Below are 57671 nucleotides of genomic sequence, written 5' to 3'. Positions count from 1 at the left end.
GATGATCCAATACAACTTTATTTTGGAAAAAATGTAATTTTTAAAAGATATCTAGCTTTGCCATTCTACTGACGAAACATCAATATATAGGATTAAGCAAATAAGCTAACATCTGCCCGTGTATATTATGAAGTTTAAGTCAGCAGTGAGACGTTCCATCATCAATTTTATCTTAAAGCGTTTAGGAGTTTTGGATCTTGAACAAGCCAAAAGCAATATTGCAGTTGCCCAAGATCAAGCTATGCATATCAGCCAGCAAGGCGTGTTGCTGATCATTCAATTTGAGGGCTTAAAACTCAACGCCTATTTATGTCCTGCCCAAGTGTGGAGCATTGGTATAGGAACCACCGTTTATCCAAATGGGAAAAGCGTACAAAAAGGCGATACATGTAGTTATGAGCAAGCTTTGCGGTATAAACAACATGATTTAAAACGCTTTGTTCAGGTAGTGAATGAAACTGTATATGTCAAACTTAATCAAAATCAATTTGATGCGTTGGTCTGTTTAGCCTATAACATTGGAGCACAGGCATTTCGCCAATCTAGCTTGGTTAAAAATTTAAATACAGGTGACTATGAGTCAGCGGCGGAGCAATTTTTAGTCTGGAATAAAAGTCGTGGGCAAGTGTTAAACGGCTTGGTGCGACGTCGAGCGCAGGAACGTCAGCTTTTTTTAAGCTGAATAGCTTCAATCTACAGTGATCATTATTTTCAATGATGATTTAAATTCTATATTGTATTGAGTTAGACATGCATCATTGGATGATATATTGCATTTTAGTCAAATACGGCCAACAAAAATGATACTGACGCACATACAGATGTGATGGCAGATTAGCTAGAGTCTAACCATGAAGGAAGATGCGTTGTGAATGATTCAGATCAAGCCGTTAAACCCCATAAAGAATCAAATGATGATAAAGGGAGTCAAGATTCTTATAAAAATACCACCCCTGAAAAGCAACCCAATCAGCAGCCTGAACAACCTATGAAAGAACAAAAGTAATTCATTTTAAAAAAGATCCCGAATATGCGGGATCTTTTTTTGTGTATAAAATATGCAGTGTTAAGTTTTTTACAGGTTTTAGGTCTTGATTGATTCAATTAATATTATATTTTTCAATAAAATTATAGTGTTTTAATACTAAAGTTTTAAATTTTGCTCCATAAAAAACCAATTTAAATACAATTAGATAGAAAAATAATATTCAGACTAATTTGCTAGTCTTTAGTCTTATTGTGCATTAAATATGAGATACGTATATTCGCAGCATGGAATAGAACTTAATAGTTTTTATTAAGTATGGACAAGTACTCATGGGAGATGAGAACGATGAAGACGGACAAAATAGATATTAATCCTATTGTCGATCACGCCAAATTTACGCCTTTTCACTTCAATGTAGTTGCTTGGTGTTTATTAATTATTTTATTTGATGGTTACGATCTTGCGATCAACGGTGTGGTATTGCCCCTGTTGATGGAAGATTGGGGCCTAAGCGCAGTACAAGCTGGTATGCTGGCCAGTACTGCACTTGCTGGTATGATGTTTGGCGCGATGATCTTTGGCTCTTTGGCAGATAAGATCGGTCGTAAAAAAGTCATCATGATTTGTATTGTATTGTTTAGTGGTTTGACCTTTGCTGGTGGTTTTGCCTCAAACCCAACTGAGTTTGGTATTTTACGTTTCCTAGCAGGTTTAGGGATTGGTGGTGTTATGCCAAACCTTGTGGCACTGACCTCTGAATACGCGCCGAAAAAAATGCGCAGTACCTTGGTGACAGGTATGTTCAGTGGTTATGCTGTAGGTGGTGTCATGGCAGCATTATTAGGTTCATGGTTAACCCCAAGTTTTGGTTGGGAAGTCATGTTCTTTATTGCAGGCATTCCATTGTTCTTATTGCCAGTCATTTGGAAATTCTTACCTGAATCTTTAGGTTTTATTGTTAAGCAAAATGACCAAGAACAAGCACGTAAGATTGTAAAACGTATCGCACCAAATGTAACTGTAAATGACAATACTGTCTTTACTTTACCGCAGGAAAATGTCCCTGAAGCTGCTAACGTGGTGAGTTTATTCCGCCGTGGCCGTGCAGTGAACACTTTATTATTTTGGACAGCGTTCTTTACCTGCTTACTGACCATGTATGCTTTAAGCAGCTGGTTACCAAAATTAATGATGGCGGCGGGTTACTCCATGGACAATAGCCTCATGTTTATGATGGTGATGAACGTAGGTGCCGTTGTCGGGATTGTGGGTGGTGGTATCTTAGCGGATCGCTTCCATCTTAAACCTGTATTGATGTTCTTAGGCATCATGGGTGCAATTGTGATGAGTTTGATGGGCTTTCAAAGCAACGAATTCTTACTCTATATCTTGGTATTCTTAGCAGGTGCTGCATCGATTGGTTCACAAATGTTGCTTTATAGCTATGTGGCACAGTACTACCCACTTGCAGTACGTTCAACTGGTATTGGGTGGTCATCAGCGATTGGTCGTATGGGTGCAATTGTAGGTCCAATTTTAATTGGTGGTTTATTAGGCATGAACCTTCCTGCACACTTTAACTTTATTGCAGTAGGTTTACCGGTATTAATTACCGCCATTGCAGTTGCCTTTATTATGAATGAAAAAGACAAAGATAAAATTGAGATTACGGATGCAATCAGCGCCAAAGCTTAAAATAACTTGATGAAAAAGCCTCCGCTAAGGAGGCTTTTTTTTATGGCTGATTACGTGTAATTATGTGCTCAAGGCTCACAAATAACATGCAACTACATGCATGATCTTTCAAGAAAATGTCACCAAAGTGCAGTCTTGTTGTCATCAAGTCAGGTTTAAATAGCCAAAGCTTTAATCACTTGACTTAATTATGAAAAAACTCACCTTATCTTTGCTTACCTTAAGCATGCTGGCGCTAAGCGGTTGTAATGATGATAACGATACTGTATCAGCATCAGCAAAACCGAGTGTCACTGAGCCGACCTTAATTTCATTTGCAAAATTAAAAGTAGATACTTATGCACAAGGCCCCAACTCAGGTGCGTATGTCAAAGGTGCAAATGGCATCTATCCACCATTTATCGGTCAACCTGTACAAGGTTTTTCAGCAGCGTTAAAAAATGCTGATGGGACCTATATGGCCATGTCAGATAATGGCTTTGGCTCACAAGATAATTCAGCCGACTACCTATTACGTATTTACCACATTACCCCTGATTTCCGTAGCAAAGATCAAGGTACTGGTGAAGTTAAAGTGCATAGTTTTATTCAGCTCAAAGACCCAAATGGCTTAATTCCATTTGATATTATCAATGAAAATACACCTGAGCGTTTACTGACAGGTGCGGATTTTGATCCTGAATCAATGCAGCGTGAAGCAGATGGCAGCTTTTGGATTGGTGATGAATTTGGTCCATACCTTTTACACTTCTCCAAAGACGGTGTCTTATTAGATGCACCCATTCCACTACCGCATCCAACTCAAGCAGGGGTTGAGCTTCGTTCACCACAAAACCAACTCAATAAAGCCAATATCAATTACGTTGAGCCTTTAGTGCAACGTAGCGGTGGTTTTGAGGGAATGGCGATTTCACCAGATGGTCAGTATTTGTATCCATTACTTGAAAAGCCTTTAAGCAATGACAGTACCGGTCAACTGATCTTGTCGCAATTTGATCTGAAAAAGAAAGCCTATACTGGTCAATACTATTTATTTGCATTAGATAGCAAAGCTACAGCCATTGGTGATTTCCAATTGTTTAGTGAAACAGAAGGGGTCATTATTGAACGTGATGATACCGAAAATAACCTAGGTGGATACAAAAAGCTCATTAAAGTGAAGCTTAAAGAAGCAGGGCAGCCACTTGAACGTGAGGAAATTGTGAATCTCATGGACATTTCCAATCCAAATTTACTCTATGGCACACCTCGTGATGGAGATATTGCCGTAGGTGAGCATTTTGGTTTCCCATTCCAAACCATTGAAGATTTGATCATTGAAGATGCTAATACATTGACTATTTTTAATGATAATAACTTCCCAGGTTCTTCAGGTCGAAATGCCAAACTTGCCGATGACAATGAAATGATTCAAATTACATTGCCGAAAAAACTCTATTAATAGAGAAAGAAAAAAAGCCAATCTTTTGATTGGCTTTTTTAGTTTAAAAAATAGCCTAAGTATTATATATAGTCATTTTATAAAGATCTATAATCTAAATTTAAACTCGATAGTTAACATCATGACACCTGCTTGCAAAATTCTTAAAGCCAAAAAAATTGATTATTCAATCCACGAGTATCAACATGATCCTCAAGCAAAAAGTTTTGGCTTAGAAGCAGCAGAAAAACTAGGTTTATCTGTACAAGAAGTCTTTAAAACGCTGTTGGTAAGTGATGACAAAAACTATTTTGTTGCGGTACTACCCGTTGAATACCAACTCAATCTTAAAAAAGTCGCCAGTGCTGTAGGCACTAAAAAACTACATATGGCTGACCCTAAAGATGCAGAGCGCTTAACTGGTTATTTGGTTGGCGGCATTAGTCCACTTGGGCAAAAGAAACGCCTAAAAACCGTTATTGATGCCAGTGCTGAGAAACTGGGCAAAATTTATGTCAGTGGCGGCAAACGTGGTTTAGATATTGGTTTAAATCCACAAGACTTAGCGGATGTTTTAGCTGCAAGCTTTGCCGATATCATTGATTGATTTAAAAGCATGCTCTCATAAAAGAGCATGCTTTTTGATTTTAAAGCCCTAATTCTTTACGATATTTAGGCACCAACATATGACTGGCTTTGGCCATACGCGTGATCAATGGAATATTGATCATACCCACGATCGGTAAATACACCACACCTTTTTGACGACCCAAGGTAATGGCCATCATTGGATTGTTCGTTTTGGCCTTATACGTCTTAAGCGCATGTAGTTTGTCTTCGAGTAGACAACGAATATTATGTGCTGCCACAGGAATTTGACCATTAATATGCCAAGCCATCTTATTTTCAGCCAAGTCCGTAATATCGCCTAAAGCAAAAAGTCGAGGATGATGTTTGACTTGTAAGGTATTTTCAACCTGCACTTGTGCACTGGGATTGAGTAGATCAGCAAAGTGTGCCTGTAAATATGTAGTATTGGCACGTCCACCGATACACCACATGAGTAAATCATACGCTATTTGTTGTCCATCTGTTGTCATAGCAACACCTGCTTCGGTGCATACAGTATCTTTAGGATGACTGGCTTGCACAAGCTGGGTATTGGTGAATACTCTAATGCCACGGCGTTTAAAGTCTTGTTGGATGTAAGCACTGACTTTGGCTGTGGTTCCACTGACTAAACGTGTTTTCGATTCAATGATGGTGATGATTTTTTGTGGATAAAGATCATTGATCTCACCGGCAATTTCTACCCCAATAGGGCCGCCACCGACTAAAACAATGTTCTGTGCTTTTTCAATCGCTTTAGAAAAATCTTGATAGAAATTTTGGCGCTGTAATTTAGTTTGACTTTGCCCGCGTACCAAGGAATTAGAAAAATGACTGCCTGTGGCAATGACACTGACATCTGCATGTAATTGAATCTCTTGCCCAGTTTTTAAGCGCACAACACCACTGTAATCAGGATTGAGTTGCATTAAGTGCCCTTGAATATGCTGTACTTTAGGTAAAGCGTGCTTAAAAGGAATAATGGCTTGTTCAGCGAAGTTAGCATCCACCATACTGCGTGGAGTGGCCATAGGAATTTCAAAATATTCATTTGAATCGACTAAGGTGACTGCAAAGCTTTGGCATAGTTTCTTGGCCAAAAAAGTCCCGGCCATACCGCCACCATAGATCACAATACTTTTCAACGTCTTTATCCTTTGCGCTATATCAGCCATCCATCATACGCAATTTTGTTGAGGAGATGGAGAAGAGAATGAACCTACATCAGTTTTGTATAAAGCTGTACAGCCAGCGCTGTTAAACGCTGTCGATTCCGCCCAATTGTTGTGTTGATATGTTGTGCATTGATGCGTTGATAAAACTCACACGCCTGTTGTAATACTGCATAAATTTGACAGTACTGCTGATAACGCTGTAGGTCTTTTTTTGTGATAGATTTTAAGCGGGTAAGATTCATATTGTCATATATATCTGTACGTTTGACTTCACAAGCTAAAGGATTGACTAAAGTACGTTTTAAGACATCAAAACGATTTTCATGCGCGAGTTTGGTGAGGGCATTTAAGGCATCTATGTGCTTTATACCCAGTCCGAGAGCTTTTAAATGTTGGTGCGTCACCCACGTATCTTCTAGGGTATCGTGCAAAATGGCTATGATTTTGGCTTCTATAGTTTTCATCTGATGCATGACACGTAAGGGATGCTGGATATAAGCAAGGCCTGCTTTATCGACTTGGCCATCGTGAGCTTGTTGTGCTAACTGGATCGCTTGAATCAATAGATCATTTGGTAACATTACAGCATACTCAATAGTTAATTTTAATTGACTCATCTTCACAATTTATAGCTTGTATGCAAATACATGGCATTGCTCAAAATCAGCAAATTTTAGTGCAGATAGATTGAAACTTGCACAATTAAAATGCAAGAAATATTCATATTAGGAATATGCAATAAATTTATTCTCTATAACAGTTGTATTTACAAGATTGGCATGTGAATTGCTTTCATTCTAATGAACATGGTTTAAGGAGAATGCAATGAGCTATCCAGAACATTTTGTCATTAAAAAAATGCAATTAATTAATTCAACGATGTGTGAAGTGTATATGCTCAACACCAATAAAAAATCTATGAAAGGTTGGTTAATTCAATGTAGTGCACATCTGTCACATAAATTTTATGAACAGATGAACCAACTGCTGCAATCTGAGCAGCCTTTTCAAGCCCTCATGCAGCTGAAAACTTTACATAAAATTGAGGTCATTCGCTAACAACTTTCTTACCAGCAGGCACATGATGTCCTGCTGGTGCTTTGGCATATCTATATAAAAATCAACAATTTAATAATTATTCTTAAAAGTAAAAAAAATTTCTTAAAACTATAGACGACAGCCTAAAAGTCCGATATAAATTCCTGTAGAGAAATAAATTTTCCTAAAAAGAAATAATTTCTAATTAAATAGATGATCAATGATAAAAATTTATAGGAAGCTGTCGGATGCCACACCATGCTCTTGCCCAATATGTACTGAAAATTCGTTGTCCTGCTGCATCGGGAATTGTGGCTGCAATTAGTGGCTGTCTTGCACAGAACAATTGCTATATCAGTGAAATGGCACAATACGATGATGAAGTGACAGGCTATTTTTTCACCCGAATTGTTTTTCGTTTTAATGATGGCAGTGGGGAAATTGAACAACTCAAACAAAATTTTGACCTCATTAAACAGCAATTTAAAATGCAAGCCGATTTTTATGACTGTGCTTCACCGATGAAATTAATGATTATGGTCAGTAAGTTTGATCATTGTTTTTTAAATTTGTTGTATCGCCATCATAAGGGTGAACTTGATTTTCACATTACCGCAGTGGTGTCGAATCATCTCGACTTGCGTCCAATTGCTGAACGTGAGGGTTTACGTTTCATTTATTTGCCCGTTAATAAAGACACGAAAGCTCAACAAGAGGCTGAATTGTTAAAAATTATTGATGAAACCCAAACTGAATTGGTCATTTTGGCACGTTATATGCAAATTTTGTCCAATGATCTATGTCAACAGTTAGCAGGTCGTGCCATCAATATTCATCATTCTTTCTTACCCGGATTTAAAGGTGCCAAACCGTATCATCAAGCCTTTGAGCGTGGCGTTAAACTCATTGGTGCAACCGCGCATTTTGTTACCGCAGATTTAGACGAGGGTCCAATTATTGAACAAGAGGTACAACGAGTCGATCATGCTTATTTAGCGGATGATCTCGTTTCGGTTGGTCGTGACACCGAAACAGTGGCTTTATCTAAAGCGGTCAAATATTTTGTCGAGCATCGTGTGTTTTTAAATGATCAACGTACGGTGGTGTTCAAATGAATCAAATGCTGAACACTATGCAAAACAAATATATCGATGGTAAAGCGATTGCTGAATCCGTACTGAAAGAAGTCAAAGCTGACGTTGATGATATGAAGACTCAAGGGATTGAACCGTGTCTTGCGGTGATTTTAGTGGGTGAAGATGCCGCCAGTCAGGTCTATGTGCAGCATAAAGTCGCTAAGGCTAAACAGGTTGGAATCCGCTCTTTAGAATTTCGCTTTAATCAAGATAGCACCACCACCGAGCTGCTCAGCAAGATTGATCAGTTAAATCAAGATCCATCGGTACATGGCATTTTAGTGCAGCTGCCGTTACCCCCACAGATTGATGACACCCAAATCCTGCACAAGATCGATCCTTTAAAAGATGTAGACGGTTTTCATCGTGAGAATGTAGGTGGCTTAAGTCAAGGTCAGTGTGTCTTAGCGCCGTGTACACCAATGGGGTGTTTGCGTTTGCTACACGAGACACTAGGTTCTGATTTATCCGGTTTACATGCAGTGATTATTGGACGCTCAAATATTGTAGGTAAACCGATGGCGGCTTTGTTGCTTCAACAACATTGTAGCGTCACAGTCGTACATTCACGCTCTAAGCACTTAGCCGAAACTTGCCAAATGGCAGACATTTTGGTGGCCACTGTCGGACAGCCCAAATTGGTCAAGGCTGATTGGATCAAACCGAATGCAGTGGTGATTGATGTAGGCATTAATCGCATGACAGTAGACAACCAAAGCCGTCTAGTGGGAGATGTTGATTTTGAGGATGTGTTGCCGATCGCGCAAGCGATCACCCCAGTACCCGGCGGTGTTGGACCTATGACAATTGCTTATCTAATGAAAAATACACTCGCTGCTGCACGTATGCAGTCGCTATGACTTTAAAAAATAAAATAATGGCACATGATAATAATGCCGTGGAGGACAATCATGCCACTTGGTTTGCTCAAATATGGATTTAGTAATGACTATCCGATTGAAGTTGATTTACCTGCACCGAAAGCGCTGAAAAAACGCTATGACGTGGTGATTATTGGTGGCGGTGGGCATGGCCTCGCAATTGCCTATTACCTTGCAAAATATCAAGGCATTACCAATGTTGCTGTACTGGAAAAATCCTATTTAGGTGGCGGCAATACGGCACGTAATACTGCGGTGATTCGTTCCAATTATTTAACCTCTGAGGGGGTAAAGTTTTATTCTGAATCGGTGGATTTATTTAAAAATCTATCTAATGAATTTGACTTTAACATCATGTATTCAGAGCGTGGTCAGTTAACCCTTGCTCATACCGATGCAACCGTGCGGGCATTTCGACAACGTGCTGAAGTGAATAAACATTTCGGTGGTCGTACTGAAATGATTGATCGCAAGCAAATTAAGGAATTAGTGCCGTGTTTAAATTTAGATCCTGCACATTTACCCGTCTTAGCAGGCCTATGGCATATGGACGGCGCAACAGCACGCCATGATGCTGTGGCATGGGGCTATGCCAAAGAGGCAGCCAAGCGTGGCGTCGAAATTCATCAATTGACCGAAGTCCAAGATTTTGTGGTCAACCGCAATCAAGTGACAGCGGTGAAGACCAATCGCGGCAGCATTGAATGCGGTTGTGTGGTGCAAGCGGTGGCAGGTACTTCAAGTTTATTAATGAATAAACTCAAGATTCGCTCACCCATTCAGACCTTTCCATTACAAGCCATGGTTTCACAGCCCTTTAAACCCTTTCTTAACCCTTTGGTGAGTTCATCAGCCCTGCATTGCTATGTTCAACAAACCAGTCGAGGGGAAATTGTGTTTGGAGGTGGTTCAGATCCGTATCCTTTGTACAACACACGCTCGACTTTAGATTTAAAAGAAAGTTTGTTGGCACATGCCATTGAGATGTTTCCGTTTATGGCCAATGTGAAACTCATGCGTCAATGGGCAGGCATGACCGATATGACCCCAGATTACAGTCCAATTATGGGGCAGTCGCCCTATGACAATTATTACTTGGATGCAGGTTGGGGCACATGGGGCTTTAAAGCCACGCCAATTTGCGGCAAGACCATGGCAGAACTTGTAGCCACAGGTCGTACCCCAGATTTAATTAAGCCCTTTGAACTGTCACGTTTTAGTCGTTTTCAACAAGTCAATGAAATGGGCGCTACAGCGGCCAGCCACTAAGGAGTCAAGAACATGAAGATGATGCGTTGCCCTTTAAATGGCTTAAGAAATATCAGTGAATTTAGTTATGGGGGTGAACTCAAACACATGCCAGATCAAAATACCTGCACAGATGAAGCTTGGGCAGATTATGTATTCAATAAAAATAATACGGCAGGCATTGTTTTAGAGTGGTGGATGCATACCCCAAGCAGTTATTGGTTTATTGCTGAGCGTCATACCGTAACGGATGAAATGATCCGTACCTTTGATCCTCAAGAAATTTTTAATCAACGTGTGGAATTTACACAAGCCACAGTTGCTGAAAAAACACCTGTATCAGAAAAACAAGGAGCGTTGGCATGACATCTTACACAACACGGCTACCGTTGCCTTATGGTAGTCAAATTGACCGCAGTCAACCGATTCAATTTTCTTTTGATGGGCAACAATTTGAGGGCTATGCCGGAGACACTTTAGCGAGTGCTTTAATTGCCAACCAACGTTGGATCATGTCGCGCTCATTTAAGTATCATCGTCCACGTGGACCTTTAACCATGGCCGGTCAAGATGCCAACACCTTGATACAACTGCCACAAGAACCCAATGTTTTAGCCGATCAACTTGCTTTAGTGCCTGGTATGTCGGCAACAGGACAAAATTACAGCGGATCATTAACCAAAGATTCTGATGCGTTTTTGGGTAAATTTTCCAAATTTATGCCGGTTGGATTTTACTATCGTTCCTTTTATAAACCGAAAGGAGCATGGAAACTGTGGGAAGCCGTCATTCGCAAAAAAGCTGGACTTGGGGTGGTTGATTTAAACTTTGAGCCTGAATATTACGATAAGGCCTACTTATTTACCGATGTTGCTATTATTGGCGCAGGTCCTGCTGGTCTACAAGCTGCCCTTACAGCAGCTGAAGCAGGACTTAAAGTTTTGCTCATTGAGCAAGATCCTATGTTGGGTGGGAGTTTATTGTATGCACGTTTTGATCTTAGCGGTCAAAAAGCACAAGCAATAGCCCAATCATTGATTGCCCAAGTAGAACAACATCCCAATATTACCGTTTTAACCCAGTCTGTATGTAATGCTTGGTTCACTGATCATTATTTACCAGTGATTCAAGGCAAACGCATGTATAAAGTGCGTGCGCAGCAATGTATTGTGGCCAGTGGTAGTTTTGATCAGCCGGTGATTTTTAGAAATAATGATTTACCTGGCGTGATGCTGACCAGTGCCGTACAGCGCTTAATTAAACTCTACGGGGTACAGCCGGGTAAAAAAACCGTGATTTTAACCGGACATGATGACGGGTATCGAGCCGCATTAGAACTCCTGGATGCTGGCCTTGAGATTACAGCTTTGGTTGATTTGCGTCCAAAGGCTATTGATCAAACCTTACAACAGACCCTACAAAAACGCGGAGTAGCACTTTATCTAGAAAGCACCGTGTTTGAAGCACTGCATGATAAAGGCATGCAACACGTTACAGGGGTTGATATTCGTCCGATTATTGCACAGGGACAAGTCTCTGCACACAGCACAAAAATTACCTGTGATGTCGTGGCTATGTCATCAGGCTATATGCCAGTTTACCAATTACTCTGTCAAGCGGGTGCGAAACTCAGCTATAACGATACAACGGCACAGTTTCAGATTAGTGGTTTGCCTCAAGGCTTACATGTTACAGGCTCTGTGGCTGGGATTCATCACATCGACCAGGTCTTAGAACATGCAACGCATATTGCTCACATGGTCAATGCTGAAATCTTAGGCCAGCCCAATTCAAAGGTAACTTTAGACTTTAATGAAGCCAGCTTGAATTTTCCATGGCCGATATTCGAGCACCCTAAAGGCAAAGAATTTGTGGATTATGATGAGGATCTACAGATTCGTGACATTATTAATGCCACCAAATCTGGTTATCGTGATGTGCAATTGGTGAAACGCTTTTCCACCGTAGGAATGGGACCATCGCAAGGGCGTCATTCAGCATTGCCTACAGCACGTCTGGTGGCTAAATATACTGAGCGTAGTGTTAGTGAAACCGGCGTAACTACTGCTCGTCCGCCATTTACTGCCGAGAAACTTGCCCATATTGCCGGGCGTGGCTTTGACCCTTATCGTCAGACACCGATGCACCAACGTCATGTGGCTTTAGGTGCACATATGATTCCTGCGGGGAATTGGCAACGTCCTGCTTATTATGGTGATTCTGCTCAGCGTTTAGCGCATATTCAAGCAGAAGCAAAAAACGTTCGCCAAAATGTGGGCATCATTGATGTATCTACCTTAGGCGGTTTAGATATTCGTGGTGCAGACAGTGCCGAGTTTTTAAATCGATTATATACCTTTGCTTTTGCAAAATTACCTGTAGGTAAAACCCGTTATGCAGTCATGGCTGCAGAAGATGGTGTGGTGATTGATGATGGTGTAGCGGCACGCTTAAGTGAACAGCATTTTTATGTCACGGCGACAACGAGTGGTGTTGATCGTATTTATCAACAAATGCTGAAGTGGAATGCACAGTGGCGTTTAAATGTGGACATCACCAATGTCACTACCGCATTTGCTGCCGTCAATATTGCAGGCCCGCAAGCAAGACAAGTCATGCAGGCGGTATGTCATGATGTGGATTTGAGCAATGCGGCTTTTCCTTATTTAGGGGTACGACTTGCGACCATTGCCAATATTCCAGTGCGTTTGATGCGTGTCGGCTTTGTCGGTGAGCTAGGCTACGAAATTCATTATCCCGCACGTTATGGGGAGTATCTTTGGGATCTGCTCATGCAAGCTGGTCAAGCGTTTAACATGCAACCGTTTGGTGTAGAAACGCAGCGTTTATTACGTTTGGAAAAGGGCCATATTATCATCAGCCAAGATACCGATGGCATGACGCACCCCGAAGAATGTGATTTAAGTTGGGCTGTAGCGAAATCTAAGCCTTGGTTTGTGGGTAAGCGCTCCATTGAAATTTTGGCTTCGCAACCGCTAAAACGTAAATTGGTGACTTTTGTGTTAGATAAAAATCAACCTCAGCCTTTAGAAGGACATATTGTGCTTGAAGGCGACGACATCTCGGGCAATATCACCTCTTGTGAATATTCACCCACCCTAGATCAAACTATTGGGATGGCTTACGTTGGCATTGAACAGAGCCATGAAGGACAGACCTTTCCGATTCGTGTAGAGGGGGGCAAAGTGGTACATGCCACCGTGGTGAAAGCGCCATTTTATGATCCGAACAACCAACGTCAGGAGATTTAAGCGATGCAAGAATTATATCAAGCTGAACGTAGTCTAATTCAGGCACATGTCGGGAATTATCAAGCCTATGGTTCGGGTAAACATTTCCTGACCACAGCACACGACCAACAGGCTATCGAGCATTGTGCACTCATCGATTTAACTCATTTATCCCGTGTTGGGTTTCGCGGGCAAGACAGCGCTAATTATTTAAAAGAGCTAGGCTTTCAGTTGCCTGAAAAAGCGAACTTTTCTATACAACAAGAAAATGGTACGTTGGTTGCACGTTTATCAGCAACTGAATATCTCATCTTAGGTGGTTTGAGTGATTTTGGTGAGTCTGTTGCTCAACTTGAAGCGCATTGGTCAATGACAGAGAAGCAAATTTTTTTATTACCGCGTCAAGATAGTCATGCATGGTTGCAATTGACAGGGATTCATATTGCACAAGTGATGGCAAAACTCTGTGCCGTAGACTTAAATGCAGCATCATTTTTACCGGGACACGTGGTACAAACGTCAATTGCACGGATTAATGCGATTATTGTGAACGTCAGTGATGAATATACCCCGAAATTTAACATCTTATATGACCGTGCTGCCGCAGTGTACTTATGGGATGTTCTGGTTGATGCAATCCGTGAGTTTGATGGTCAGGTCGTCGGAGTGAATGCGTTAATCAGCTAAAATTTTCATCTAATATTATGAAGGGATAATGTTGCACATTGTCCCTTTTTATGATGTTCATAAGACCTACCTTTTTAGCCCAATGGATCCCTTATTTTTGGGGACTGCAATGTTACGTATACAAATTCGAATGACTCAATTTGTTGTCTGTACGAAATTTTTAGGATTTAAAATAAAAATCTATCATAAGTGCGAGAATGCATTTAGCGTTGTAGTGCGACTCATATTTGAAAACGTCAATCAAGCTTATACCACATAAACATCTTCGTACTGTGCTGAGACACTGCAAATTATTCGAAATGTGGCGCAGCTTTGAGAATAAAAATAAGGAAATGTAAAAGCTGTTTAAATCCTCATAATCGCGATTTAAACAGCTCTAAAGACATATCAGCGTTTGGGCTTAAACATATAAGGGTAGGAATGAGTCTCTTTTAAGGGCGTAAGAAATCAATGATTATAAGCATTTTCATTATGGTCAACTTTATCAAGACCGATTTGTTCTTGTTCAAGATCCGCACGTAATGGAATAATTTTATCTACGATTTTAAACAAAAGCCAAGACAATATACCCACATACAAGAAAGTAAATACAATACTGGCAATTTGTGCCAACACTTGAGTGATGATATGAATGCCCTCAATATTGCCACCGAGTGCAGGAATACAAAAAATACCTGCTAAAATACAGCCGACAATCCCACCCACGCCATGGACTGAAAACACATCCAAAGCATCATCAATCCCTAACTTAGGTTTCAGTAGTGTAATCGCATAGAAGACAGCAATACTGGCAATAAAACCGATCGCAATTGCACCAAAAGGTCCGACATAAGCAGCAGCGGGGGTAATCCCAACTAAGCCTCCAATTGCACCTGATGCTAACCCTAATGCAGTGACATGACCTGAAGAGAATTTTTCCAGCATCATCCAACCTAAGATTCCACCGAGTGTCGCTAACATCGTGGTCATAAAGATTAAAGCAGCGGACGCATCCACGGCCAGTGCGGAACCCACATTAAAGCCAAACCATCCCACCCAAAGTAAGGCTGCACCAATGAGGACAAAAACCACATTATGCGGCGGATTAGGGGCATGTTGTCGTCGACCAAGCACCATCGCCCCCACTAATGCAGTGACACCGGCGCCAATATGCACAGCTGTACCACCGGCAAAGTCGAGTACGCCCCAATTGTGAAATAGGGCACCATCACCACCCCAAACCATATGTGCCATAGGGCCATAAACGATCACGGTCCACAGACCCGAAAATAACACCATTGCGCCAAATCGCATACGTTCAGCCATACCTCCCATGGCAATCGCTGGTGTGATCATGGCAAAGGTCATTAAAAATACAATAATAATGTATTCAGGAATCCCACCTGCCATACTTTGCGGGGTAATTCCTGTTAAAAATGCGCTCTTGAATCCACCAACAAAACTACTCAAATTATAGACATGCGCTTGCATACCTGTGGTATCGGTTGCAAGGCTATAGACAATCACTACCCATAAGATGCCAACAACACTCGCAATTGCAAAAAATTGACTAAATACCGACAGGATATTCTTAGCACGGACCATACCGCCATAGAATAATGCTAAACCAGGAATAAACATCAATAACACGATCACAATAGAGACCATCACCCACACTGTCGCAGGGCCATCGATGCTTTGGGCTGCAAATAATGTGGTGGGGGATAAGAGTACAATCAGCATGAATAATTGTTTTAAATAGCTGCTCAACATGAATAGCTCCTTCATGATATGAATTTATATTACTAATAGGAAAAATAATTTCATAAAAGGAAAAGCAATTTATATACCATGAATTTTATTTTTCTATTCATATTCATATATTTAATTTTGATTGAGCCGGATGAAAATCTCTAAAATAACTTGAGCTTAAAAAGAAAGCTATACCTCAAAAGCAATAGGAAGGAGATATTGGTCGCTCGAGTTGTGCAGCGACCAAGTCCATGAATATGGTTAAGATGTCGTGCTATCACCATAGTTGACCATAGAAATCAGACGGATAGGAACTTGAATCAATTCAGCAGGTCCATGTGGAATTTCACCTTCTAAGGTCAGGCAGTCACCCGCTTGTAGATGAAAGATTTCATCACCATGGCGGTATTTAATTTCACCCTCTAAAACATATAAAAGTTCTGTCCCAGGATGCGCGAAGGTTGGAAACTCTTCACTGGCATCATCCATGGTCACCAAATACGCTTCAAAGTTTTTACGTGGCCCACGTGAATGTGTGAGGAGATGATAAGTATGACCTTTTTCAGTCCCACGGCGTACCACTTCCATTCCTTCACCTGCTTTGACCAACATCGCTTGGCTTTCTTGATTGTCATACTGACTAAATAAAGTCGATAATGGGATGCCCAGAACTTCACATAACCGACTTAATGTTTCTAAACTAGTAGACACTTGTGCATTTTCAATTTTACTGAGCATGCCTTGACTAATATCGGCAATTTGCGCGACTTCGGCGAGTTTTAAGCCTTGCTCCTGACGGTAACGTTTAATTTGAATGCCAATATACTGTTCTAACTTTAAATTATTTTTACCTTGTCTCATTTTAGGTCAACTCGCACTATTTTGAATCTTCATGCTGCTCAAATTTTATAAAAATTAAATGGCAGGCCCATCGTAATTGAATCAATTTATAAGAAAAATTTATTCCTAACAAGAATATTAAGTGTTTTAGCAGAAAATCACAATTTATTTTGGCTTTGCTGAAAGTTGGCAAGGGAATTGCTTTCTTAATAAGAAAGAAAGTTTCTTAATTTGAATAATGTGGCTTTTATAGTCTTTGCATGATTCAAGCCAAATCTCATTTTTTGTCATATGAGGAGTATGTCAAATATGTTGCAGCAGGCCATACAAGAGTTCTTTGATGAAGAACCAGACATGATAACAAAGGCCAAGTACCGTCCAGAAGTACAAAAGGTCATTGATGAGCATCAATTAAAATATGTGTTAGCACAGTTTGTAGATATTCATGGTGCAGCAAAAACCAAGTCAGTGCCTATTTCGGGTTTAAAAGCCATTGAAGGCGCAGGGGTTGGGTTTGCAGGTTTTGCCATCTGCGGCATGGGGATGCAACCGCATGGCCCAGATTTTATGGTCAAAGGAAATCTTTCCCAACTCACCCCTGTGCCATGGCAGCCCGGTTATGGACGAGTGGTGTGTGAGGGCTATGTCAATGGTCAGCCACATGCTTATGATTCACGTTATGTGTTACGCAAGCAAGTCGAGCGTTTAGCTGAAAAAGGTTGGACCTTAAATACCGGCTTAGAACCTGAATTTAGTCTGTTTCGCCGTGATGAAAGCGGCAAGCTGACCCTAGTCGACCATTCAGATAACTTAGATAAACCGTGTTATGACTATAAAGGCTTATCACGTTCACGTGAATTTTTAGAGCGCTTAACAGAAGCCTTGATTCCTGTCGGTTTCGATATTTATCAGATTGATCACGAAGATGCCAATGGTCAGTTTGAAATTAACTATACTTATAGTGATGCTTTAAATTCTGCCGATATGTTTACCTTCTTCCGCATGGCTGCAGGTGAAATTGCCAATGATTTAGGTATGGTGTGTTCATTTATGCCAAAGCCCGATCCAAAACGTGCTGGCAATGGTATGCACTTTCATCTGTCGATCGCTAGTGCTGAGTCAAGTAACTTATTTCATGATGACACCGACCCACAAGGGATGGGCTTATCGAAAATGGCCTATCACTTTATTGCAGGTTTACTTGCACATGGACCAGCCTTATGTGCCTTTTGTGCACCGACGGTAAATTCCTATAAACGCTTAGTGGTGGGTCGATCACTTTCAGGTGCAACATGGGCCCCCGCATTTATTGCCTATGGCTCAAACAATCGCTCAGCGATGGTACGTATTCCTTATGGACGTATTGAGTTACGTCTGCCAGATGCAGGCTGTAATCCATATTTGGTCTCTGCAGCGATCATCGCAGCCGGCCTAGATGGAATTGAACGTCAACTGACCCCACCGCCTGCCTGTAATGAAAATTTATATACTTTGTCGTTAGAGGAGATTGCCGCACGAGGTATTGGCACTTTGCCACAATCGCTCAAAGAAGCCATTGATGCCCTCAAACAAAACCCACTGTTTAAACAACAGTTAGGTGCTGAAATTGTCGATGAGTTTATTCATCAAAAGAGTATGGAATGGGTCGAATACAGCCGTCATGTATCCGATTGGGAAGTACAACGTTATACCGAATTTTTCTAAACAACTGACCGATAACAATTTAAAAAAAGATTAAACGGAGAATGATTATGTGTGGAATCGTAGGCCTTTATTTAAAAAATCCAGCCTTAGAATCAAAATTAGGTCAATTGTTTGAGCCTATGCTCCAAGCGATGACAGGTCGTGGACCTGATAGTGCAGGCTTCGCAATTTATGGTGATGAAGTACAAGACGGTTGGGTGAAACTGACCCTACAAGCAGTAACAGAAGATTTCGACTGGAGCAGCTTTAGCCAAGCGTTAAAACAACAACTCAATACCGAGTTAGATTGGTTTCAAAATGCAACCGCAGCTGTGCTTAAAGTAAAAGCTGATGAAACGATTGTGCGTGAAGCGATTGCCAAGCTTGGCCCTAGCCTCAAAATTATGAGCGTTGGGCAAAGTATCGAAATTTTAAAAGGTATGGGCTTACCTGTAGAAATTTCTGAGCGTTTTGGTCTGGCGCACATGAAAGGCAGCCACATTATTGGGCATACTCGTATGGCCACCGAAAGTGCGGTCACTATGGAAGGCAGTCATCCATTTTCAACAGGTGCAGATCTGTGTTTAGTGCACAATGGTTCTTTATCTAATCATGCCCGTTTACGCCAAGAACTCAAACGTGAAGGCATTCATTTTGAAACCGATAATGATACTGAAGTGGCAGCAGGCTACCTGACTTGGCGTTTGCAACAAGGCGACAACTTAGAACAAGCATTAAATCATGCGCTTGATGACTTGGATGGCTTCTTTACTTTTGCGATTGGTACCAAAGATGGCTTTGCTGTGATTCGTGATCCAATTGCTTGTAAACCTGCGGTATTGGCCGAAACTGATGATTACGTTGCCATGGCATCAGAATATCAAGCCTTAGCGTCATTACCCAATATTGATCAAGCCAGAGTGTGGGAGCCAGAACCTGCAACCCTGTATGTGTGGGAACGCAATTCAGTTAAAGCGGCATAACATCAATAAAAAATCACTAAAAATAGGGGAAACCATATGAGCATTGCATTTACAGAACAAGTGACAGCAACGTTATTCAAAGATCACTATGACTTAAATGTTGATACGATTCGTGAACTCAATCAAGCGCTGCATAATCCTGACTTAACCAGCAGTATTGAACAGTGGACAGTGAGTCATCCAGCGGGTCAACACAATATTGCTGTGGGCATTAATGCACCTGTGCAGGTCACGATTGATGGACATGCAGGCTATTACTGTGCAGGGATGAATCAACAGGCACATGTCGTGGTCAATGGTAATGTCGGTGTTGGCGTGGCTGAAAATATGATGTCGGGCTCAGTGTATGTTAAAGGCAATGCCTCGCAAGCGGCAGGTGCGACTGCCCATGGTGGACTCTTGGTGATTGAGGGAGACGCTGGTGCACGTTGCGGAATTTCTATGAAAGGCGTCGATATTGTGGTCGGTGGCAACATTGGGCATATGAGCTGCTTTATGGGCCAAGCTGGGCGTTTGGTGGTGTGTGGCGATGCAGGTGATGCTTTAGGCGATTCACTGTATGAAACTCGTATTTATGTCAAAGGCACAGTGAAATCTTTAGGTTCAGATTGTATTGAAAAACTAATGCGTCAAGAACATCTGGATGAGTTAAAAGAGTTATTAGAACAAGCAGGTTTTGATGCAGATCCAAGTCAATTTAAACGCTATGGTTCAGCACGCCAACTATATAACTTTAAAGTCGATAACGCGGCAGCTTACTAACAAGAACAATAAAATAATTTGGAGAACATCATCATGACAACAACTATTCAAGACTTTGAACCTGTATTACGTGAATCAGCCACTTTTGATCGTTTAACCATTCAAGAAATTCAACGTGCAGCAGCCACAGGCATTTATGATATTCGTGGTGGTAGTACCAAACGCAAAGTGCCGCATTTTGATGATTTACTTTTGTTGGGCGCGAGTATGTCACGTTATCCATTAGAGGGATATCGTGAAAAATGTGGCACAGATGTCGTACTTGGTACACGCTTTGCCAAAAAGCCAATTCATTTAAAAATCCCAGTCACCATTGCAGGCATGAGTTTTGGTGCATTGTCTGCACAAGCCAAAGAATCCTTGGGACGCGGTGCCTCAATGGTTGGCACCTCAACCACCACAGGTGACGGGGGGATGACCCCTGAAGAACGTGGTCATTCAGAAACGCTAGTGTATCAATATCTGCCATCACGCTACGGCATGAACCCAGATGACTTACGTAAAGCCGATGCGATTGAAATTGTGTTGGGCCAAGGGGCAAAACCGGGTGGCGGTGGGATGCTGTTGGGCATGAAAGTCACAGAACGCGTAGCGGGTATGCGTACTTTACCTGTCGGTGTCGATCAACGTAGTGCTTGCCGTCATCCAGATTGGACCGGTCCTGATGATTTAGCCATTAAAATCGCTGAAATTCGTGAAATTACAGATTGGGAAAAACCGATTTATGTGAAAATTGGTGCCAGTCGTCCGTATTATGATGTCAAACTGGCAGTCAAAGCAGGTGCGGATGTCATTGTACTTGATGGCATGCAAGGCGGTACTGCAGCCACACAAGAAGTGTTTATTGAGCATGTGGGTATTCCGATTTTGCCTGCGGTTCCCCAAGCCGTGCAGGCCCTACAAGAAATGGGCATGCACCGAAAAGTACAGTTAATTGTGTCAGGGGGGATTCGTAGCGGTGCTGATGTGGCCAAGGCGATGGCATTGGGGGCTGATGCTGTAGCGATTGGTACCGCCGCTTTAATTGCACTTGGCGATAACCATCCACGCTTAGACGATGAGTTAAAAGCCATTGGTTCGGCAGCGGGTTACTATGATGATTGGCAAAATGGTCGTGATCCGGCGGGGATTACCACACAAGATCCTGAGCTATCAAAACGTTTAGACCCCATTGAGGGTGGCCGCCATTTGGCCAATTACCTCCGTGTACTTACACTTGAAGCGCAAACCATGGCACGTGCGTGTGGTAAATCGCATTTACACAACCTCGATCCTGAAGATTTAGTGGCCTTAAATGTTGAAGCTGCCGCGATGGCGCGTGTACCCTTAGCAGGCACCAATTGGATTCCAGGTCAGGTGCAATACTAAACTTTGATGCTATCTTTCCACCTCATGACTGAGGTGGAAAAATATTCACGTTTATCGCCTGATTCATCAAAAAATTCAGCAAACTCTCTCATCAGCATGAATCTTTTACAGCTTTGTGCTGATTTTTTTTCATTATCACGTGAGTCTCATTCAATTTTGGGACTTTTTAAATGGATTGTTCACATTGATATAAAGTTTTAAAAATTCTGTAATTTTTATATAAATAATTGATTTTAAGTTAAATAAATTAATAAATTTTCTTGTGCTTGGTTTGATTTTTCTTTCAATCAACGCAATGTTGCACCTTAATATAGTCATTTTGCTTATTGTTTGCTCAAATTGAATTTTATTCATCTTTTATTGAAATTGTATCGTTTTACTCATGTAAGGATCTGCGTTTTAATCTCTCCATACAGAAATTTAGCTTTTACAAAAAATTTAAGGCGCATCTCCATGAGTACAGCATTTCAATGTTCAATCAAACGTATCCGTTTTGACGAAAACTACGAACCGGCCAACAACACCCGTTTAACCACCAATTTTGCTAACCTTGCCCGTGGTGAAAGTCGCCAAGAAAATCTTCGCCGTACACTTGCGATGATCAATAATCGTTTTAACAGCTTGGCAAGCGTAGATAATCCAAAGGGTGATCGCTACTCACTGGAAATTGATATCATTTCGGCAGAAATTGATATTGAAGGCAATGGTCAAACTTTCCCGTTCATTGAAACCTTAAAAAGTACCATTATTGATCATCATACCAATCAACGTATTGAAGGCATGATTGGCAATAGCTTTTCATCTTATGTACGTGATTATGACTTTAGTGTGGTATTGCCAGCATTAGGTTGTCAAACAGGCGAAAAACCTGAAGATTTTGGTGATTTACACGGTAAGTTATATAAACACCTTGTGAACTCAGACGTATTTAAAGCTGAATTTAGCAAACAACCTGTGATTTGTTTAAGTGTTTCAACCAGCAAGACATATTTCCGTACCACCAATGTACACCCAGTACTTGGCGTGGAATATACTAACGATGATTATTCACGTACCGATGAATATTTTGCCAAAATGGGTTTAAGCGTACGTTATTTTAAACCAGAAAATGGTAATGCGCCTTTAGCCTTTTATTTCGCTGGCGACTTATTACGTGACTACACAGATTTTGAGTTAATCAGTGCAATTAGCACCATGGAAAGCTTCCAAAAGATCTACCGCCCTGAAATTTATAATGCAAATTCACCAGCAGGTGTTGTGTATCAGCCAAGCTTAAACTACGCAGATTATTCATTGACACGTATTGTGTATGACCGTGTTGAACGTGGTCAATTGGCAGTTAAACAGGGTAAATGGACAGAAGAGAACTTCATTCAGCCTTACAAAGCCATTTTAGATGAATGGGCAGCCAATTTTAAAGAGAGCGCAAACAGCAACGCTGCTTGATCCACTCTAATATTTATTCAAACATTTCAGATAAAGAAGATTCATTATGGCAATTTTACTCCCAACTTCAACCGCAGGTAGCTTACCAAAACCAAGTTGGCTTGCAGAGCCTGAGACATTATGGTCGGCATGGAAACTAGAAGGTGAAGAACTGCTAGAAGCAAAACGTGATGCTCTGAAACTGTCTTTGCATGAACAAGTGCATGCAGGTATTGATATCGTCAGTGACGGTGAACAAACGCGTCAGCACTTTGTGACGACTTTCATTGAACATCTTGAAGGTGTCGACTTTGAAAAACGCGAAACCATGCGTATCCGTAATCGTTACGATGCAAGCGTACCTTCAGTTGTGGGTGAAGTATCGCGTAAAAAAGCGGTGTTTGTAGAGGATGCAAAATTTCTACGTAGCCAAACTACGCAACCTATCAAATGGGCATTACCTGGTCCAATGACCATGATTGATACATTATACGATGGTCACTACAAAAGCCGTGAGAAATTAGCGTGGGAATTTGCTAAAATCCTCAACCAAGAGGCACTTGAGTTAGAAGCAGCGGGTGTAGATATTATTCAATTTGATGAGCCTGCGTTTAACGTATTCTTTGATGAAGTGAATGATTGGGGCGTTGCCACTTTAGAGCGTGCGCTTGAAGGCTTAAAATGTGAAACAGCTGTGCACATTTGTTATGGTTACGGTATTAAAGCCAATACCGACTGGAAAAAGACTTTAGGCAATGAATGGCGTCAATACGAGCAAGCATTTCCAAAACTACAACAGTCGAAGTTAGACATCATTTCACTAGAGTGTCAGAACTCACGTGTACCGATGGATTTAATTGAACTGATTCGTGGTAAAAAAGTCATGGTCGGTGCAATTGATGTTGCCACCAATCAAGTGGAAACGGCTGAAGAAGTCGCCAATACTTTACGTAAAGCACTGCAATTTGTAGATGCCGATAAGCTTTATCCATCAACCAACTGTGGTATGACTCCTTTGTCTCGTCAAGTGGCTCGCGGTAAACTTGAAGCCCTCAGCGCGGGTGCTGCAATTGTGCGTCAAGAACTCGGCGCTTAACACGACGTGTGATGATCAGCATGAGGGCAAAGCAATTGCCCTTATGTCAATCATAGACACATCATATATACATTTGAGATCAAAGAGATGATTGAAGCAACTGACTTTAGAAATGCAATGTCTTCATTAACGACTGCTGTGAACGTAATCACCACACAAGGACAAGCAGGGATGCATGGTTTTACAGCATCGGCTGTATGTAGTGTGACGGATACACCACCGACATTGTTGGTTTGTATGAATCAATCTTCTCGCTCACATGCACATTTTATTGAAAATAAAGTGTTGTCAGTGAACGTATTAAGCACACAGCATGAACAGATCTCCAACGCTTTTGCTTCAAGTAAATTCACCTCAGAAGAGCGTTTTAATTTGGGTGCTTGGAGCACATTAAACACAGGCTCACCCATCTTAGACGATGCTTTGGTCAGTTTTGACTGTGAAATTGAGCAGATTCAAGAAGTAGGTACCCATAGCATTTTTATGTGTCGTGTGGTTGCCATCAAGCAAAGTCAGCAGGATACCAGTTTGGTGTATTTCAATCGTGGTTACCATCATGTTGGATCAAACCCAAGTGTTTAATGGGATGTTGTGATCCACCTTTAACTCCTATTGTGAAGTAAATATTTCGTGGAACTTATTATTTTCCTCGCCATCGGTGCACTCGCAGGATTTGCTGCAGGACTGTTTGGTGTTGGCGGTGGTACTATTATTGTACCGCTACTTTTTATTGTGTTTACCCAAATGGATTATCACCCAGATGTCATTATGCATTTGGCATTGGGGACTTCACTTGCCACCATTATTGTCACCTCTATCAGCTCATTCATGGCACATCATAAAAATGGTGCGGTGCTATGGCCAGTGTTTAAAAACCTTGCCGTGCCGATGGCATTGGGTTGCTTTTTTGGTGCAGGAATTGCAGGTTGGCTTTCTGCCTTACATTTGCAAATGATCGTGGGGGTTTTCCTTATTTGGGTCGCTTACACAATGTTTACAGGGGCAAAAAAAGCCATTGACCCGACCAAAACTTTACCGTCAACACCGCAACAGCTGATGGCAGGTTCAATCATTGGTGTGGCTTCGGCCATCTTTGGGATTGGTGGAGGCAGTTTAACGGTACCTTATCTGACGCGCTATGGTGTGGTGATGCAAAAAGCCGTGGGTACTTCTGCTGCTTGTGGTTTACCCATTGCAATTGCTGGGGCACTCGGCTTTATGATCTTTGGGATGAATAAAGACATTGAAGTACCCAATACCGTAGGCTTTGTGCATATTTATGCATTTTTAGGTATTAGTATCATGAGCTTTTTTACCGCTAAGCTAGGTGCAAAAACAGCGCATGCCTTATCACCTGCAGTGCTTAAAAAATGTTTTGCAGTGTTATTGGTGATTGTAGGTATTTTCTTCTTGGTTAAAGGCCTCAGTTAAGTATTTAGGTCAATTTAGCTGAGAAAAGAGCCTATTTTGATAGGCTCTTTTCATTCTTAGGTATTGAATAACAACAGGTTTATTTTTCTTTTACGCTTAGAAACACAAGCTTTGTGTTTTGATTTATTTTTTTAAATTTTTTGATTTGAGCCTCTCCTTGACATGATTGAACTACGACATTTAAAAACACTGATTGCTTTACGTGACCATGGCACATTGGTCGCGGCTGCCGCCGAACTGTGTTTAACACCATCGGCCGTGTCCCACCAACTCAAAGAATTAGATCAATTGTTTGATACAGAAGTAGTATTACGTCGTACACGTCCTGTGAGTTTTTCTAATGTAGGACAGCGTTTATTGGATTTGGCCGATGAGATTTTGCCGCAAATTCAAACCGCTCAAACCGACATTATGCGCATTTTACATGGTCAAACAGGTCGCATTATCTTCTCATCAGAATGCCATAGCTGTTTTGATTGGCTGATGCCTTTACTCAATCAGTACCGCCATCAATATCCCGATGTAGATTTAGATTTTGCCGCAGGCTTTGAATCAAATCCACATGAACTGTTGCAACTTGGTGAATTTGATCTGTTGATTACCGCCGATCCAATAGCGCTCAAAGGCATTGAATATTGTCCAGTTTTTGACTATGAATCACGTTTGGTGCTATCGACCACACATCCTTTGTTAAAAGCTGAAAATATCAGCATTGAAGATTTGGCAGAAGCAACTTTAATTACTTATCCGGTGGATAAACACCGTTTAGACATCATGGCAAAATTATTTATTCCTGCCAATATTATGCCAAAACATATTCGTACCACCGATCTTACCCAAATGTTAATTCAATTGGTCGCCAGTGGACGGGGCATTGCTGCATTACCTGATTGGGTGGTGAATGAGTATGAGCAAAAAAATTGGGTGGTGTCACGGCGTTTAAGCTGTGTAGCTGAGCAGGGTTTACGAAGAACCCTATATGCAGGTTATCGTAGTGAAGATAAGGACAAAGATTATTTTGAAGGATTCTTAAAACAACTGAATAAATTTTCAAAGTTAAGAACCTCATATTATGCTTAGTCAATGATAAAGATTTGAAATACTATCTTCTCACGTTCAACTTAACATGAGCGTGAGAAGAAATTTATGCTGAATGATGATGAGCATATCTTTTAAATTCAAACCAATGACATTTTCTAAAAAAATTATAGCCATATGATATTTCTTGATTATTTTTATGCCATAAATCCTGCTATGCTATTTAAGAATTAACTTCACATAGATGATGAAACATGACATATCAAGACGAAACACTCGCCATTCATGCCGGCTATTCGCCAGAAAGCACCACCAAAGCAGTGGCGGTACCCATTTACCAAACCACGTCTTATGCTTTTGATAATACCCAACACGGCGCCGATTTATTTGATCTTAAAGTGCAAGGCAATATTTATACCCGTATTATGAATCCGACCACTGCTGTGCTTGAACAGCGTGTTGCAGCACTTGAAGGTGGTATTGGTGCATTGGCTTTGGCCTCGGGTATGGCAGCCATCACCTATGCTATTCAAACCATTACCGAAGCCGGTGATAATATTGCGTCTGTATCTACGCTGTATGGTGGAACCTATAACTTATTTGCACATACCTTACCTAAACAAGGGATTGAGGTACGTTTCTTTGACTATCAACAGCCTGAAAGCTTGCGTGATTTAATTGACGAAAAGACCAAATTGGTGTTTGTTGAATCTATTGGTAATCCACTTGGCAACATTATAGATTTAGAAGCCATTGCTACGATTGCGCATGAATATGGTGTGCCAGTGGTTGTAGATAACACAGTGGCCACCCCAGTTTTACAAAAATCATTTGATTTTGGTGCCGATATTATCGTGCATTCACTGACCAAGTATATTGGTGGGCATGGTAATTCCATTGGTGGCATGATTGTCGATAGTGGTAAATTTCCATGGGGGAAATACCCAGAGCGCTTTAAAGTATTAAACACGCCAGATCCTAGCTACCATGGAGTCAATTATGTAGAAGCTTTAGGTGCTGCGGCGTATATCGCACGTGCACGAGTGGTCCCTTTACGTAATACAGGTGCTGCAATCAGCCCACAAAATGTTTTTTTAATTTTACAAGGCTTAGAAACCTTGAGTTTACGTATGGAGCGCCATACCGAAAATGCGTTAAAAGTGGCTCAATATTTACAGCAACATCCTAAAGTCAACTGGGTCAATTACGCAGGTCTGCCAGATCATCCACAGCATGCTTTGGCACAAAAATATGTGAAAGGTAAGCCATCGGCAATTTTATCTTTTGGGGTACAAGATGGTCGTGCCGGCGGTACGCGTTTTATTGATGCATTGCAACTGTTTACACGTTTAGTCAATATTGGTGATGCCAAAAGTTTGGCCTGTCATCCTGCCACCACCACACATCGTCAATTAAGTGCAGATGAGCTTAAAGCGGCAGGGGTGAGCGAAGATATGGTGCGCTTAAGTATCGGGATTGAACATATTGATGATTTGATTGCAGATTTAGCACAAGCTTTAGAACACGTATAAGTGAGTTTTAAACCCATGCATGCATCAAATGCATGGGTTTTTAAATAGATTAAATGAGGTTGAAGATCTTAATAATTTTACTGCTGATCATGCTTTGAAAAAAGTGATCCAAGTTTGGATCAATCATTTTGCCTTTAACTGTAATGTGCTAAATGTCAAAAGAGCAGCATTTTAAGCTCATTTTATCCAAGGTGGTGGCCATCAAATGTGCCGTGTAGAAAATTGAACTTCTAGGTTTATATTTTTTTAAATATCAAGCACAAAAAAAGGTACGCAATGCGTACCTTTTTGATCATCAACTGCTTCTAAAATTATAGAGCAACGATGTTTACAGCGTTAGGGCCTTTTTGACCTTGCGCAATGCTGAATTCAACCTGTTGGCCTTCAGCTAAAGTTTTGAAACCTGAGTTAGCGATTTCGCTGAAATGAGCAAAAACGTCTGGACCAGATTCTTGTTGAATGAAACCGAAACCTTTAGTTTCGTTGAACCATTTAACTGTACCTTTAACTACTGGTGAGTTTGACATCGTATATCCTTCATTTGAAATAATTTTAGCCATTAAATGACTGGGTGTAACTTTGAAAATACTAAAGAATGGGACTTAAAATCTAACAAACGCAGGATTATGAATAACACGACGAAGTACACAAGAGATTTATCGCAACAAGACTTTTTTTCTAGTTAAGCCAAGTATAACCTAAAAAAACAATTAATCAAGTTTTCTTATAATTATATTGAGTAAATTTATAAAAAAATTGATAAGTATTTGTTAAATATCAGTTTAAAAAAATAAAAAACTTAAATTTTTTTATAAAATTTTGAATATATTTGACAGTGTTAGCTGTGGGGATTAGTCTTGCACATTGTATAAGGTGCTTCTATATAAGAAGTGAAACTGGGAAGTTAGTTTAATTTATTTTAATTAAAAGCTAACACTGCCCCCGCAACGGTGAATAACGCATCGCGTTTAAGTCCGGAGACCGGCCTCATACACAACCTAAACAATGCGGTGGGCGTTCAATCAGGGGTTGTATCGTTGTCTGTTTAAGACAAATCGTGCTTACCCAAAAATCGCCGTCGCATTTTATATCACTATTCGCACGGGCGGTGCGATTTTGGGCTACGTTAAATATGTACACATCTAATAACACCATGCTTGAGGGTGTAATTCCATCCTCGCGATCTACTCTAGCACCTTGCATCCATATAGGGCTTAATTTCACTGCACACAGCCATCTGGCGAGTTAAGCAGTGATTCAATGTGCTTATTACTTGGCTGATCTCCAGTAAGAGCATGACCTAAATTTCAAGTTAAGCCTATATCAATATTGGGTGATCTCAATCGATTTGATTGTGGTTTAACGCTTCATATCAGCTGTGTGTGGTGCAGCGCGCATTTCAAGCATTCTTTATTATCAACCCCGCTATGGTGTGTTGAGGTCAATCAATCATGCAAATTTTTAAAAAAACTATCCTAGCAAGTGTCATTTCGGCGTCCCCTTTGATGCTATATGCCAATCAAATTGAATTGGGTGATAACGCTACAGCCTTCAATCAACAAGCGATTGCCATTGGTCAAGATGCAGCTGCTAAGTCAGGTGATTCAATTGCCATTGGTCATGAAGCGATTGCGCAAGGTGGTGTGTTTGTATCGTCTTTAACCGGTGAAAAATATTATCCAGCTACTGCAGTAGGTGCTGCTGCACAAGCCACCTCAGACTATGCGACAGCTGTGGGGGCCAATAGTCGTGCTACGGCTCAATCTGCCACCGCACTTGGTCGTCAAGCCATGGCTGATGCTGAAGGCAGTGTCGCAATTGGTTGGGGTGCTATTGCACGTGAAGTAGGTGATTCTACATCTGCTAAAAATGCGGTTGCCTTAGGTAAACAAGCCAAAGCGGAAAATGATAACGCCACGGCTTTGGGTGCATCATCAACAGCACATGGGCATGTGTCTGTGGCATTGGGTAACTTTGCCGGTGCTTATCAAGAAGGTTCAGTGGCTATTGGTGCAGATGCCAAGTCTCACGTCAAAGGCTCAATTGCAATTGGTCAAAATGCAGTGGTTCAAGTCAAAGACATTAAGGCCGCAGGTGTGACAAGCTATTTAAGCGATATTGCCAATCAAGATGCACGTTTTGGGGTGGTCTCTTTTGGGCAAAAATCAACGCGCTTTAATGTGCCTGATACCACGCGTCGTTTAACCTTTGTGGCCGGCGGAATTGATGATACTGATGCAGCCAACATTGCCCAACTTAAAGTATTAGATGGTAAAATTGCAGGCTTAAAAAACCAGATTGATGATGTCTTGCTTGGCCATACAAGCTCATCTCAAAGCACAGCACTGCAAAGCCAATTAGATGACTATCAACAAGAATTACAAAATTTAAAAACCCAGTACAGCACTTTAGCTGATACGCTTGAGCACAGTGATGCCACAGACTTAAGTACACAAGCAAAATTGCACGAGCAAAATGTAGCCATTGAACAGACACAACAGCAGTTGAGTCAAATAGAAGATACAGTCACAGCACAAAGCGAAACCTTAGCTGTACAAGGGCAGGAGCTCACACAACATCGCAGTGCAATTTTTGATTTACAAGACACTATGGCGCACTATATGCCAGCGCTTGAACAAAATGTCGCTGATCTTAACCAACGTGTCGATCGTTTAAACACTCAGGTGGCACAAAATCGTCGACGTGCCGATGCCGGTGTAGCCGGTGCGATTGCGATTGCTTCGTTACCTCAACCTAGCGCCCTGGGTCGTACGTCAGTGGGCATGGCCATGGGTTTTAGTGGCGGTGAAAGTGCAGTGTCTATGGGCGCTGTACATCAATTTATGCAAGGTCAAGCCTCGGTAAAAATAGGTACTGCGTTCAATAGCCAAGATAAGCCTTCAGGTGGTGTGGGTCTTGGTTGGACATTTAATTAATTGTTTAAGCATAGCGCGAGGAGCGAATCTATCTTCGCGCCATGACATTTAGATTTACCTGACTTATTTTTGCCATCTATTGGTTTCTCTCATGTTCGGTCAATATACATGTGGTGTATTGATCTGTAGCAGTCTATTACAGTTGTAAATCTTATGAAAAGTAACACGTCATCATCTGCCAAAGCTTTATATGCGTCGAATAAAACTGAACACATTGGCAGCTTTTTAAGAGCTTTAACATTAAAAAAAGCCCGTTATGACTTTGCCGATCGGGTCATTTATGAAGAAACCTTACGTCAAGTTGAAAATGCTGAAATTGACAATTTAATTGATATCCAGCTCGATTTAGATTGTTCTGTGATGACCGATGGTGATTTTCGCCGTGCATGGTGGCATTTTGACTTTTTAGAACAATTCAATGGCATTGATGGCTATAAAACCCGTCGCGGCCTGCAATATAAAGATGCTATCAGTAAAGCTTATGATGTGCGTGTAAGTGATAAAATCTCCTTTCATGCTGATCATGCATGTCTGGCGCACTATCGTTATTTACATGACGCGATTGAGGGTTTTGCCACTGCAAAATACTGTATGCCGAGTCCTAATATGATGTTATTGCCACATGTGCGTCAGAATCGAACCTATGGCGATGATCTACAAAGTTATATCCAAGATTTAGGTCAAGCCTTTAAAGATGCCATTCAAGCCTTATATGCTCAAGGTTGTCGTTATATTCAAATTAATGATCAGTTTTTAGCCTACTTAAGTGATGATCGTTACCGCGAGCAAGAGCTGCTCAATGCTATGGACCCTATACAACTGGCAGAGTATGCGGTAACAACCTTAAACTTAGCTTTAGCAGATAAGCCTTGTGATTTGGTGGTTGGCCTGCATATTGAACGCGGCAATTTCAGCTCAAGTTGGTTGTATCAAGGCGATTATGCCTTTGTGTTTGCACATGTATTAACGCATCTTAAAAACATTGACCGCTATTTTTTAGAATTTGATACACCACGTTCAGGTGACTTTGCCTGTTTAGCGCAACTAGAACATGTGGAGGCCGAGGTTTTTTTAGGCTTAATTTCGAGCAAAACAGAAATCATTGAACAACCTGAGCAGATTATGGCCTGTATTCATATTGCGGCCCAATATTTACCTCTATCACGCTTAGGCCTATGTTTACAAAGTGGTTTTGCATCTACCGAAGAGGGCAATAAGATATCTTACGATACACAATGGAAAAAAATTAAATTGATGAATCAGGTGGCTGAGCATATTTGGGCTTAATGTTATACTCAGCTCAGATCAACAGCCAAGTGAGTGATCATTTGGCTGCTTTAGCGTATTGCATACATTTGTGATCGTTAATTTTTAAAGATCATGACTTCAATACATACCACTGGAAAATTCACTTACACTCAGGGTTAATATGAGCATTTCAACTGCGCTGCCATCTTTAGACAGTATTTTACTGGCACATCAACGTCTTCAGCAACAGCGTCCGTTGGTACAATGTTTAACCAATACGGTTTCAGTGAATTTTATGGCCAATGTACTATTAAGTGCAGGTGCTTCACCGGCAATGGTAGATAATCCTGAAGAAGCAGCAGAATTTGTAGAAGTTGCACAAGGCATCATTATTAATTTAGGTACGCCCACCACAGCATTGGTTGAAGCGATGCGTTTAGCAATTGCCAAAGCTCAACAGATCGGTAAACCTTGGGTACTAGATCCGATTGCAGCAGGTGCCTTATCATGGCGTGGTCAATTGGCCGCTGACTTTTTGCATTACCAACCAACAGTCATACGTGGCAATGCGTCTGAAATTATTGGTTTAGCGGGTTTGGGGCACAATAGTAAAGGCTTTGATAGCTCTAATGATCCAGCTGATGCTGTAGATGCAGCACGCGCGCTATTACAACACACTCAAGTGGTGTCAGCCTCTGGCGCAGTCGATCACATCGTTGCCAAAACGGGCCAGCAGGGCGTAGAACAATATTGGCTGGCTAAAATTAAAGGTGGCAGTGAGTTTTTCCCATTGGTGACCGCATCGGGTTGTGCATTAGGAGCTTTAGTGGCAGCTTATGCTGCTGTAACCGACGCATTTAATGCAGTGGTGAGTGCCCATGCACATTTTGCTGTGGCTGGCAAAAAAGCCCATCTGTTGACACATGCACCCGGGGATTTTCAGCGTGAATTTATTAATCAATTATATTTGGTCAATGCTAATGATTTTGCGCACCACTTACAATTGAGTGTCGAGGAGTTAAATGCGCGATAAGTAGATTGCTTTTTGTTGCATATATACAGACTTCTTGAACTAGGTGCGAAAACAGCTGATCCAAGTGCAGCAAAACAGGCATGGCATGCCTATCCAGAACACCATATTTATAGTGCTCAATATATTGCTTTCGCCAAAAAACTGGTGATAGTTCTTGGCAATATGAATGTCCATCACCTGAGCAAGTCATACAAGATTTTGAGAGGTTGGGGCAATTTAAACACATTGATACTGAATTTTTACAGCAATATGATCTATATCTTTTCAAAGACATCATTATTTATTGTGGCAATGGTATTAAAGCAAGTGTTTTTGCATTAACTGTTGGTCGTGCAAAAACTAGGGTTCAATATGACAAATGGTGTAATGTTTAAAAATGTTGAAGGCAGAATTATTGCAGCACAGTGCGTAAATGCATATGTGGTTGCCTATTCGATTCTTGTAATTTAAGATTATACAGCATTTGAATATAGCAACCTGTAAGCCTTCACTACACAGATATAGCTGATTGATGCTGTGGGCTTTTGAGCACAGTACATGTTTTTTGTGGTTTTGTATGAAAATAATTCATCAAATGAATGAATAAGAGTAATAGCACCCAAGGTATAATTATAGATTGCTTCTTTTGTGCGATACGCTTTCGATTGGCTCATGCATACTTTCTCCTCTTTGCTGCAAAAACAGCAGTTTAGTATCTTAATTGAACATCTGACTCATTTAGCGCCACAGCCGATCATGCCGTATTTGGCCGGCTATCCTTGTGTCATGACCTTGGCTGATCGGGTGCATAGTGATGATGATCCTGCACCTGTAGCCAGCGCGCAGCATTATCCCAGTGAAATTGAAAAAATTTTACATTTTTCGGGTAAAGACCGTGATATCAAAGATTTTCAAAATTTCTTGCAACAGGCACAGGCAGAAGGGTTGAAAAATGTATTGTTACTTACGGGTGATAAGTTAAAGTCGCACTGTTTTGAAGAGCACAGAACCCGTTATCTTGAATCAGTCAATGCTGTGATGGCGGCTAAAGCGCATGGTGGATTTTGTATTGGCGTGGCATTTAATCCATTTAAATATCGAGCTGCTGAAAAACAAGCGCAATATTTTAAATTACATAAAAAAATGAAAGCAGGCGCGGATTACATCATTACTCAATTGGGCTATGACTTAAATGCTTTGCATGAGTTAAAAGATTTTATGCAGCAGCATGATGATCACCAGCCTATTTTTGTATGTGTGATGCCACTAACCTTAGCACGTGCGCAATTTATGCGGCGAGCCAAGGTCGCCGGTATTGTGATTACAGATCATATGTTGGCTGTGCTTGAACAGGAAAAACAACAAGGTTTAGTTGATTACGCTGAGCGCCGTGCTGCTTTGCAGATACGCATTTGTCAACATTTAGGTTTTGCTGGTGTGCATTTATCGGCTTGTCATCAAATTGCTGCACAACAGCGCTTAGAAACATATATCAATGAATATCAGGCTTTAAGCTTGGCAAAATGTGAAGCACTTTGGCAGCAATTATGGCAAATAAACACCGGCCATGAATTTATACCTGATTATGCTTATAGCGAAAACCAAGTAACGCGTAAAGATTATCTCAAGTACCAGCAATTACATTTGATGCATGAAACGGTTTTTGCTTCAAAAATTGCTAAAGGGGTTGGGCGTACGTTGTTTAAAGCACCGATTTGGCAAAATAAAGTCGTGGCACGTGGTTTAGTTCAAGCTGAACATGTCAGTAAACATAGCGTGGTGGGCTGTGAAAGTTGCGGACAATGTCGTTTAGCTGAAACCTTATATATTTGCCCTGAAACGTGCCCCAAAGGTCTTGCCAACGGCCCTTGCGGTGGAACACACGGCGATTTGTGTGAGTTTGGGGATCGTGAATGTATTCACTCGGTCAAAGCACGCTTAGCTCAGGCAGTTGGGCAAACTGATCAATTAAAACAACAGCTAATTCCAACCGTGCCTATTGAAGTACGTGGCAGTAGTTCTTGGAAAAATTGGTACTTAACTTAAAAAAAAGCCCGCACTGCGGGCTTTTTTTTATTTTTAAGCCGCTGTACTGCTCTTGACCTGAGCAAAGCTGTCATTTAACACGCTTAATGCCGCTTTAAATTGTTCGTCAGGAATGGTTAATGGATATAAGAAACGAATCACATTGCCATGTTTACCGCACGACAACAATAGCAAACCATGCTCCATGGCATAGCGCTGGATCTGTACGACTTGTTCAGCATGTTGCAGCTCAACCGCCACCATAGAGCCTAAACCACGTATATCCTGAATAAATGTATGGCGCTCTTTGAGCTCTTCTAAGTTTTCAATCAGTTGAGCACCTAATTTATTTGCACGCTCGCACAGCTTTTCTTCATGGATCACATCCAACACCGCATGGGCAGCAGCAACTGCTAAAGGATTACCCGCGTACGTACCGCCTAAGCCACCTGGATGTGGTGCATCCATAATCTCTTGACGACCAATCACTGCTGAAATTGGGAAACCACCGCCTAAACTTTTCGCCATGGTCATTAAATCCACTTTGACTTCAGGGTGATAATCCATAGCAAACACTTGCCCTGTACGCGCAAAGCCAGTTTGTACTTCATCAGCAATCAGTAAAATTCCATGTTGATCACATAAGGCACGTAAGCGGCGGAAGAACTCAGGCGGAGCCACATGAAAACCACCTTCGCCTTGTACCGGTTCCACGACAATCGCGGCAACAGATTCAGGAGCAATATCAGTAGTTAAAATATCATCAATGCTATTCATGGCAGCATCAATGCTGATTCCATATAAGGCATTTGGGTATTTGGCATGAAATACACCTGCAGGCATTGCCCCAAAATCACGTTTATAGGGTAGAACTTTGCCTGTCATGGCCATGGTCATAAAGCTACGCCCGTGAAATGCACCTGAAAAGGTGATAATGCCATGGCGACCGGTGGCAGCACGCGCAATTTTTACAGCATTTTCAACTGCTTCTGCACCAGTTGTAAATAAAGCGCCTTTGGCAGGACCTTGAATCGGTGCTAAAGCAATTAAACGTTCTAAGAGTTCAACATAACTGGCATAAGGGCTGACCTGAAAAGAGGTATGCGTGAAGCGATCAAGTTGGGCTTTTACTGCTTCAATGACTTTAGGATGGCGATGGCCTGTATTGAGGACGGCAATCCCACCGGCAAAATCGGTATACGTTTTGCCGGTTGTGCTCCAAATGGTGGCATTTTCTGCACGATCAACATACCAATCGCATAATACGCCAATACCACGTGCCAAATTTTTTACTTGTTGTTGTTGAATTTGTTGTTGTTGCATTTGTTATTGTCCTTAAGAGAATCATCTATAGCACTAATGTGGCTGAAGTCATGCCCAGGAACGAGTGCCAATTTTAAGATTAAATAAGGAGCCAATTTTATTTTGCCAAGCTGAGTATTGGTGTGAATGTTGCTTATTGGGCTAAGCTATGCTTAGGATGAAGTAGAGCCATCATTCACTTAGATAAACGGATTTTATCGAACATAAAAAGGAACAGAATGTTAAAGCACACTTTATTGGCAGACTATATTCAACAAGCCTTGCCTGAACACACACATGGTGCCTTGTATCAGCGCTTATTTCGCTGCCTAGTCGATGCGATTGCTACAGGCGTTGTGGCATTAGGCAGTAAACTACCAGCATCACGTGATTTAGCCCTTGAACTCAAGGTATCACGCAATACGGTACTCAATGCTTATCAATTATTAGAAGCGCAAGGGTATATCCAAGGCTTTACCGGGCGTGGTACGTGGGTCAGTGAGCAACTGCCCGATGATTATCTCAATGTCAAACCCACTCAGCCAGCACAGCTTGCTCCGTTTGCCAAGACCCAACAGATACTGTCACAACGTGCCCAACACTTTATGCAGCATGTTAATCCGCGCCCGATTCAATGGGGGGCTTTTGTGCCGGGTATTCCAGATGTGAATGAATTTCCTCATGCTTTATTTAACAAAATTCAAAGTCGTATCGGGCAAACTCCAGATACCGCCAGTTTGATGTATAGCCATTGGGGAGGCAATGAAGAGCTAAAACAGAGTTTATGCGATTACTTAAAAATGGCACGTTCGGTGCGCTGCGAGCCTGATCAAATTATTATTACAGATGGCACACATCAATCCATTGATCTTATTTCACGTGCTTTATGCGATGTAGGGGATGTGGTATGGATGGAAGATCCAGGCTATTGGGTGGTACGTAATATCTTGAGTATGAATGGTTTAGATGTTCATGCACAACCTGTAGATGAACAAGGTTTAAATCCAAGGCCAGATGCACCGAAGCCCAAGCTGATTTTCGTGACCCCATCTCATCAATATCCATTAGGTTCACATTTAAGTTTAGCAAGACGCCGTGAATTACTTGATTTAGCGCGTCAACAACAAGCCTTTATTGTTGAAGATGATTATGACAGTGAATTTCGTTTTACTGGACAGCCTTTCCCGTCGTTACAAGGTTTAGAGCAAGATACTCCCGTCATCTATCTTGGAACGTTTAGTAAAACCATTTATCCAGGGCTTAGGGTCAGCTATATGGTGGTGCCACATGTGTTGGCTGATACCTTTAAACTGATGCTTGATGAGTTACATCGTTCAGGACATCAACTGACGCAACGCGCTTTGGCCAAATTTATGGATGCAGGCCATTATGTGGCTCATATTCGGCGTATGCGCGTGTTATATGCAAAACGACGCCAATATCTGATTGATTTGATTGAGCGCTATATGGGCGCAGATATGATCCATCCACTGAGCCTAGATGCAGGTTTACATTTAGTTTTACGTTTGCCTACCACAGTCAATGACCAAGGGCTTGCAGAGTATGCTTATCAACATGGCATTAAAGTCAAAGCCTTATCTTTATACTATAGCCCACAGCACCCTGCACCAGAGCGTGGTTTGTTATTGGGATTTGCAAGTGTCCCTGAACAAGAAATGCTAGCGGCTTTTTTAACCTTAAGACAGTGTATGACTGAGTATCAGGACGATACAAGCTCAGTCGCCTAATTGGCTGACCACTCAAACATGATTGGTACCTATAAAAGCTTATAAAGTGGTACTCGTCGTTCTGTTTAAAACAAGACACATTGCTTATGAGTTAGATTGGCGTGAACGCTAGGTTCACATATTGAGGCATGCATCTAGCCTCAACATAACAATAAAAAAATCTCTGGCGCAAAGCTATGGCCTGTAGATGAACAGATAAGGAATGACAACAATGATGCAGACAAAAGAAAGTCCAGGATTAAGCCAAGCCTTAAAAACCCGTCATTTAACTATGATGTCTATTGCAGGCGTGATTGGTGCAGCTTTGTTTGTCGGTTCAGGTGGTATTATTGCCAAAGCCGGACCCGCAGCGATTCTAGCCTATATCGCAGGTGGGGCATTGGTGGTATTTATTATGCGTATGCTCGGTGAGATGGCTGCCTCCTCGCCGAGTACAGGTTCATTTTCTACCTATGCAGAACGTGCCATTGGGCGTTGGGCGGGATTTACCATTGGTTGGCTGTATTGGTGGTTTTGGGCCTTGTTAATGGCGTGGGAAGCGTACATTGCAGGTTTAATTTTACATGAATGGTTTCCTGCTTTAAGCGTAAATATGTTTACCCTCATTATGACGCTATTTTTATGTAGCATTAATTTTATGCAGGTTAGAAAGTACGGTGAGGTTGAATTTTGGTTTGCTTTAATTAAAGTGGTGGCCATCTCAGCGTTTATTATTGTTGGTGTTGCCGCAGTCATGAATTTTTGGCAAGGCGGTGCAGCAATATCAGGTTTTTCTAACCTGACTGCACATGGCGGTTTTATGCCAAATGGCATGGGCCCTGTATTAATTGCCTTGCTTGGTGTGATGTTTTCATTCTTAGGGGCTGAGATTGTCACCATCGCCGCGTCTGAATCAAAAAATCCCGTTCAAGAAACCCGCCGTGCGATTAAGTCAGTGGTATGGCGGATTTGTTTATTCTATATTGGCTCAATTTTCTTAATTGTATGTTTAGTGCCTTGGAATGACCCATTACTCGCTCAAGCAGGTTATGGTAGTTATCGACGTACTTTGGAACTCTTAGGTATTCCGGGCGTACAATGGGTGATGAATTTTGTGGTGTTGACATCGGTGAGTAGTTGTTTTGTGTCTGGACATTACACGGCATCAAGAATGTTGTATTCATTGGCACAACGTGGTGATGCACCGCAGCTATTTAAACAAACCCGTGCCAATGGTACCCCTATTTTTGCCGTAATTGCCTCGTGTAGTTTGGCAGTCGCACTGGCTGTACTTAATTTCTTTGAATCGCTACGTCCAAAGGATATTCTTGATCTGTTAATGAATACAACAGGCATGATTGCACTGTTGGTGTATTTAGTGATTGCTGTTTCTCAATTACGTTTACGACGCCAAATGCAGCAAAGTGGGCAACAACCTGAGATTAAAATGTGGCTATTTCCCGGCTTAACATATTTGGTCATCTTCTTTATTAGTGCCTGTTTAATTGCCATGATGTTTATTGCTGAGTATCAAGTGCTGGTTGTGTCTACAGGAATAGCGACTTTAGTGTTAATGACCATTGGTTTAGTACTGCAATATAAACAAAAAGCGAAGCTTACAGCCGCTCGTCCACGTTTTAAGCCACTCCGTCGCGGCTAATTCAACCACGGCTTTGTGCAGAGATTGTAAAAAAGCGCTATTGAGAGCATAGAATTTCAGTTATAACAACAGATGAAAAAATAAACATATCGTGCAGTTAAACTCGCCTTGATGGCATAAATTGTTCTACGATGATTCACAATTAAAAATATTTATAGGATGTAAATTTACCGATGTATCCAAATACCCAACTTTATATCAATGGTCAGTGGCAAGATGCTCAATCAGGTGATAGCTTTGCTGTGATTAACCCAGCCACAGAACAAGAAATTGGACGTGTTGCCAAAGCCCAAATTGCCGATTTAGATCAAGCTTTGCAAGCTGCAGCGCAAGGTTTTGAAGTCTGGAAAGCCACAGCTGCTGCTGAGCGTGCCAAAATTATGAAAAAAGCAGCCCATTTGCTGCGTGAACGTGCCAATGATATTGCCCGTATTATGACACTTGAACAAGGTAAACCGCTGAAACAAGCCAAGATTGAAACCTTAAGTGCAGCAGATGTGATTGATTGGTTTGCTGGTGAAGCTGTGCGCAGTTATGGTCAAGTGATTCCAGCACGTCAGCAAGATGTGCATAGCTATACTGTAAAAACACCTGTTGGCGTGGTGGCTGCCTTTACCCCATGGAATTTTCCGATTAACCAAGTTGTACGTAAAATGTCAGCAGCACTCGCTGCTGGCTGTTCTATTATTATTAAAGGACCAGAAGAAACACCTGCTTCACCTGCACAATTAATTCAAGCATTTCATGATGCAGGTGTACCAAAGGGGGTTGTGAATTTAGTCTATGGTGAACCTGCGGAAATCTCAGCCTATTTAATCCCGCATCCGTTGGTACGTAAAATTTCTTTTACAGGCTCAACACCTGTAGGCAAGCAACTTGCAGCCCTTGCCGGTCAGCATATGAAAAAAGCCACCATGGAACTTGGTGGGCATGCACCGGTATTGATCTTTAAAGATGCAGATTTAGATGTTGCGGTGAGTGAAATGCTGGCTTCAAAATTTAGAAATGCAGGTCAGGTGTGTATTGCACCGACTCGCTTTTTAATTGAACGTGAGGTTTATGAGCAAGTCGTTGAAAAAATTAAGCAACAGGTCGAAGCGCTGAAAGTGGGTAATGGTTTGGATGAAGGTGTTGATGTAGGCCCGATGATCCATGCACGTGGTTATGCCAATATTCAAAAACTCATTCAAAATGCCTTAGATAAAGGTGCACAATTGGTCTGTGGTGGGCATGCACTAGAAGGCAACGGCTACTTTATGCAGCCTACAGTCCTAAAAGATGTGCCTTTTGAAGCAGATTGCATGGATAAAGAGCCATTTGGTCCATTGGTGTTATGCCGTGCATTTGATAGCTACAGTGAGGCGATACAAGAAGCCAATCGTTTAAACTTTGGCTTAGCAGCTTATGCCTATAGTCGTAGCAATAAAGTGTGTTTAGACTTAGGTCGTGATATTCAAAGTGGTATGCTCACCATTAATCATGTTGGTCTAGGTCTACCTGAATTGCCATTTGGTGGTGTTAAAGATTCAGGCTACGGCACCGAAGGAGGAAGTGAAGCAATTAATGCTTACTTTGATACCCGTTTAGTCACTGTTGCAGCCCGTTAATACGATTCAATAAAAAGACGCCCATAAGGGCGTCTTTTTTGTGTTACCTGTTTCATTGCCAGAATTAAAATGTATGCGAGCTAAATTTTGTATTCGCCAGAAGTGAATTTTGGGTCTGATACAAGGTTATGGATTAAAAAGATTTAACTGATCGGCGATATATATAAAGTAGCTGTATTGATACGTATGCGCATCTGATCCAAATATTTTTGTTCTAAACCGTTAGTTGTCCAAAGACCCATATCATCATTCAAAATTCCAGGCGTTTGTTGGTTAATCAACCATAAACCTTCCATTTTGTCATGTGCATAAGCGCCACGTTCACCCATATCCAAATTGATAAGCATTCTTATAAAATAGGCTCTATGCTAAAAATCAAAAATGACAGTCATGTAAAAAATATAAATTATTCAGGATATTGATATTTGGGAGTAGGATTTAATAGATTTACCTCATCTACTTTTTGAGCACAGTTAAAATTGTTTAGTATAATTAATCAATATTATGCATTTTGATTCAATTGTTGGATATATTTTCGGGAATTTAGATAAGATCAGTTGTCTATATTGAATTAAAATTAAACTATCTATCTTTTGTAATGTAATTTAGCACAGTATTATTTGTTGTATTCTTCATAAAACGGTCATAGCGTTGTCATCATGATGACATTGCTACACTTTAGTGTGACGGGCATTCAAGATCAGGATGTCATTTCATGCCTACGACCCATAAAATTCTTTCTAGCAGCATCCTGTTGGTGTTATTCACCACCTTAGTTGGGTGTAATGATGATAAGGCACAGGTCACCACGCCCCAAGTTGAAACACCACTGGCAGCACAAACCCAGTATCGCGTTTATCCTTATTTACAAAACCCAAGTCATGATGCCATGAGTATTTTATGGTTGAGTGAAGATGATCAGCCAGTGACGGTCACGGTTGAGGGCGTCGGCACATTTAAGAGCCAACCAGTATTGGCTAAAAATTTAGATTATTCTGATGGGGAGCTTGCCTATATTCATGGCGAGAAAAATTTTGGTCAGATTTTTGCCAATGTTGCCAAAGGTCAAGCCCCAAGTTTACCGTATCAGCATCGTATTCGTATCACAGGTTTAACCGCAAATACACAATATACTTATCAAGTGGGCAGTGACCAACCTGAGCCATTTGTGTCGACCTTTAGTACAGCACCTCAGACCTCATCCGCCACGCCAATTAATTTTGTGGTGATGGCAGATATGGAAACAGAACCTGAATCTACACAAAAAACAGTTGCTTGGGCTGCAAATGCCAAGGCTTCAGGTGGTTGGAAGTTGGCTAGTGACCCGAATACCTATCAGCGTCAGTATTTAGTAGATCAAACCCAAGGTTATCAACAAATTTTAAAATATGCGGCAAGTTTATCGCCGCGTTTATGGTTGATTGCCGGAGACTTGGTAGAAAAGGGTGGTCGTCAACTCGATTGGGATGAGTTTTGGCGCCATGCTGCAGGCGAGTGGGGCAATATGGCGTCTTCTACGCCTATTTTACCTGTGTTAGGTAACCATGAAAATTATTGGCACCCAGATGCAGGTGGTTATAGTGCTGCCGCCGTGCGCCGTGCTTATGATAAATGGCAAAGCTATTTTGAATTACCGGATAATCAAGCCCGCGACCCACGTCATCAAGAGCGTTATTACCGTGTTGATTATGGGCCGGTGACTTTTATTCATTTAGATTCATCCAACGGTAATGACAGTGATGCAAGTAAAGACACCAATTTGGGTTTAAATGGTGCCGAAGCACACGTACCTGACTTTAATGAAGGTTCAGAACAATGGCGTTGGGCTGAGCGCCAATTGGCTGATGCACGTGCACAAGGCCAAATTATTTTTGTGCAATGGCATCATATGGCTTATGGCACAGGTGTGCATAGCTTAGTGTCGGGCAATGCTGGTATTGCCAATAATGAAGATAGCCAATCCGGCTTACCTATGCGTGTCTATCATCCTTTGTTACGTGACTATGGCGTGACGGCAGTGTTCTCAGGACACAATGAGTTACTAGAAACTGTGACACTAGATGGTATCCATTATTGGGATGTTGGGATTGCAGGAGATGGCTTACGTGGACCCGGTTATGTACCCACGACCACGTATGTCCCTTTTGAGTTATTGCCTGAGGCAGCCCAAGCCACGCATTGGAGCGCACATGGTGATGCTGATGAAGTTTGGCAAGGTCAGCGTTTAGTGGCAGGCGGCAAACATTATGGCTTCTTACATGTTAAAGTTGAGCCAACTGCAATGGGTCAATATCAAGTGGTGTTTGAACCACGTTATTCACGACCTGTGACCGATGCTTTAGGCAAAGCCACGGGTGAGTTTAAAACAGAAATTTATGATCACGTGGTGAAAGTTCAGGTTAAGCCAAAATCTTAATCTGATGGCTTGAATATTCATATAAAATTTCATAAGGTGGAGAGATATTCAACTGATCTCTCCCGTTATGATTATTCGCGATAAAAATAATAGTCTTAGTTTACTGTTTGCATGGTCAGGCACCATTTTACCCAAAGTCTTAGGAGCTTTGCTCTGTGTGGTACTCATTTCGACCTTACTTTTGTATTTTAGTCAGCAGCATTTGATTCACTTTCCCCAAGTCCCTGCCATTGGCTTTACCATTTTTGGGGTAATTTTATCAATCTTTTTAAGTTTTCGGAACAATGCCAGTTATGAGCGTTGGTGGGAAGGGCGTAAACTTTGGGGGGCTTTAATTGCTCATTCACGGCATATTAGTCGTGATAGCCAAGTATTAGATGCACCTGCACGCCGTGTGTTGATGTATCGTGTCATGCTGTTTAGTCATTTACTGCGCGATCGTTTGCGTCGTGAGCACCAAGATTTTTCAAGCTATACTGATCATGTCAACTTGAATCAAGATGAGTTTCAAGCCTTGCCAAGCCATCTAAACGCCGCGCAATTGGTTTTAGAAAAAATTCAGGCAGATTTGGTCCATCAACTTAACAATGGAAATATTTCAGATATTGTCTATCAAGGCTTGACTCAACATATCGTGCAGCTGGGCAATATTCAAGCTGGTTGTGACCGGATTGCCAGTACACCATTGCCTTTTGCTTATTCTGTATTATTACATCGCGCCGTGTATGTGTTTTGCTTAATCTTGCCCTTTAGTTTAAGTCAAAGTTTAGGGCTATGGACACCGCTTTTGGTTGCAATGATTGCGTATTTGGTTTTAGGTTTAGATGCTTTAAGTGCAGAATTAGAAGAGCCTTTTGGACGACAAGACAATGATTTGGCTTTAGATTCGATTGTACGTTTAGTTGAGCGTGAAATGCGTACTGCCTTAGGTGATGCTATTCCTGCTGCCATTACAGCACAGCGCGATAATTTAAGCTAAAACATAACGTCAAATTATGACTAAAAAACAGCCTAAGTAATATAGAAATTTTAAAATTACCCATATAAAATAAATTTATGAAAAACTAAGATAAGGAAGAAAAATAAATAGATTTTAGTTAAAAAGTGACCTTTTAAAGGTCGTGTAAAATCCAATTGGCACTATAACTGTGCCAATACATGAATTTTTTTTAGTGGAATATGATCGTAATGCATAACCAATGGGGCACGGCGTCTTCAATTTTCAGATGTTTGTTGCTTACGCTGTTGCAAGCTACGTAAATGTAAAAAAAATTGTTCTACAATTAGATTAGGTCGGCAGCCTTTACGCGTTATCATGCAAATTTCAGTGGTGTAGTGCATTTTTTTGGGCAGAATAGGGCAAATCAAACCATCATCTTGCCATTTCTTCGCATAATGATTGGGTAAAAAGCCTAAATATTTGCCGCTTAAAATTAAAAATGCAATACCTTCACGGTCAGTTGCCGTTGCGGTGCAATTTAAATGTTGGTGTAAGCGTACAGCGCGTTCCGGCATTGCATAATTTGGTCTCACTGCTGTCCAATGCGCTAAATCATTTAAATTTAAGTCTTTTTGCTGTGCCAATGGATGATGCTTAGCACAGTATAAATATGAATCTTCTGCATACAGTGGGGTGTAATCTAGCCCTGAAAGCGGTGTGACTAAAGGCACTGCACCTAAGTGTAAGCGTTGATCAAGTACCTTACATTCAATGTCAGACAGGGTACTCATACTTAAATTTAGACAGACATCAGGATGTTCTTCACTTAAATGTGCCAAACTTTCTGTAATTAAATCATGATGCATCGTGACTAAATTATTAATTAAACCTAAATGTAGCTCACCCTTGAGCTTTTTGTGCATATGGTTGATTTTAGAACGAAAATCTTCAACTGCACGGTTTAAGTCTTCCAAATAGAGCAAGATTTCTTGTCCTTCTTCGGTCAAAGAAAAACCGGCACGACCACGCTGACATAGGCGTAAACCGATTCGATTTTCAAGATCGGTCATATGTAAACTAATGGCAGATCGGCTAATCCCTAAGACACTTTCTGCTGTAGTAAAGCTGCGGCACTCGGCAACCGTTTTAAAAATTTTGAGTAATTTTAAATCAAAATCAGTGATTTGCTGTAATTTTTTGGCTTTCATTTTAGTTGAGCTTTTTTATATCTAAAGTTGAGTGAATCTAAATTTATCTCGTTGCATAAGCGCTCTACACTCAAGCTATAACTTCAACAATAAAGCGATGCATATGAACAATATCAATAATTTAGACGACCTCAATTACCAAGCACATTGGATGCCATTTTCAGCAAATCGTCAGTTTCAACGCGATCCACGCTTCATTTTATCTGCCCAAGGGCATTATTTGCAGGATCAACACGGACGCCAAGTCTATGACTCGTTGTCTGGTTTATGGACCTGTGGTTTAGGTCATTGTGTCCCTGAGATTCAACAAGCAGTCGCCAAACAACTTTCGCAGCTTGACTATGCTCCGGCATTCCAATTTGCCCATCCATGGTCTTTTAAGTTAGCAGAAAAAATCGTTGAAAAGATGCCCGCTGGTCTAGAACATGTATTTTTTACCAATTCAGGCTCAGAATCTGCAGATACATCTTTGAAAATGGCGCGTGCCTACTGGCGTGCTAAAGGTTTACCAAGCAAAACCAAATTGATTGGCCGAGCGCGTGGCTATCACGGCGTGAATGTTGGCGGTACCAGTGTAGGTGGCATTGGCGGTAACCGTAAAAACTTTGGTCAATTACTGGATGCCGATCATCTACCGCATACCCTACAGTCACATTTACAGTTTCAAAAAGGATGTGCTGAAACAGGTGGCATAGAACTTGCTAATGAGATGCTCAAGCTGATTGAGCTACATGATGCGTCTAATATTGCAGCCTTAATTGTGGAGCCGGTGGCTGGTTCAGCAGGCTGTATTTCACCACCTGTGGGTTATTTAAAACGTTTACGTGAAATTTGTGATCAGCACAATATCTTACTCATTTTTGATGAGGTGATTACCGGTTTTGGTCGCTTAGGCACTTGGACGGGTGCTGAATATTTTGGTGTCAGCCCTGATATTTTAAACTTTGCTAAACAAGTCACCAATGGTGCGATTCCTTTAGGTGGCGTGGTGGCAAGTCGCGAGATTTATCAAACCTTTATGCAGCAAGATTTGCCTGAACATATGGTTGAATTTGGACATGGTTATACCTATTCAGCACATCCGGTGGCATGTGCAGCAGGTTTAGCGACCATTCAAGCCTTAGAAGAGCAACAGGCGATTGAAAGTGCAGCCGAGCTTGCACCTGAATTTGAGCGTCTGTTGCACAGCTTAAAAGGCACCCCACATGTGATTGATATTCGTAATTGTGGTTTGATTGGCACGGTACAATTGGCACCACGTCATGGTGATGCTGCCATCCGACCATTTGAGGCAGGTCTTAAACTTTGGCAAGCAGGTTTTTATGTCCGCTTTGGTGCAGACACCTTGCAATTTGGTCCAATGTTTAATGCCAAAGCACAGGATTTACAACGCCTAGTGAATGCCGTAGGCGACACTTTATATCAATTAGAAACAACAAAAACGGCATGCAGTGCTTAAGGAAAATAAAATCATGAACTTTAACGAAAAATTTAGTCAAGCACCAAATGCAACTGGCCTAGTCGGTCACTTTATTGCAGGTCAACTGACGTATCATACTGAACGTACGCAAAATATTTATAACCCTGCGACCGGTGAAATCACCCAACAAGTGGCACTCGCAGATACGCAAACAGTAGAACATGCGATTGCTGTGGCACAGGCTGCATTTCCAGCATGGCGTGATACGCCCGCGATTAAACGTGCACGTGTCATGTTTAAGTTTAAGGAATTGCTTGAGCAGCACAGTGCAGAGATTTGCCAGTTGATTGGTCAAGAGCACGGCAAAATTTTGCATGATGCAGCAGGTGAGTTACAACGTGGTATTGAAAATGTTGAGTATGCCTGTGGTGCACCTGAATTATTAAAAGGCGAATATAGTAAAAATGTGGGTCCAGATATTGATTCTTGGAGTGACTTTCAGCCTTTAGGTGTGGTCGCAGGCATTACCCCATTTAACTTTCCTGCTATGGTGCCTTTGTGGATGTTCCCTATGGCATTGGTATGTGGCAACACCTTCATCTTAAAGCCTTCGGAAAAAGATCCGTCAACCAGTTTATTCTTGGCTGAATTACTTAAAAAAGCGGGTTTACCCGATGGCGTGTTTAACGTAGTCAATGGCGATAAAGAAGCCGTTGATACCTTATTACATGATCGACGTATCCAAGCGGTGAGTTTTGTCGGTTCAACCCCGATTGCTGAATACATTTATGCTACTGCCACGGCGCATGGCAAACGCTGCCAAGCACTCGGTGGTGCTAAGAACCACGCCATCATTTTACCCGATGCAGATGTCGACAATGTGGTCAGTTCACTGCTAGGCGCAGCATTTGGTTCATCAGGTGAGCGTTGTATGGCACTGTCGGTTGCAGTGGCAGTCGGTGATGAAATTGCTGACTTGGTCATTGAAAAATTACAAGCCGAAATCAAAAAACTGAAATATGGCCATTATGCAGATACCAGTAATGATTTTGGTCCTGTGATTAGTGCTGCACATAAAGCCAAAGTAGAGGGCTATATTCAAAGTGCCGAAGAGCAGGGCGCCAAAATTGTCGTCGACGGTCGTGGCGCTGCACCGAGCGGGTATGAACAAGGCTTCTTTGTTGGACCCACCTTAATTGACCAAGTCACGCCAGATATGCAAAGCTACCAAGAGGAAATTTTTGGTCCAGTTTTACAGATTGTACGTGTAAGCACCATGCAAGATGCCATGCAACTTATCAATGAGCATGAATACGGCAACGGTACTTGTATTTATACCCGTGATGGTGAGGCAGCACGCTACTTTAGTCATCATATTCAAGTCGGTATGGTTGGAATTAATGTACCATTACCTGTGCCTGTGGCGTATCATAGCTTCGGTGGCTGGAAACGCTCCCTGTTTGGTGACTTATATGCCTATGGTCCAGATGGCGTACGTTTTTACACACGTCGTAAAACCATCACGCAACGTTGGCCAGCGGCAAATGTACGTGAAGCCAAACAGTTTTCTATGCCAACTTTAAACTAAACCTCACAGGGAAATATTGAATTTCCCTGTTTTTTATTGAGAACTTTGTGATGTTATAACAACAATAAAGGACGATTCCCCTATGGAAACACCAACCAAACTGCCTGAAGGGCTGAGTAATCGTCATATCATGATGATTAGCATTGGCGGCGTCATTGGCGCCGGCTTATTTGTTGGATCTTCTGCTGCAATTGCCAAAGCTGGCCCTGCGGTGGTGGTCTCTTATATCTTAACCAGTATTTTAGTCTTTCTCGTCATGCGTATGCTTGGGGAGATGGCAGTGATGCAACCCGATACAGGTTCTTTTTCCACCTATGCCCGCAAAGCCATTGGGCCATGGGCGGGCTTTAGTATTGGTTGGCTGTATTGGTGGTTTTGGGTTTTAGTGATTCCCATTGAAGCGATTGCCGGTGCCGCCATCTTAAGCTCTTGGTTCCCTATGGTACCCGCATGGCTATTTGCCTTTGCCTTTGTGGTGCTATTAAGTATTGCCAATTTCTTTAGTGTGAAAAACTTTGGTGAATTTGAGTTTTGGTTTGCCTTAATTAAGGTGGTTGCCATTGTTGGATTTATTGCTGTTGCTCTCATGGCAGTGCTTGGCTTTTGGCCTTTAGCCCCTGAGGTGAGCGGTGTTGCCAACTTAATCCAAAACGAAGGCTTTATGCCAAACGGTCTAGGCAGTGTATTGGGTGCAGTATTGATTACAGCATTTTCATTCTTTGGGGTGGAAATTCTATCTATTGCTGCAGCTGAAGCGAAAAACCCACAAGAGAAAATCCAAAAAGCCACCAATTTGGTACTTTACCGTATTATCTTATTTTTTGTGGTGTCAATCTTCTTGGCGGTGTCTTTAATTGACTGGCGTTCACCGTTACTACAGCAACACGGTACCTTCCAATATGTGTTAATGACCTTAAATGTACCTGGTACCAAGTTAATTATTGATAGTGTGGTCTTTATTGCTGTGGCAAGTTGTATGAATGCTGCATTGTTTACCTCATCACGTATGCTATTTTCTTTGGGTACCCGCGGTGATGCACCAAAAATCATGACCAAATTGACCCAACATGGTGTGCCGCGTATTGCTGTACTTGCTTCAACCACCATTGGTTTAATTACATGTTTAGCCAATTATCTGTTCCCTGGGCAAGTGTTCGGTTTTTTACTGTCCACAACAGGTGCAATTGCATTGCTTGTTTATCTCGTGATTGCGATTTCACAATTACGCCTACGTCGTTATTACATCGCCAATAATATTGAAGTGCCATTTAAAATGTGGCTTTTCCCATGGCTCACTTGGTTTGTGATTATTGTGATTTTAAGTGTCCTTGGTTATATGTTCTTCTCGCCACAATATAGTTATGAAACCATGTTATCGCTTGGCATTACCAGTGTGGTAGTAATTTTAGGTGTGATTGTGACCCGTAAACGTCGCGAACGTTACGTTGCTTTGGAGCCAATCCCTAAATAACCTTGAACTCGTTACATAAAAAAAGCGCTAAGAAAGAGCGCTTTTTTTATGTATGTTAGGCACAACATGAAAATTTAAAATCATGTCAAAAACATATTATTTAGATCTACGCCAAAAATGATGCAGTTTTATCAAGAGTCACAGCATAAGTTGAAGAGGTGTGAACTGTCTACTATTGAAACAATGACTCTAGATGAGTAAATCTTACATAAACAGCCTAGATCAGAAGTAAAAGTTTATTGTTACCTATTGTCTAGGTTCTATGATCTTTAAACTAGGTTTTAGGGAGCATAATACAAATTAAAGTGGATTGAGGTTGGGATTGGATTGTTAGCGTCCCTTTCATTTTTTCTACCCTTGATTGCATACTTTGTAACCCCACGTGCAATTCTTTTTCAACTTGTTGAGGGTCAAACCCCTTTCCATTGTCATGAATTTCTAGAATAAAATTTTTATTTTCTTTAAGTAAAACATTTACATATGATGCCTGACTATGTTTTAGAATATTGGTGAGTGCCTCCTCAGCCACACGACTTAAAGTAATCGTAATCAAAGGAGTAGGTTGATCAATCCACTGTTCGTTACACTGCCAAACAGATTCAATATTGAGCTCTTCAAAAATACGCACGAATCTGTAACGTAGGGGTGCAATCCATTCACGTGGGGTTTTAGGCGGTGTAGCAGATAGGCTAGAACCCATGTCAATCATTTGCCGCAGGTCGCTACGTAACATTTTTAACAAAGACAGAATTTGTGGATTACTAAGCTGACGATTATTTTCAACCAACATAATTGAACGTACAATTGAACTTCCTAAGCCATCGTGTAATTCTTGAGATAAATGAATGCGCTCTTGTAGACGCATATTTTCAATAGAAAGATCATGCTGTTGCTGTAAAGATAAGGTGAGCTCATGTTTTGTTTGTTGAATACGTTCTTTGAGTGTTTGATTAAACGCCTCAATTTGGCGTTTGTTTCTCGCAAGTCGCATTGCAAGTAAACTCCCAAATACCAGGGTGATAAAAGGACCTGCGTAAGGCGACAACGGTGTACCTTGATTGGTCATCATAAAATAAGCGTCATTGATCATCAGCGGCACATAAATTAACAAAATCAGCATCAATAGGTAAACTTCAGGATTTTTAGCACGATAGGCGATAATTGGATAGGTGAGACATTTAATCAGGCCTAGTAAAACGGCAATAGAGAAAATCAGATTACTGATGCTATACAAGTATTGTTGAGGTGTCGTGATTAAAGTAAGCGTTGAAATACCAAGAAAAATAATCAGACAACGTTGTAGGTATGGGAAACGAACGCCTGCAAAAAGCCATGCTCCTAAACAACCGCTGACAGTGTAAAAACAAAAAATAATGTGCTGAAGGTGCTCTGTGCTGATAGAACTAAAAAAATTAGGATGAGTAGATAAAAAGAAAAAGCTATATAAGGACCACAATAAAGCCGTTACAGAAAACATTAAAAATGCTTTTTCAGAGCGATAAACCAACCAAGCTAAAAAATAGAAAATACCCACAACGCTATTCACGACCAGATTAAACTTAACCAAGGTTCTTTTTTCGAAGAACCATGTTTGATAAGTAGCTGCGGTGTCTTGATTATTGCTTAAACTGATTGCCCCAATCCCCACTTGGCCCATTATATTGGGGTAGACTTGAATCAGAATGCTATTTAGACCTTCCTGCAAATGGGCCGCAGGAATCGACCACATTCTAGGTAAATGTTGATTGCGAGCCATGTCTGTTTTAAGAAAATCATCTTGCCATAAGACCTGCTGATTTAAAAAAATTCGTCCAGATTGGGTGAATCCATCAATAGCAAAATGCACAGGAGCAGCATGTTTAACATCCAAACAAGAATACTTAAAATCAATTTTATACCAAAATGTGTAGGCTTGATTTGTTGGCTTAACGCTCCACTGATGAGGTAGAGTAATGCGATGCGTCTGTAAAACCTCACGGCGAGCATGCTTTTCTTGGGCAGATTTAAAAGTATCAATTTTTTGGATGACAGGTGAGCAGCTGGTATCCGTCGGCTGTTTTATATCTTGAGCCCATGCTGTATTGAAGACAGCAATGATCAATAAAAAAACATAAGCTATAACTTTAATACCCGTAAAAAATGATGGATTTTCCTGAGACATATGCATCCTTGATCTTGTAGTTTTATCCCTACATATATAGCTATAAAATCACTAAAATTACCTAAATTTAGGTATGTATGAAATCCCAATAATATTCTTACAATAGCGTTAAAAGGGATGCTGGTGAGCACATGAAATTATCTACAATAGGGCTAATATTCGGCAGTTTGCTTTTGGTCAGTCATACCTTACATGCGCAACCTAACTGTAAGATCTCAGCACCTCAAGCACATATTCAACTACATGGACAACCGACTTATACCAAATTAAGCTTCTCTGATTGTAAATTTGGGATACAACCTCACTTCATTTGGAGTAATCATGAGGCAGGATCGATCGTCTTCGAATCACTCGATGGTCAACATCAGATTAAATTACCCATTGGTATAGAAAATATTGTCGAAATCTACGATAGAGATAATGATCGGCAATTCTTCTATCCAGCCACTTTCTCCCAAGGAACACCCTCTTTGAGTCATGAAACACGAAATGTCGATATTATTATCAAAATGCCTGCTATCCCGCATTGGTCAAATTACCCTGCGGGCACTTATACCACAAGTATTATCATCTCTACCCTGAATTAATAAAAAAGCAAAATCTCAAGATTCATGCTGTCTTGAGAAGCTTTGACCCTCATAAAATAACAAATTTGTACCTTAGTCCCTAGAGTAAAAGACCGATGCTATCGGTCTTGGTTGGTCATATTTTGTGGGTCACTCACAGGAAAATCTATGACATAGCCTCTTTGATGCATCGGTAAAAACTGATAAGTAGAGTGATTAATGTGAGTGTCGATGTCTAACTGATTTGGGTCAAAATAAATATGATTCTCAGTATTGGCGTATATATGATAACTAAAAATCTCTCCTTGATGATTCGTCTGACCGATAGAGATACCATTACTTAAGATATCTAAATCTTTAATATCTTTGACTCGAATTAATGCAAAACTATCTTGAATCTGTTTACTCAAAGTTAAACGATTGTCTAACCAAACCACCGAACCTGTATGACTGACACTATATTGCTGTGCTTGATGAGCATGTATATATCGTAAGTCTAGGTCCCCAACATTGGTTTTAAAACGAGTCGACACATGTCCACTGTAGTCATCATTGAGCTTAGAAAGGCCAATGTTGTACTCTAAACCGGTATTTTTTTGAGCATATTGATTAAAGATCAAAGAACTTTGATTCTCATTATTTTGAGAAAAACTCAATGTCTTTTTAGGATCATCAAAATTATAGGTTAAGAACAGGTCAAATCCCCAAGGTTTATGCGAGTTGACATCGTATGATAGGCCAAAGCTGCCAAATAGTTTTTTATTGAATGCCTGACTATTACGAAGATTAAAAATCTTTTGATCTCTTTGATCATTAGTCGCATATTCTCGTTCAACATAGTTCAGTGAGATATTTTTTAAGTAGGGGATATTGTTTTTAGACAAATAGAATTGACTCTCATATTCTGGTAAAAAAGAGCTTCGATAATCATCTAAACCCAGCATACGAAATTCTGGACTGTAATATTGGTGCCTCATGCCAAAACTATAATGTTGTTGGTGATGTGAAAGCTCACTATTGACGGTATAGCCTTTAAGATCTAAATCTTTAACTTGACTGTACGCTGAATTAACCTCTAAAAGACCAACTTTATAAAGATATTGACTCCATAGTAAACCTGCACTTTGCAGTTGCTCACTATAGTCGAGTACTGTACCTAAAGTGGTACTTGGGCTAAGCCCTCTACGAAAATATAAACGACCAAACCAATCGCGATAATCATCTTCTTGAGTCGAATAATTGTATCTGAGCTGACCAATCGAAATATTATAGTCATTGAGCTTCGGTTTGAGTAAACGTTGATGGATAAAGATAGGGATTTCTTGAACGGTCGAATTGCCTAAAATATCTGTGACAATAATCTGACCTTCTCCTAATCCACTAAACCCAATATTACTCTCAAGATTGTACTGTCCTGGATTAATTTGTGCCTGATACGCTTGTGTACCATTAATAATTAAATCAACACTAGATTGCGTCAAGGCACTACCTGAAATGGAGGGGGTATTCCAATAGGTATAATTGGGATAGCTGGTAAAGTGAGTTCCAAAACTGATACCAGCGAAATAGAAGGGCTGAGTGAGCTTATAATAATTACTCGTCGTATCACCGATTTTAAGCGCACTCATTTTTTCTGGAAAATCAAAACTTAAGCTTGTATTTAAACGCTGATGTTCAAAATCATGCTGCTGTTTCCCAAACAGATAACTGTTTTCAAATAAAATATTTTTCCAAAATAGATTCAGATGAGCAAGTGTCTGAAAATGATCGCCATGCTCGGTATTTTGATAATAAGTTGAATAATTTAAAAAACCGCCGAGTGAGGGTAAATCATATTGTCGATTTTTTAAGTTCTGTGTTGGATTGCTTGGAAAGCGATCTGCGGCAATCTTTAGATTCAATACTTGTTGATCTTCGATAATTTCATAGGACATCCCTTGACTATCGAGCAGACAATAGTCTCGTCCATCAGCATAATTCTTTTCTGCATTTTGAACGATAACGTTATTTGCAGCTAAATGCTGACACTCTATATATAAATTTTGATTTTTTCGAATCACAAAAGCATCAATATGTTGATTCACGCCGTTTACAAACAATGATAAAATTTTTTGCTCTTCAATTTGATTCTGGTCAGCAGATCGTATAGGTCCTTCAGCCAAAGTGATTTGGCTAGATAAACTAATTAAAAATAATAATACGTATCTATTTTTAGTCTTCATTATTATTCCGATATATCAAATACAAGATTTTCACCTTGGTTGGTTTCTATATGGACTGTTGTATTTTTTAAGGCTGAAGGTTGTATATTTTCAAGATCTAAAAGATAACTTCTTTGAGCAAGCACATATTTCATGCTATTTGATTGAAAAATAGGATCATTATTTTGATTTTTTAAGATCAGCTTTCGTATATTAAAATGCCCTAGACCATTATTTTGAATGAAAAGTTGTGCATGATCCTCACTCATCTTCTTTAAAGAAAAAACCATGTTGTGAGAAAATTTATGCCCTAAAAATAATGGAATATTGAATGAATATAGATATTCAATACCATCTTTTTCTTCTTGTTGAGAAGATGGAGTAAAAATGATTCGCCAAGCACTTTCTTGTTTAAGTTGCATCTCAGAAAATGCAGTTTTAAAACCCAAACGAATTGTACGTGTACTTTTAGGATGTAATACAAAACTGTTTGGGCTGACAATTAATGTAGAGTCGGGTATCAAGATCTCATTTCCATTTTGATCTTGCTCCCAACGGTAAGTCTTAGCATGATAGGTCACGGCATGACTATCTTGGGAAGACTCTATACTTAAGGTGGCAGTACGTTGTGATTTTTCACCCGTGATATATAAATGTACCGGATATATCACCATAGCTGCATTATTTTGCATACTGATACCGAGTAACAGCAGAGCGCATAAAAGTCGATTTTTAATGTGAGCGAGTATCATGTTAAGACCTAATAAATTATTATTTAATAATTAATACTCTACCTCTATAGTAATCGTATCAGTGTAATAGCCAGCTGTATAATGTGCTGTATTTAAAGGCTCAGGATATTTTGAGCTGAGCGTATAAGACATACTCGCATTGGGCGCTGTTGGAGTGATTGTCACGGCAGGTCCGTTCACTGTTAAAGGATCAGCACCATTGGTTGGCCCTGTAACGCTGGTCTCGTAAGGAATAGTGGGGGGAGTGTTTGAAATACTCACGAGTTTGGTTTTTGATTGATTAACGCCGGCTGCATTTTGTGACGTGAGTTTCAATTTATACGCTGTATTACACTGCACACGAAAAGTATAATTGCTAGGTGTACCATTCGGAGATAATGCTTGTAAAAAAATAACATTGGTATTATCTAGCGCACACGTTGCAGGAATATGTGTGGTATAGCTTACACGTGAGGTGAGTGTCGCTGCATTGGTATGCAGTGCCGTCAGGCTGAATAATGACACAACTGCTGGGGCTATAAATTTATACATAGCTTAGTCCTTTAATATCATGTTGTTATTGATATAATTATAAGGACGAGATGTTTAAGCAAATATAACTAAAATTAAGTATTTTTCGAAGTATTAATTCAACCGATACAAAGCTGTGCTGACACAAGCCTTACGCTATATCGGATACTTTTAAATTCGCATATATATTGTTTTATTAAAAGACTTTGTCTATATATTCCAATTTTTTTCAAAATGCACTGATTGTATGATGGATTGTAAATGAATTAGACATCAAAATAATGATTTTTAGGTATATGTCTACGCTACAGAATTGGCCAATATGTTTGGTGTCGCTAAGACATTTAAACTTAAAAGGATAGAGCCATGTGTAATTGTAATAAAGATGACAATAAAAATATGAAGATGGGTGAAGATGTACCAAATTTTGCTGTTCTCGGGTTTCAACCTATGCAGCTTCAGCAGAGTGATCTGAGTTCTAAAATCCCTGATGATGTTTTAGCTTTAGAGTTTAAAACTTGTGTCAAAGCATTTTTAGAACATGATAAAATTTGCTTTGATATGCCTTATTTTGGTAAACAATGTATACATCCACCTATCCCATTACCAAAAATTGAAGGCACGCTTTCGGCATGTGTCCAATCTTGTGGACGCTTTATTCCAACAGGAGCACAAGTTTCAATTTATTATAACAATGAAAAATTATTTAGCTACTCATTAGGCATTTGCTAAATTAAATACAGAGGTATTCTTGATACAAGGAGTACCTCTATTTAATTAATAAATACACTGAGTTAAATAAATGCTCTAATATGCCAAAAATGTAACATGGCAGAGTAAAACTTGAAGTGCGACATAAACCACCTAATTAATTTAAAGGGTTTATGGAGTATATAAAATTGTC

Annotated in this window: 47 protein-coding genes, 1 pseudogene and 1 riboswitch; of the genes and pseudogenes, 36 read left to right on the top strand and 12 right to left on the bottom strand. The window is 40.8% G+C overall.

What is annotated here, in order from left to right:
• Positions 1-241 precede the first annotated feature (241 nt).
• From Q0Z55_RS07490 to ybaK, 5 genes are all read left to right on the top strand, one after another.
• Positions 242-682, top strand: coding sequence for a lysozyme (locus Q0Z55_RS07490; RefSeq protein ID WP_297426486.1), 441 nt, complete (start codon positions 242-244; stop codon positions 680-682).
• A 186-nt stretch (positions 683-868) separates the two neighbouring features.
• Positions 869-1006, top strand: a complete 138-nt coding sequence (locus Q0Z55_RS07485) for a hypothetical protein (RefSeq protein WP_297426477.1) — start codon at positions 869-871, stop codon at positions 1004-1006.
• 327 nt (positions 1007-1333) lie between these two features.
• Positions 1334-2683: an aromatic acid/H+ symport family MFS transporter gene (locus tag Q0Z55_RS07480; protein ID WP_297426474.1), complete on the top strand. Its 1350-nt coding sequence runs from the start codon at positions 1334-1336 to the stop codon at positions 2681-2683.
• Positions 2684-2870: 187 nt separating this feature from the next.
• Entirely contained in the window at positions 2871-4124 is a 1254-nt protein-coding gene (locus tag Q0Z55_RS07475; protein ID WP_297426483.1) for an esterase-like activity of phytase family protein, read from the top strand.
• Positions 4125-4245: 121 nt separating this feature from the next.
• The gene (gene ybaK / locus Q0Z55_RS07470) at positions 4246-4710 is read left to right on the top strand and encodes a Cys-tRNA(Pro) deacylase (protein ID WP_297426471.1); all 465 of its coding nucleotides are present in this window, start codon (positions 4246-4248) and stop codon (positions 4708-4710) included.
• Between the two features lie 40 nt (positions 4711-4750).
• Here ybaK and Q0Z55_RS07465 read toward each other — a convergent pair whose 3' ends face one another.
• Together Q0Z55_RS07465 and Q0Z55_RS07460 are read right to left on the bottom strand one after the other, a co-directional pair.
• Complete coding sequence (locus Q0Z55_RS07465) at positions 4751-5857, bottom strand: FAD-dependent oxidoreductase (protein ID WP_297426468.1); 1107 nt, start codon at positions 5855-5857, stop codon at positions 4751-4753.
• A gap of 74 nt (positions 5858-5931) precedes the next feature.
• Complete coding sequence (locus Q0Z55_RS07460) at positions 5932-6504, bottom strand: guanosine-3',5'-bis(diphosphate) 3'-pyrophosphohydrolase (RefSeq protein ID WP_366806848.1); 573 nt, start codon at positions 6502-6504, stop codon at positions 5932-5934.
• A 208-nt stretch (positions 6505-6712) separates the two neighbouring features.
• Here Q0Z55_RS07460 and Q0Z55_RS07455 point away from each other — a divergent pair, with 208 nt between their 5' ends.
• The 7 genes from Q0Z55_RS07455 (at position 6713) to Q0Z55_RS07425 (ending at position 14128) form a co-directional block, all read left to right on the top strand.
• Positions 6713-6946 carry a hypothetical protein gene (locus Q0Z55_RS07455; protein WP_297426466.1) on the top strand — a complete coding sequence of 78 codons (234 nt, stop codon included), beginning with the start codon at positions 6713-6715 and terminating at the stop codon, positions 6944-6946.
• 227 nt (positions 6947-7173) lie between these two features.
• The gene (gene purU / locus Q0Z55_RS07450; protein WP_297426463.1) at positions 7174-8040 is read left to right on the top strand and encodes a formyltetrahydrofolate deformylase; all 867 of its coding nucleotides are present in this window, start codon (positions 7174-7176) and stop codon (positions 8038-8040) included.
• Positions 8037-8921: a bifunctional 5,10-methylenetetrahydrofolate dehydrogenase/5,10-methenyltetrahydrofolate cyclohydrolase gene (gene folD, locus Q0Z55_RS07445; RefSeq protein ID WP_297426459.1), complete on the top strand. Its 885-nt coding sequence runs from the start codon at positions 8037-8039 to the stop codon at positions 8919-8921. Before purU ends, folD begins: the two co-directional genes overlap by 4 nt.
• 51 nt (positions 8922-8972) lie before the next feature.
• Positions 8973-10211, top strand: a complete 1239-nt coding sequence (locus Q0Z55_RS07440; RefSeq protein WP_297426456.1) for an FAD-dependent oxidoreductase — start codon at positions 8973-8975, stop codon at positions 10209-10211.
• A gap of 12 nt (positions 10212-10223) precedes the next feature.
• The gene (locus tag Q0Z55_RS07435) at positions 10224-10556 is read left to right on the top strand and encodes a sarcosine oxidase subunit delta (protein ID WP_297426453.1); all 333 of its coding nucleotides are present in this window, start codon (positions 10224-10226) and stop codon (positions 10554-10556) included.
• Positions 10553-13462, top strand: coding sequence for a 2Fe-2S iron-sulfur cluster-binding protein (locus Q0Z55_RS07430; RefSeq protein ID WP_297426449.1), 2910 nt, complete (start codon positions 10553-10555; stop codon positions 13460-13462). The genes Q0Z55_RS07435 and Q0Z55_RS07430 overlap by 4 nt, the downstream gene beginning before the upstream one ends.
• A gap of 3 nt (positions 13463-13465) precedes the next feature.
• The gene (locus Q0Z55_RS07425) at positions 13466-14128 is read left to right on the top strand and encodes a sarcosine oxidase (RefSeq protein ID WP_297426447.1); all 663 of its coding nucleotides are present in this window, start codon (positions 13466-13468) and stop codon (positions 14126-14128) included.
• Positions 14129-14575: 447 nt separating this feature from the next.
• On the opposite strand, the gene Q0Z55_RS07420 is transcribed toward Q0Z55_RS07425, so the two are convergent.
• Together Q0Z55_RS07420 and Q0Z55_RS07415 are read right to left on the bottom strand one after the other, a co-directional pair.
• Positions 14576-15880, bottom strand: a complete 1305-nt coding sequence (locus tag Q0Z55_RS07420; protein WP_297426444.1) for an ammonium transporter — start codon at positions 15878-15880, stop codon at positions 14576-14578.
• A gap of 240 nt (positions 15881-16120) precedes the next feature.
• On the bottom strand, positions 16121-16720 hold the full coding sequence (locus Q0Z55_RS07415) for a helix-turn-helix domain-containing protein (protein ID WP_297426441.1): 600 nt from the start codon (positions 16718-16720) through the stop codon (positions 16121-16123).
• Positions 16721-17008: 288 nt separating this feature from the next.
• Between Q0Z55_RS07415 and glnT the strand changes: the two genes are divergently transcribed.
• The 10 genes from glnT to Q0Z55_RS07365 all read left to right on the top strand — a co-directional run bounded on the left by glnT (position 17009) and on the right by Q0Z55_RS07365 (position 28017).
• The gene (gene glnT / locus Q0Z55_RS07410; RefSeq protein WP_366806849.1) at positions 17009-18403 is read left to right on the top strand and encodes a type III glutamate--ammonia ligase; all 1395 of its coding nucleotides are present in this window, start codon (positions 17009-17011) and stop codon (positions 18401-18403) included.
• A gap of 47 nt (positions 18404-18450) precedes the next feature.
• The gene (locus Q0Z55_RS07405) at positions 18451-19365 is read left to right on the top strand and encodes a glutamine amidotransferase family protein (RefSeq protein WP_297426435.1); all 915 of its coding nucleotides are present in this window, start codon (positions 18451-18453) and stop codon (positions 19363-19365) included.
• Between the two features lie 36 nt (positions 19366-19401).
• Positions 19402-20127 (top strand): protein glxC, encoded by a 726-nt coding sequence (locus Q0Z55_RS07400; RefSeq protein WP_297426432.1) that lies wholly within the window; start codon positions 19402-19404, stop codon positions 20125-20127.
• Between the two features lie 33 nt (positions 20128-20160).
• Positions 20161-21495: an FMN-binding glutamate synthase family protein gene (locus Q0Z55_RS07395; protein WP_297426429.1), complete on the top strand. Its 1335-nt coding sequence runs from the start codon at positions 20161-20163 to the stop codon at positions 21493-21495.
• 453 nt (positions 21496-21948) lie between these two features.
• Positions 21949-22941, top strand: coding sequence for a putative oxygenase MesX (locus Q0Z55_RS07390; RefSeq protein ID WP_297426427.1), 993 nt, complete (start codon positions 21949-21951; stop codon positions 22939-22941).
• A gap of 46 nt (positions 22942-22987) precedes the next feature.
• Positions 22988-24016 carry a methionine synthase gene (locus Q0Z55_RS07385; RefSeq protein ID WP_297426424.1) on the top strand — a complete coding sequence of 343 codons (1029 nt, stop codon included), beginning with the start codon at positions 22988-22990 and terminating at the stop codon, positions 24014-24016.
• Positions 24017-24103: 87 nt separating this feature from the next.
• Positions 24104-24598: a flavin reductase gene (locus Q0Z55_RS07380; RefSeq protein WP_297426421.1), complete on the top strand. Its 495-nt coding sequence runs from the start codon at positions 24104-24106 to the stop codon at positions 24596-24598.
• A 48-nt stretch (positions 24599-24646) separates the two neighbouring features.
• The gene (locus Q0Z55_RS07375; protein ID WP_297426418.1) at positions 24647-25447 is read left to right on the top strand and encodes a sulfite exporter TauE/SafE family protein; all 801 of its coding nucleotides are present in this window, start codon (positions 24647-24649) and stop codon (positions 25445-25447) included.
• 162 nt (positions 25448-25609) lie between these two features.
• The gene (locus Q0Z55_RS07370; RefSeq protein WP_297426415.1) at positions 25610-26527 is read left to right on the top strand and encodes a LysR family transcriptional regulator; all 918 of its coding nucleotides are present in this window, start codon (positions 25610-25612) and stop codon (positions 26525-26527) included.
• A gap of 212 nt (positions 26528-26739) precedes the next feature.
• Positions 26740-28017, top strand: coding sequence for an aminotransferase class V-fold PLP-dependent enzyme (locus Q0Z55_RS07365; protein WP_297426412.1), 1278 nt, complete (start codon positions 26740-26742; stop codon positions 28015-28017).
• A 311-nt stretch (positions 28018-28328) separates the two neighbouring features.
• Here Q0Z55_RS07365 and Q0Z55_RS07360 read toward each other — a convergent pair whose 3' ends face one another.
• Positions 28329-28544 (bottom strand): cold-shock protein, encoded by a 216-nt coding sequence (locus Q0Z55_RS07360; RefSeq protein ID WP_297426409.1) that lies wholly within the window; start codon positions 28542-28544, stop codon positions 28329-28331.
• 327 nt (positions 28545-28871) lie between these two features.
• Positions 28872-29022: riboswitch (cobalamin riboswitch) on the top strand.
• Positions 29023-29468: 446 nt separating this feature from the next.
• On the opposite strand from Q0Z55_RS07360, the gene Q0Z55_RS07355 reads away from it, so the two are divergent.
• The 4 genes from Q0Z55_RS07355 to Q0Z55_RS07340 all read left to right on the top strand — a co-directional run bounded on the left by Q0Z55_RS07355 (position 29469) and on the right by Q0Z55_RS07340 (position 35259).
• Positions 29469-30953 carry a YadA-like family protein gene (locus Q0Z55_RS07355; RefSeq protein WP_297426408.1) on the top strand — a complete coding sequence of 495 codons (1485 nt, stop codon included), beginning with the start codon at positions 29469-29471 and terminating at the stop codon, positions 30951-30953.
• Between the two features lie 153 nt (positions 30954-31106).
• Positions 31107-32240, top strand: coding sequence for a 5-methyltetrahydropteroyltriglutamate--homocysteine S-methyltransferase (locus Q0Z55_RS07350; protein WP_297426405.1), 1134 nt, complete (start codon positions 31107-31109; stop codon positions 32238-32240).
• A gap of 142 nt (positions 32241-32382) precedes the next feature.
• The gene (gene thiM, locus Q0Z55_RS07345) at positions 32383-33234 is read left to right on the top strand and encodes a hydroxyethylthiazole kinase (protein WP_297426402.1); all 852 of its coding nucleotides are present in this window, start codon (positions 32383-32385) and stop codon (positions 33232-33234) included.
• A gap of 651 nt (positions 33235-33885) precedes the next feature.
• Complete coding sequence (locus tag Q0Z55_RS07340) at positions 33886-35259, top strand: methylenetetrahydrofolate reductase C-terminal domain-containing protein (protein ID WP_297426400.1); 1374 nt, start codon at positions 33886-33888, stop codon at positions 35257-35259.
• Between the two features lie 33 nt (positions 35260-35292).
• On the opposite strand, the gene gabT is transcribed toward Q0Z55_RS07340, so the two are convergent.
• Positions 35293-36561, bottom strand: a complete 1269-nt coding sequence (gene gabT / locus Q0Z55_RS07335; protein ID WP_297426397.1) for a 4-aminobutyrate--2-oxoglutarate transaminase — start codon at positions 36559-36561, stop codon at positions 35293-35295.
• Between the two features lie 218 nt (positions 36562-36779).
• Here gabT and Q0Z55_RS07330 point away from each other — a divergent pair, with 218 nt between their 5' ends.
• The 3 genes from Q0Z55_RS07330 to Q0Z55_RS07320 all read left to right on the top strand — a co-directional run bounded on the left by Q0Z55_RS07330 (position 36780) and on the right by Q0Z55_RS07320 (position 41534).
• Positions 36780-38288: a PLP-dependent aminotransferase family protein gene (locus Q0Z55_RS07330; protein WP_297426394.1), complete on the top strand. Its 1509-nt coding sequence runs from the start codon at positions 36780-36782 to the stop codon at positions 38286-38288.
• A gap of 211 nt (positions 38289-38499) precedes the next feature.
• On the top strand, positions 38500-39927 hold the full coding sequence (locus Q0Z55_RS07325; RefSeq protein ID WP_297426391.1) for an amino acid permease: 1428 nt from the start codon (positions 38500-38502) through the stop codon (positions 39925-39927).
• A 173-nt stretch (positions 39928-40100) separates the two neighbouring features.
• Positions 40101-41534, top strand: coding sequence for an NAD-dependent succinate-semialdehyde dehydrogenase (locus Q0Z55_RS07320; RefSeq protein ID WP_297426388.1), 1434 nt, complete (start codon positions 40101-40103; stop codon positions 41532-41534).
• Positions 41535-41660: 126 nt separating this feature from the next.
• Here the strand turns inward: Q0Z55_RS07320 and Q0Z55_RS07315 are convergent.
• Positions 41661-41869: pseudogene (locus tag Q0Z55_RS07315) on the bottom strand (esterase-like activity of phytase family protein); the annotation flags it as partial.
• 380 nt (positions 41870-42249) lie between these two features.
• On the opposite strand from Q0Z55_RS07315, the gene Q0Z55_RS07310 reads away from it, so the two are divergent.
• Together Q0Z55_RS07310 and Q0Z55_RS07305 are read left to right on the top strand one after the other, a co-directional pair.
• Positions 42250-43950 (top strand): metallophosphoesterase, encoded by a 1701-nt coding sequence (locus tag Q0Z55_RS07310; RefSeq protein ID WP_297426382.1) that lies wholly within the window; start codon positions 42250-42252, stop codon positions 43948-43950.
• Positions 43951-44017: 67 nt separating this feature from the next.
• Entirely contained in the window at positions 44018-44929 is a 912-nt protein-coding gene (locus Q0Z55_RS07305; protein WP_297426379.1) for a bestrophin family protein, read from the top strand.
• 236 nt (positions 44930-45165) lie between these two features.
• Here the strand turns inward: Q0Z55_RS07305 and Q0Z55_RS07300 are convergent, their stop codons facing one another.
• Positions 45166-46098 carry a LysR family transcriptional regulator gene (locus Q0Z55_RS07300; RefSeq protein WP_297426376.1) on the bottom strand — a complete coding sequence of 311 codons (933 nt, stop codon included), beginning with the start codon at positions 46096-46098 and terminating at the stop codon, positions 45166-45168.
• Positions 46099-46201: 103 nt separating this feature from the next.
• Between Q0Z55_RS07300 and Q0Z55_RS07295 the strand changes: the two genes are divergently transcribed.
• The 3 genes from Q0Z55_RS07295 (at position 46202) to Q0Z55_RS07285 (ending at position 50577) form a co-directional block, all read left to right on the top strand.
• The gene (locus Q0Z55_RS07295) at positions 46202-47557 is read left to right on the top strand and encodes an aspartate aminotransferase family protein (RefSeq protein ID WP_366806847.1); all 1356 of its coding nucleotides are present in this window, start codon (positions 46202-46204) and stop codon (positions 47555-47557) included.
• 13 nt (positions 47558-47570) lie between these two features.
• On the top strand, positions 47571-49106 hold the full coding sequence (locus tag Q0Z55_RS07290) for a CoA-acylating methylmalonate-semialdehyde dehydrogenase (RefSeq protein ID WP_297426373.1): 1536 nt from the start codon (positions 47571-47573) through the stop codon (positions 49104-49106).
• An 82-nt stretch (positions 49107-49188) separates the two neighbouring features.
• The gene (locus Q0Z55_RS07285) at positions 49189-50577 is read left to right on the top strand and encodes an amino acid permease (protein ID WP_297426371.1); all 1389 of its coding nucleotides are present in this window, start codon (positions 49189-49191) and stop codon (positions 50575-50577) included.
• Between the two features lie 274 nt (positions 50578-50851).
• On the opposite strand, the gene Q0Z55_RS07280 is transcribed toward Q0Z55_RS07285, so the two are convergent.
• Positions 50852-52738, bottom strand: a complete 1887-nt coding sequence (locus Q0Z55_RS07280) for an ATP-binding protein (RefSeq protein ID WP_297426368.1) — start codon at positions 52736-52738, stop codon at positions 50852-50854.
• Between the two features lie 131 nt (positions 52739-52869).
• On the opposite strand from Q0Z55_RS07280, the gene Q0Z55_RS07275 reads away from it, so the two are divergent.
• On the top strand, positions 52870-53325 hold the full coding sequence (locus tag Q0Z55_RS07275; RefSeq protein WP_297426365.1) for a hypothetical protein: 456 nt from the start codon (positions 52870-52872) through the stop codon (positions 53323-53325).
• A 98-nt stretch (positions 53326-53423) separates the two neighbouring features.
• On the opposite strand, the gene Q0Z55_RS07270 is transcribed toward Q0Z55_RS07275, so the two are convergent.
• The 3 genes from Q0Z55_RS07270 to Q0Z55_RS07260 all read right to left on the bottom strand — a co-directional run bounded on the left by Q0Z55_RS07270 (position 53424) and on the right by Q0Z55_RS07260 (position 56788).
• Positions 53424-55526, bottom strand: a complete 2103-nt coding sequence (locus Q0Z55_RS07270; RefSeq protein ID WP_297426361.1) for a fimbria/pilus outer membrane usher protein — start codon at positions 55524-55526, stop codon at positions 53424-53426.
• 2 nt (positions 55527-55528) lie between these two features.
• Entirely contained in the window at positions 55529-56197 is a 669-nt protein-coding gene (locus Q0Z55_RS07265; protein ID WP_297426358.1) for a hypothetical protein, read from the bottom strand.
• 90 nt (positions 56198-56287) lie between these two features.
• On the bottom strand, positions 56288-56788 hold the full coding sequence (locus Q0Z55_RS07260; RefSeq protein WP_297426355.1) for a hypothetical protein: 501 nt from the start codon (positions 56786-56788) through the stop codon (positions 56288-56290).
• Between the two features lie 345 nt (positions 56789-57133).
• On the opposite strand from Q0Z55_RS07260, the gene Q0Z55_RS07255 reads away from it, so the two are divergent.
• Complete coding sequence (locus Q0Z55_RS07255) at positions 57134-57499, top strand: hypothetical protein (RefSeq protein ID WP_297426352.1); 366 nt, start codon at positions 57134-57136, stop codon at positions 57497-57499.
• Positions 57500-57671 lie beyond the last annotated feature (172 nt).

The organism is uncultured Acinetobacter sp. (assembly GCF_947626835.1).
In the GTDB taxonomy this organism is placed as follows: domain Bacteria; phylum Pseudomonadota; class Gammaproteobacteria; order Pseudomonadales; family Moraxellaceae; genus Acinetobacter.
Note: the sequence above shows the minus strand (reverse complement) of the source record. Positions and strands in the feature narration are given on the sequence as shown.

Bases quoted from the DNA above. Each gene is read 5' to 3' on its own strand.
- Q0Z55_RS07385 (WP_297426424.1), top strand. From the start codon at position 22,988: ATGGCAATTTTACTCCCAACTTCAACCGCAGGTAGCTTACCAAAACCA.
- Q0Z55_RS07340 (WP_297426400.1), top strand. From the start codon at position 33,886: ATGCATACTTTCTCCTCTTTGCTGCAAAAACAGCAGTTTAGTATCTTA.
- Q0Z55_RS07305 (WP_297426379.1), top strand. From the start codon at position 44,018: ATGATTATTCGCGATAAAAATAATAGTCTTAGTTTACTGTTTGCATGG.
- Q0Z55_RS07360 (WP_297426409.1), bottom strand. From the start codon at position 28,544: ATGTCAAACTCACCAGTAGTTAAAGGTACAGTTAAATGGTTCAACGAA.
- Q0Z55_RS07270 (WP_297426361.1), bottom strand. From the start codon at position 55,526: ATGAAGACTAAAAATAGATACGTATTATTATTTTTAATTAGTTTATCT.
- Q0Z55_RS07420 (WP_297426444.1), bottom strand. From the start codon at position 15,880: ATGTTGAGCAGCTATTTAAAACAATTATTCATGCTGATTGTACTCTTA.
- Q0Z55_RS07310 (WP_297426382.1), top strand. From the start codon at position 42,250: ATGCCTACGACCCATAAAATTCTTTCTAGCAGCATCCTGTTGGTGTTA.
- Q0Z55_RS07440 (WP_297426456.1), top strand. From the start codon at position 8,973: ATGCCACTTGGTTTGCTCAAATATGGATTTAGTAATGACTATCCGATT.
- Q0Z55_RS07490 (WP_297426486.1), top strand. From the start codon at position 242: ATGCATATCAGCCAGCAAGGCGTGTTGCTGATCATTCAATTTGAGGGC.
- Q0Z55_RS07455 (WP_297426466.1), top strand. From the start codon at position 6,713: ATGAGCTATCCAGAACATTTTGTCATTAAAAAAATGCAATTAATTAAT.
- Q0Z55_RS07355 (WP_297426408.1), top strand. From the start codon at position 29,469: ATGCAAATTTTTAAAAAAACTATCCTAGCAAGTGTCATTTCGGCGTCC.
- Q0Z55_RS07380 (WP_297426421.1), top strand. From the start codon at position 24,104: ATGATTGAAGCAACTGACTTTAGAAATGCAATGTCTTCATTAACGACT.
- Q0Z55_RS07290 (WP_297426373.1), top strand. From the start codon at position 47,571: ATGAACTTTAACGAAAAATTTAGTCAAGCACCAAATGCAACTGGCCTA.
- Q0Z55_RS07400 (WP_297426432.1), top strand. From the start codon at position 19,402: ATGAGCATTGCATTTACAGAACAAGTGACAGCAACGTTATTCAAAGAT.
- Q0Z55_RS07350 (WP_297426405.1), top strand. From the start codon at position 31,107: ATGAAAAGTAACACGTCATCATCTGCCAAAGCTTTATATGCGTCGAAT.
- Q0Z55_RS07260 (WP_297426355.1), bottom strand. From the start codon at position 56,788: ATGTATAAATTTATAGCCCCAGCAGTTGTGTCATTATTCAGCCTGACG.
- Q0Z55_RS07265 (WP_297426358.1), bottom strand. From the start codon at position 56,197: ATGCAAAATAATGCAGCTATGGTGATATATCCGGTACATTTATATATC.
- Q0Z55_RS07415 (WP_297426441.1), bottom strand. From the start codon at position 16,720: ATGAGACAAGGTAAAAATAATTTAAAGTTAGAACAGTATATTGGCATT.
- purU (WP_297426463.1), top strand. From the start codon at position 7,174: ATGCCACACCATGCTCTTGCCCAATATGTACTGAAAATTCGTTGTCCT.
- Q0Z55_RS07330 (WP_297426394.1), top strand. From the start codon at position 36,780: ATGTTAAAGCACACTTTATTGGCAGACTATATTCAACAAGCCTTGCCT.
- ybaK (WP_297426471.1), top strand. From the start codon at position 4,246: ATGACACCTGCTTGCAAAATTCTTAAAGCCAAAAAAATTGATTATTCA.
- Q0Z55_RS07275 (WP_297426365.1), top strand. From the start codon at position 52,870: ATGAAATTATCTACAATAGGGCTAATATTCGGCAGTTTGCTTTTGGTC.
- Q0Z55_RS07480 (WP_297426474.1), top strand. From the start codon at position 1,334: ATGAAGACGGACAAAATAGATATTAATCCTATTGTCGATCACGCCAAA.
- folD (WP_297426459.1), top strand. From the start codon at position 8,037: ATGAATCAAATGCTGAACACTATGCAAAACAAATATATCGATGGTAAA.
- Q0Z55_RS07285 (WP_297426371.1), top strand. From the start codon at position 49,189: ATGGAAACACCAACCAAACTGCCTGAAGGGCTGAGTAATCGTCATATC.
- Q0Z55_RS07430 (WP_297426449.1), top strand. From the start codon at position 10,553: ATGACATCTTACACAACACGGCTACCGTTGCCTTATGGTAGTCAAATT.
- Q0Z55_RS07295 (WP_366806847.1), top strand. From the start codon at position 46,202: ATGAACAATATCAATAATTTAGACGACCTCAATTACCAAGCACATTGG.
- Q0Z55_RS07425 (WP_297426447.1), top strand. From the start codon at position 13,466: ATGCAAGAATTATATCAAGCTGAACGTAGTCTAATTCAGGCACATGTC.
- Q0Z55_RS07300 (WP_297426376.1), bottom strand. From the start codon at position 46,098: ATGAAAGCCAAAAAATTACAGCAAATCACTGATTTTGATTTAAAATTA.
- Q0Z55_RS07405 (WP_297426435.1), top strand. From the start codon at position 18,451: ATGTGTGGAATCGTAGGCCTTTATTTAAAAAATCCAGCCTTAGAATCA.
- Q0Z55_RS07395 (WP_297426429.1), top strand. From the start codon at position 20,161: ATGACAACAACTATTCAAGACTTTGAACCTGTATTACGTGAATCAGCC.
- Q0Z55_RS07460 (WP_366806848.1), bottom strand. From the start codon at position 6,504: ATGAGTCAATTAAAATTAACTATTGAGTATGCTGTAATGTTACCAAAT.
- Q0Z55_RS07280 (WP_297426368.1), bottom strand. From the start codon at position 52,738: ATGTCTCAGGAAAATCCATCATTTTTTACGGGTATTAAAGTTATAGCT.
- glnT (WP_366806849.1), top strand. From the start codon at position 17,009: ATGTTGCAGCAGGCCATACAAGAGTTCTTTGATGAAGAACCAGACATG.
- Q0Z55_RS07370 (WP_297426415.1), top strand. From the start codon at position 25,610: ATGATTGAACTACGACATTTAAAAACACTGATTGCTTTACGTGACCAT.
- Q0Z55_RS07255 (WP_297426352.1), top strand. From the start codon at position 57,134: ATGTGTAATTGTAATAAAGATGACAATAAAAATATGAAGATGGGTGAA.
- Q0Z55_RS07320 (WP_297426388.1), top strand. From the start codon at position 40,101: ATGTATCCAAATACCCAACTTTATATCAATGGTCAGTGGCAAGATGCT.
- Q0Z55_RS07365 (WP_297426412.1), top strand. From the start codon at position 26,740: ATGACATATCAAGACGAAACACTCGCCATTCATGCCGGCTATTCGCCA.
- Q0Z55_RS07325 (WP_297426391.1), top strand. From the start codon at position 38,500: ATGATGCAGACAAAAGAAAGTCCAGGATTAAGCCAAGCCTTAAAAACC.
- gabT (WP_297426397.1), bottom strand. From the start codon at position 36,561: ATGCAACAACAACAAATTCAACAACAACAAGTAAAAAATTTGGCACGT.
- Q0Z55_RS07435 (WP_297426453.1), top strand. From the start codon at position 10,224: ATGAAGATGATGCGTTGCCCTTTAAATGGCTTAAGAAATATCAGTGAA.
- Q0Z55_RS07390 (WP_297426427.1), top strand. From the start codon at position 21,949: ATGAGTACAGCATTTCAATGTTCAATCAAACGTATCCGTTTTGACGAA.
- thiM (WP_297426402.1), top strand. From the start codon at position 32,383: ATGAGCATTTCAACTGCGCTGCCATCTTTAGACAGTATTTTACTGGCA.